The sequence below is a fragment of the Neisseria sicca 4320 genome (assembly GCF_000193735.1).
Taxonomy (GTDB): Bacteria; Pseudomonadota; Gammaproteobacteria; order Burkholderiales; family Neisseriaceae; genus Neisseria; species Neisseria sicca_E.
In genome coordinates, this window is sequence record NZ_AEPF01000092.1 from 1 (window position 1) to 46,059 (window position 46,059).

36 protein-coding genes and 5 pseudogenes are annotated in these 46,059 nt (G+C 50.8%); 23 read left to right on the top strand and 18 right to left on the bottom strand.

Annotation, left to right across the window (positions count from 1 at the left end; genetic code table 11):
* The 5 genes and pseudogenes from NSCA4_RS12995 to NSCA4_RS0108715 form a co-directional block, all read right to left on the bottom strand.
* Positions 1-882: pseudogene (locus NSCA4_RS12995) on the bottom strand (pentapeptide repeat-containing protein); the annotation flags it as partial.
* A 214-nt stretch (positions 883-1,096) separates the two neighbouring features.
* Positions 1,097-2,482 (bottom strand): Re/Si-specific NAD(P)(+) transhydrogenase subunit beta, encoded by a 1,386-nt coding sequence (pntB, locus tag NSCA4_RS0108700; protein ID WP_016687768.1) that lies wholly within the window; start codon positions 2,480-2,482, stop codon positions 1,097-1,099.
* 108 nt (positions 2,483-2,590) lie between these two features.
* Positions 2,591-3,244: a LysE family translocator gene (locus tag NSCA4_RS0108705; RefSeq protein ID WP_029609686.1), complete on the bottom strand. Its 654-nt coding sequence runs from the start codon at positions 3,242-3,244 to the stop codon at positions 2,591-2,593.
* A gap of 72 nt (positions 3,245-3,316) precedes the next feature.
* Positions 3,317-3,685, bottom strand: coding sequence for a hypothetical protein (locus tag NSCA4_RS0108710; RefSeq protein WP_016687770.1), 369 nt, complete (start codon positions 3,683-3,685; stop codon positions 3,317-3,319).
* A gap of 190 nt (positions 3,686-3,875) precedes the next feature.
* The gene (locus NSCA4_RS0108715; RefSeq protein ID WP_016687771.1) at positions 3,876-5,417 is read right to left on the bottom strand and encodes a Re/Si-specific NAD(P)(+) transhydrogenase subunit alpha; all 1,542 of its coding nucleotides are present in this window, start codon (positions 5,415-5,417) and stop codon (positions 3,876-3,878) included.
* A 218-nt stretch (positions 5,418-5,635) separates the two neighbouring features.
* On the opposite strand from NSCA4_RS0108715, the gene gloA reads away from it, so the two are divergent.
* The gene (gloA, locus tag NSCA4_RS0108720) at positions 5,636-6,043 is read left to right on the top strand and encodes a lactoylglutathione lyase (protein WP_016687772.1); all 408 of its coding nucleotides are present in this window, start codon (positions 5,636-5,638) and stop codon (positions 6,041-6,043) included.
* A 72-nt stretch (positions 6,044-6,115) separates the two neighbouring features.
* On the opposite strand, the gene NSCA4_RS0108725 is transcribed toward gloA, so the two are convergent.
* The 3 genes from NSCA4_RS0108725 to NSCA4_RS0108735 form a co-directional block, all read right to left on the bottom strand.
* Positions 6,116-7,255 (bottom strand): THUMP domain-containing class I SAM-dependent RNA methyltransferase, encoded by a 1,140-nt coding sequence (locus NSCA4_RS0108725; protein WP_016687773.1) that lies wholly within the window; start codon positions 7,253-7,255, stop codon positions 6,116-6,118.
* Between the two features lie 187 nt (positions 7,256-7,442).
* Positions 7,443-8,831 (bottom strand): class II fumarate hydratase, encoded by a 1,389-nt coding sequence (gene fumC / locus NSCA4_RS0108730; RefSeq protein ID WP_016687774.1) that lies wholly within the window; start codon positions 8,829-8,831, stop codon positions 7,443-7,445.
* Between the two features lie 212 nt (positions 8,832-9,043).
* On the bottom strand, positions 9,044-9,925 hold the full coding sequence (locus NSCA4_RS0108735; protein ID WP_016687775.1) for a YicC/YloC family endoribonuclease: 882 nt from the start codon (positions 9,923-9,925) through the stop codon (positions 9,044-9,046).
* Positions 9,926-10,086: 161 nt separating this feature from the next.
* On the opposite strand from NSCA4_RS0108735, the gene rph reads away from it, so the two are divergent.
* Positions 10,087-10,827, top strand: a complete 741-nt coding sequence (gene rph, locus NSCA4_RS0108740) for a ribonuclease PH (RefSeq protein ID WP_016687776.1) — start codon at positions 10,087-10,089, stop codon at positions 10,825-10,827.
* Positions 10,828-10,903: 76 nt separating this feature from the next.
* Here the strand turns inward: rph and NSCA4_RS0108745 are convergent, their stop codons facing one another.
* Positions 10,904-11,332 (bottom strand): TOBE domain-containing protein, encoded by a 429-nt coding sequence (locus tag NSCA4_RS0108745; RefSeq protein ID WP_016687777.1) that lies wholly within the window; start codon positions 11,330-11,332, stop codon positions 10,904-10,906.
* 390 nt (positions 11,333-11,722) lie between these two features.
* Between NSCA4_RS0108745 and NSCA4_RS0108750 the strand changes: the two genes are divergently transcribed.
* From NSCA4_RS0108750 to NSCA4_RS0108770, 5 genes are all read left to right on the top strand, one after another.
* Positions 11,723-12,940 (top strand): aspartate kinase, encoded by a 1,218-nt coding sequence (locus NSCA4_RS0108750; protein WP_029609688.1) that lies wholly within the window; start codon positions 11,723-11,725, stop codon positions 12,938-12,940.
* Positions 12,941-13,348: 408 nt separating this feature from the next.
* Positions 13,349-14,659: a paraquat-inducible protein A gene (locus NSCA4_RS0108755; protein WP_016687779.1), complete on the top strand. Its 1,311-nt coding sequence runs from the start codon at positions 13,349-13,351 to the stop codon at positions 14,657-14,659.
* On the top strand, positions 14,656-16,317 hold the full coding sequence (gene pqiB / locus NSCA4_RS0108760; RefSeq protein ID WP_016687780.1) for an intermembrane transport protein PqiB: 1,662 nt from the start codon (positions 14,656-14,658) through the stop codon (positions 16,315-16,317). The genes NSCA4_RS0108755 and pqiB overlap by 4 nt, the downstream gene beginning before the upstream one ends.
* Entirely contained in the window at positions 16,317-16,835 is a 519-nt protein-coding gene (locus tag NSCA4_RS0108765) for a PqiC family protein (protein ID WP_016687781.1), read from the top strand. Before pqiB ends, NSCA4_RS0108765 begins: the two co-directional genes overlap by 1 nt.
* 66 nt (positions 16,836-16,901) lie before the next feature.
* Entirely contained in the window at positions 16,902-17,543 is a 642-nt protein-coding gene (locus tag NSCA4_RS0108770; RefSeq protein ID WP_029609690.1) for a glutathione S-transferase family protein, read from the top strand.
* Positions 17,544-17,741: 198 nt separating this feature from the next.
* On the opposite strand, the gene NSCA4_RS0108775 is transcribed toward NSCA4_RS0108770, so the two are convergent.
* Positions 17,742-18,782, bottom strand: a complete 1,041-nt coding sequence (locus NSCA4_RS0108775) for a sensor histidine kinase (RefSeq protein ID WP_016687783.1) — start codon at positions 18,780-18,782, stop codon at positions 17,742-17,744.
* Between the two features lie 78 nt (positions 18,783-18,860).
* Between NSCA4_RS0108775 and argH the strand changes: the two genes are divergently transcribed.
* From argH to NSCA4_RS15135, 11 genes and pseudogenes are all read left to right on the top strand, one after another.
* On the top strand, positions 18,861-20,240 hold the full coding sequence (gene argH, locus NSCA4_RS0108780) for an argininosuccinate lyase (RefSeq protein WP_016687784.1): 1,380 nt from the start codon (positions 18,861-18,863) through the stop codon (positions 20,238-20,240).
* A gap of 222 nt (positions 20,241-20,462) precedes the next feature.
* Positions 20,463-21,123 (top strand): annotated as a pseudogene (gene cmk, locus NSCA4_RS13000) ((d)CMP kinase).
* 155 nt (positions 21,124-21,278) lie between these two features.
* The gene (gene rpsA, locus NSCA4_RS0108790) at positions 21,279-22,964 is read left to right on the top strand and encodes a 30S ribosomal protein S1 (protein ID WP_003744633.1); all 1,686 of its coding nucleotides are present in this window, start codon (positions 21,279-21,281) and stop codon (positions 22,962-22,964) included.
* Between the two features lie 10 nt (positions 22,965-22,974).
* Positions 22,975-23,289, top strand: a complete 315-nt coding sequence (locus tag NSCA4_RS0108795) for an integration host factor subunit beta (protein ID WP_003744632.1) — start codon at positions 22,975-22,977, stop codon at positions 23,287-23,289.
* A 305-nt stretch (positions 23,290-23,594) separates the two neighbouring features.
* Positions 23,595-24,731 (top strand): cell division protein ZapE, encoded by a 1,137-nt coding sequence (gene zapE / locus NSCA4_RS0108800; RefSeq protein WP_016687787.1) that lies wholly within the window; start codon positions 23,595-23,597, stop codon positions 24,729-24,731.
* Positions 24,732-24,849: 118 nt separating this feature from the next.
* Positions 24,850-25,275, top strand: a complete 426-nt coding sequence (gene ndk / locus NSCA4_RS0108805) for a nucleoside-diphosphate kinase (protein WP_016687788.1) — start codon at positions 24,850-24,852, stop codon at positions 25,273-25,275.
* Between the two features lie 265 nt (positions 25,276-25,540).
* Positions 25,541-26,635, top strand: a complete 1,095-nt coding sequence (rlmN, locus tag NSCA4_RS0108810; protein ID WP_016687789.1) for a dual-specificity RNA methyltransferase RlmN — start codon at positions 25,541-25,543, stop codon at positions 26,633-26,635.
* Between the two features lie 2 nt (positions 26,636-26,637).
* Positions 26,638-27,393 (top strand): type IV pilus biogenesis/stability protein PilW, encoded by a 756-nt coding sequence (gene pilW, locus NSCA4_RS0108815; RefSeq protein WP_016687790.1) that lies wholly within the window; start codon positions 26,638-26,640, stop codon positions 27,391-27,393.
* 4 nt (positions 27,394-27,397) lie between these two features.
* The gene (locus NSCA4_RS0108820; RefSeq protein WP_016687791.1) at positions 27,398-28,270 is read left to right on the top strand and encodes a helix-turn-helix domain-containing protein; all 873 of its coding nucleotides are present in this window, start codon (positions 27,398-27,400) and stop codon (positions 28,268-28,270) included.
* 2 nt (positions 28,271-28,272) lie between these two features.
* Entirely contained in the window at positions 28,273-29,538 is a 1,266-nt protein-coding gene (ispG, locus tag NSCA4_RS0108825; protein ID WP_016687792.1) for a flavodoxin-dependent (E)-4-hydroxy-3-methylbut-2-enyl-diphosphate synthase, read from the top strand.
* A 67-nt stretch (positions 29,539-29,605) separates the two neighbouring features.
* Positions 29,606-29,713, top strand: a pseudogene (locus tag NSCA4_RS15135) (IS5/IS1182 family transposase); the annotation flags it as partial.
* A gap of 191 nt (positions 29,714-29,904) precedes the next feature.
* On the opposite strand, the gene NSCA4_RS0108830 reads toward NSCA4_RS15135, so the two are convergent.
* Both NSCA4_RS0108830 and nirK read right to left on the bottom strand, forming a co-directional pair.
* Positions 29,905-30,660, bottom strand: coding sequence for a formylglycine-generating enzyme family protein (locus NSCA4_RS0108830; RefSeq protein WP_016687793.1), 756 nt, complete (start codon positions 30,658-30,660; stop codon positions 29,905-29,907).
* A gap of 281 nt (positions 30,661-30,941) precedes the next feature.
* The gene (nirK, locus tag NSCA4_RS0108835; protein ID WP_016687794.1) at positions 30,942-32,135 is read right to left on the bottom strand and encodes a copper-containing nitrite reductase; all 1,194 of its coding nucleotides are present in this window, start codon (positions 32,133-32,135) and stop codon (positions 30,942-30,944) included.
* Between the two features lie 464 nt (positions 32,136-32,599).
* Between nirK and NSCA4_RS0108840 the strand changes: the two genes are divergently transcribed.
* A complete protein-coding gene (locus NSCA4_RS0108840; RefSeq protein WP_016687795.1) occupies positions 32,600-34,855 on the top strand; it encodes a nitric-oxide reductase large subunit in 2,256 nt (751 codons plus the stop codon).
* A 235-nt stretch (positions 34,856-35,090) separates the two neighbouring features.
* Here NSCA4_RS0108840 and NSCA4_RS0108845 read toward each other — a convergent pair whose 3' ends face one another.
* From NSCA4_RS0108845 to NSCA4_RS0108855, 4 genes and pseudogenes are all read right to left on the bottom strand, one after another.
* Positions 35,091-36,335, bottom strand: coding sequence for a PBECR3 domain-containing polyvalent protein (locus NSCA4_RS0108845; protein ID WP_016687796.1), 1,245 nt, complete (start codon positions 36,333-36,335; stop codon positions 35,091-35,093).
* A gap of 284 nt (positions 36,336-36,619) precedes the next feature.
* A pseudogene (locus NSCA4_RS13005) lies at positions 36,620-38,292 on the bottom strand (TonB-dependent receptor domain-containing protein); the annotation flags it as partial.
* A 68-nt stretch (positions 38,293-38,360) separates the two neighbouring features.
* A pseudogene (locus NSCA4_RS16370) lies at positions 38,361-39,036 on the bottom strand (TonB-dependent receptor plug domain-containing protein); the annotation flags it as partial.
* Between the two features lie 54 nt (positions 39,037-39,090).
* Positions 39,091-40,086 (bottom strand): Slam-dependent surface lipoprotein, encoded by a 996-nt coding sequence (locus NSCA4_RS0108855; protein ID WP_016687797.1) that lies wholly within the window; start codon positions 40,084-40,086, stop codon positions 39,091-39,093.
* Positions 40,087-40,720: 634 nt separating this feature from the next.
* Between NSCA4_RS0108855 and NSCA4_RS16065 the strand changes: the two genes are divergently transcribed.
* From NSCA4_RS16065 to greB, 3 genes are all read left to right on the top strand, one after another.
* On the top strand, positions 40,721-40,990 hold the full coding sequence (locus NSCA4_RS16065) for a hypothetical protein (RefSeq protein WP_255265295.1): 270 nt from the start codon (positions 40,721-40,723) through the stop codon (positions 40,988-40,990).
* Positions 40,950-42,200: a surface lipoprotein assembly modifier gene (locus NSCA4_RS13010; RefSeq protein ID WP_255265296.1), complete on the top strand. Its 1,251-nt coding sequence runs from the start codon at positions 40,950-40,952 to the stop codon at positions 42,198-42,200. The genes NSCA4_RS16065 and NSCA4_RS13010 overlap by 41 nt, the downstream gene beginning before the upstream one ends.
* 226 nt (positions 42,201-42,426) lie before the next feature.
* The gene (gene greB / locus NSCA4_RS0108865) at positions 42,427-42,918 is read left to right on the top strand and encodes a transcription elongation factor GreB (protein ID WP_003779860.1); all 492 of its coding nucleotides are present in this window, start codon (positions 42,427-42,429) and stop codon (positions 42,916-42,918) included.
* A 120-nt stretch (positions 42,919-43,038) separates the two neighbouring features.
* Here the strand turns inward: greB and rpsO are convergent, their stop codons facing one another.
* On the bottom strand, positions 43,039-43,308 hold the full coding sequence (gene rpsO / locus NSCA4_RS0108870; RefSeq protein ID WP_016687799.1) for a 30S ribosomal protein S15: 270 nt from the start codon (positions 43,306-43,308) through the stop codon (positions 43,039-43,041).
* A gap of 478 nt (positions 43,309-43,786) precedes the next feature.
* On the opposite strand from rpsO, the gene NSCA4_RS0108875 reads away from it, so the two are divergent.
* On the top strand, positions 43,787-44,272 hold the full coding sequence (locus tag NSCA4_RS0108875) for a disulfide bond formation protein B (protein ID WP_016687800.1): 486 nt from the start codon (positions 43,787-43,789) through the stop codon (positions 44,270-44,272).
* Between the two features lie 64 nt (positions 44,273-44,336).
* Here NSCA4_RS0108875 and NSCA4_RS0108880 read toward each other — a convergent pair whose 3' ends face one another.
* Positions 44,337-45,755 (bottom strand): alanine/glycine:cation symporter family protein, encoded by a 1,419-nt coding sequence (locus NSCA4_RS0108880; RefSeq protein WP_016687801.1) that lies wholly within the window; start codon positions 45,753-45,755, stop codon positions 44,337-44,339.
* Positions 45,756-46,059 lie beyond the last annotated feature (304 nt).

Sequence of the window (46,059 nt, forward strand, 5' to 3'; positions counted from 1 at the left end):
ACCTTGTAACTTTAATCCCGACAAATCCCTGGCAATTTCATCTACTCCGCTCAAATGGAAATTCATCCCAACTAAACAAATACTAGGCAGCATTTCAGGAAAATCACGCAAATTGAGTTTCTTGTTTTCCTGATTCAAACTCAATAACACTTGCGTTAAAGCCACGCCCATCGGGCTTTTTGCTTTTTGCCTCAGTTCATCAAAAATTTTCTTTCTCTTTTCATCAGATAAATGAGCTCCACCCAGCTTCTTCAAACTATCTTGCTGCATCGCCTGCCAAGCGGACTTCAACAGATTAAATGCTGGACGACGGAAACTTTCCCCGTAATCACCTCGAAAAAACGGCAGTAGATTATAGATAGCGGAAATCTGCAAAGCGACCGCACCGTCCCGTTTGCTGAAGGTATCAAAATCGGCGGTCTCAGGTTTTTTGGCATATTCTTCGGATTGTTCCGTCGTTTGTTCTGTAATTTCTGTCCCGTCTTTTGAGCTGCTTTTCTGTGTGGTTTTACTGACGGTTTTTATTTCCGGCAAATGCGCGCCGCTGACCCATTCGGACAGTTTTTGAAATTCTTTCAGATTAATATCTTTGCGCTGGTTCTCGATTTGCTGTCTATTGTTTTCGTCGCGAAAATGCCAAACAACCAAAGCGACGGGGACAGAAATCAACACAATAAGGAAATTCCAATAACCTGCGGATTCTTGAACTTTATCCGTGAGAGAAATCCACTTAGGAAAATATTGAATTAGAAAATACATTAACTCAATTGAAATGACTCCTGCAATTAACATTACAGTCATATTTGAAGCACTATTGAGTCTTTTCCTGAGCCCATTTGACTTTTTCTTGGAGTTATTTGGTTTATTTTTGTGTTGTCCCATAACTTTTTATTACCTGTTACACGTTAATTGGTTATCAATTATTCTAGCAAACAATGTAATCTGAAACTATTTTGATATGAAGTATTTTTTATATCCCTCAATATTATATATTCAAATAAAAACAGAGCATTGTATCTGGCTTCATTACCAAAAAAGGTCGTCTGAAAACCTTTAAATCAGGTTTTCAGACGACCTTTTGTCTTGGCTTCAGATGTTATTTCTTCAATTCCGCCAAGATCTCGTCAACGGTTTTCTTCGCGTCGCCGAAGCACATCACGCTGTTTTCGTTGAAGAACAATGGGTTTTGTACGCCTGCGTAGCCGGTGTTCATCGAGCGTTTGAAGACGACGACTTCTTTTGCCTTCCACACTTCCAATACGGGCATGCCGGCAATCGGGCTGTTCGGGTCGGTTTGGGCGGCGGGGTTGACGGTGTCGTTCGCACCGATAACCAGCACTACGTCGGTTTCGGGGAAGTCGTCGTTGATTTCGTCCATTTCCAAAACGATGTCGTAGGGTACTTTGGCTTCGGCGAGCAGTACGTTCATATGACCGGGCAGGCGGCCGGCGACGGGGTGGATGCCGAAGCGTACTTCTGCGCCGTTTTTACGCAAAAGCTCAGTGATTTCGGCAACGGGGTATTGCGCCTGCGCCACTGCCATGCCGTAGCCCGGGGTGATGATGACGCTGCTGGCGTTGCGCAGCATTTCAGCGACTTCGGCGGGTTTGACTTCGCGGTATTCGCCGACTTCTTGGCTGCCGGAGGCTGCGGCGGAACCGTCGGTACCGAAGCCGCCTGCGATGACGGAGATGAAGGAGCGGTTCATGGCTTTACACATGATGTAGGACAGAATCGCGCCGCTGGAGCCGACGAGTGCGCCGGTGACGATGAGCAGGTCGTTGGAGAGCATGAAGCCTGCCGCTGCGGCCGCCCAGCCGGAATAGGAGTTCAGCATGGACACGACCACGGGCATATCCGCGCCGCCGATGGAGGCGACCAAGTGCCAGCCGAATGCGAGGGCGATCAGGGTCATCAGGATCAGGATGAAGCCGCTGCCGTCAACGGAGACGAACACCAGCATCAGGATAAAGGATAAAACCAATGCGGCGAGGTTGAGCTTGTGTTTGGTGGGCAGTTGCAACGGCGCGCTGCTGATTTTGCCGTTGAGCTTGCCGAACGCGACCAGCGAGCCGGTAAAGGTTACGGCGCCGATGAAGATGCCCAAATAGACTTCGACCAGATGGATGGTGTGCATATCGTGCGAAACGTTGCCCGGTGCGATATAGCTGTTGAAGCCGACCAAAACCGCCGCCAAGCCGACGAAGCTGTGCAGAAGTGCAATCAGCTCGGGCATTTCGGTCATTTCTACTTTTTTGGCTTTGTAGATGCCGATGGCGGCGCCAATCAGCATGGCGATGATGATCCAGCCCAGTCCGTGGGTGTTTTCGGAAAACACGGTAACGAACAAGGCGACCGCCATCCCGGCTACGCCGGAATAACAGCCCTGCTTGGCGGTTTCCTGCTTGGACAGCCCCGCCAGCGAGAAGATGAACAGTATCGCGGCTACGATGTACGCCGCTGTAACGAGTCCTGAAGACATGGTGATTCTCCAATTATTTGTGAAAGTAACTGTGTTTAGAAATTAGAGGGTCGTCTGGACAATAGTTTCAGACGACGTTTGTTCAGAGTTTCTTCTGCCCCCGTCTGTTTACGCGCCGTCCTTTACTGCCGACTGCAACAGTTTGACACCAAGCAGCCCCAACACCGCCCCTGTCGCCTTGTCGATGTAAAAAGCGGCTTTGCCGAAAAAGCTGCGGATACGGTTCTGCCCAAGCAGAAAGACTATCATGCTGTCCCATACGAAAATCAACGCCACCATCCACACCCCCAAACCGGTTTTCAGCCCCGTGCCGACGGCGGGGGTCAGTATCACGGCAAAGAGGCTGATATAAAAGATGATGTTTTTCGGGTTGGACAGCCCCGACAGCAAACCCAAGCCGAATTCTTTGAAAAAGGAAGACTGGGTGCGGTTTTCGGCAGACATGCCGCCGATAAAGTCATAATCGCTGCGTTTGGCAAGAAAGGCATGAAAAGCCACATACATCAGGAAACAGGCGCCTGCAACTTTCAAGCCGACCATCAGCCACAGCGAATGGGCAATCAGCGAGCCGACCCCGAGCATACACAGCGCAATATACACCGCATTTGCAACCGCAATACCCGCCGCCACACCGACCGCATGATTGCGCTTGTGTCGCAGCGCGCTGCGGACAATCAGCAGGAAATCCGGTCCCGGACTGATGAGCGCGAGAAAGTGTGCGACAACGACGGTGGTAATCAATGTAAAGGTTTGTGCATCCATAAGTCTGATTTTCCAAGTTCCAATGGTTTCATTAAACAAGCCGCTGTTCAGGCTGCCTTGCATCCGTGCGATTCACGGTCTTGGTTGATTCCCGCAAGGCTGCCTGAATATCCGCTGCGAGCTGCCGTCTTTGCGGTTTATATAAACCAGACAGAAGCTGCCGTCGGGCAGAAAGCGGTTTTTCTCATTATCCAATGCCGACAGCGGCGTGGCGGTTTGCGCCATATCGAACAGTCTGGCAAATGCCAAATGTCCGTCGCCGTCCGTGCCGAAACAGCAGCCGCTTTTTTCGTGCAAAGCCACCGTATCGGCGGCGGTATGGCTGCGGATGCCGTCTGAAAATCCGTCAAATGCATAATAGCTGCCGCCGGAAATGCGGACGGGGGCAAAAGCAGCGGACGGGGCAAGCGGCAGTAAAACAGTCAATCGCTTTTTCGGCATGATTTCCCTTCAAACCGAATTCCGTCAGACGGCAGCAGGGAGGTCGGACATTGGTGCACGGCTTGGGCCTCATTGTGCGGCGGCTTTGTCGGGCATGAATGCCCGACCTGCAGTTTCAGGCTGCATCTAACGGGTGCTCGGATGTTAAATCCGAACCTACGCAGGGAAAGGCAGCCTGAAACCCTCTGCCTTACCCCTTCCTAAACATATTCAGCATCCGCCGCGTAACGAAAAAGCCGCCGAAGATGTTGATGCTGGCAATCAGGATGGCGATGAAGGCGAGCAGGGTAACGAAACCGTTGCCTTGGCTGATTTGCAGCAGCGCGCCGACGACGATGATGCCGGAAATGGCGTTGGTTACAGACATCAGCGGGGTATGCAGCGAGTGGCTGACGTTCCAGACGACGTAGTAGCCGATAACGCAGGCGAGGACGAACACGATAAAGTGGTTTAAAAACGCTGCGGGCGCGACCGCGCCGACCCACAGTACCAATACGGCGGCGATGACGGCGGGCGCGAGTTTTTTCCACAGGGGAACGGGTTTCGGTTCGGGCTTGGCGGCAGGCGCGGCTTTTTCAGACGACGTTTGCTGCGGCTGGGCGGAAACTTGAATCGGCGGAGGCGGGAAGGTGATTTCGCCGTCGCGGGTAACGGTCATGTTGCGGATAATCACGTCTTCGAAGTCCAGCGTGATTTCGCCGTCTTTGTTCGGGCTTAACAGCTTGGTCAGGTTGACCAAGTTGGTGGCGTAAAGCTGGGAAGACTGTCCGGCAAGGCGGTTTGCCATGTCGGTGTAGCCGATGATTTTCACGCCGTTGTCGGTTACGAACAATTCGCCCGGTTTGGTGAGTTCGCAGTTGCCGCCGGTCGCCGCCGCCAAATCGACGATGACGGAGCCGGATTTCATGCTTTCCACCATTTCTTTGGTGATCAGCTTGGGTGCGGGTTTGCCCGGAATGGCGGCGGTGGTGATGATGATGTCCACCTCTTTCGCCTGTTCGGCAAAGAGTTTCATCTCGGCGGCAATAAATTCGTCGCTCATCACTTTGGCGTAGCCGTCGCCACTGCCGCCCGATTCTTGCGGGAAGTCGAGTTTCAGGAACTTGCCGCCCATCGATTCGATTTGTTCCGCCACTTCCAAGCGGGTATCGAATGCGCGCACCACTGCGCCGAGCGAGTTTGCCGTACCGATTGCCGCCAAACCCGCCACACCGGCGCCAATCACCAAAACCTGAGCGGGCGGCACTTTGCCTGCGGCAGTAATTTGACCGGTGAAGAAACGGCCGAAGGCATTGGCGGCTTCAATCACGGCGCGGTAGCCGCTGATGTTTGCCATCGAAGACAAAGCGTCCAAAGCCTGTGCGCGGGAAATGCGGGGTACCATGTCCATCGCCAACGCGTTCACTTTCTTGGCGCGCAAGGCTTCCACCAAAGCCTCGTTTTGGCGCGGCCACAGGAAGCTGACAATGGTCTGCCCTTCTTTGAGCAGCGGCAGCTCGCCTTCGGACGGCGCGTTGACTTTGTAAAGCAAAGGGCATGCCCAAACCGTCGCTTTGTCGGCAACGGTCGCGCCTGCTGTTTGGTAAGCGGCATCGTCCAAACTTGCCGCCAAACCTGCGCCGCTTTCGACAACGGTTTCAAAGCCCAGTTTGCTCAACAGGGCAACGGTGGCAGGCGTACAGGCGACGCGGGTTTCACCGGATAATGACTCGCGTGGGATACCGATTTTCATCTCTGAATCCTTTTTTAGGTTGTCTGTATATAAATGTTAATATGTTTCATATAATTCCCTTATAGCGAATTTTTCGACGGCTGGCAATAGCTGCGGCGGATGGTTTGCTTTTACGGTAAAGGTCGTCTGAAAGCTTATGTTTGCTGCCATTGATACGGGTTAGGGCTTGCGTTTCGTGTTAAAATCCTGTTTTAACAACATATAAAAGGAACACAATCATGCGCCTGCTCCACACCATGCTGCGCGTCGGCAACCTTGAAAAATCCTTGGACTTTTATCAAAACGTTTTGGGCATGAAGCTCTTGCGCCGCCACGATTATCCGGAAGGCCGTTTCACGCTGGCTTTTGTCGGTTATGGCAGCGAAGCTGAAAATACGGTTTTGGAACTGACCCACAACTGGGATACCGAAAGCTACGATTTAGGCAACGCCTACGGCCACATCGCTATCGAAGTGGACGATGCTTATAAAGCCTGCGAACGTGTAAAAGAGATGGGCGGAAAAGTCGTGCGTGAAGCAGGGCCGATGATGCACGGCACGACCGTTATTGCTTTTGTTGAAGATCCCGACGGCTATAAAATCGAGTTTATTCAGAAAAACAGTGGCAATGATTCGGTGAAATACTGATTTTTTGTCAAAAGGTCGTCTGAAACGTTTGGTGAAACCCGCCAAATCTGTTTCAGACGACCTTTATCATATTTATCGGTTCGACCCTTTGACCATATCCATCAAAAACAGGCGGCAGTCTAAGTTGCCGTTGTAGAGCGGGATTTTGCGTTTGGGCGAAAGGCGCATGAATTTCGGCATATCGCGGTCGCCGGTAAACATGCCCGCCAGCCAGCCCGCGTAATGCTGCTTCAACCACGCGCCCAACTGCGGGTAAAGGGCTTGCAAGGCTTGGACTTCGGCAAGGCGGACGCCGTAAGGCGGGTTGGAAATCAGGATGCCGCCTTCCCCGTTCGGACGGGTGTCCTGCGCGTCTTTGACTTCAAAACGGACAAACGTGTCCACTTCGGCAGCTTGGGCGTTGGCAACGGCGGCGCGGATCATATGGCGGTCGTTGTCGCTGCCTGAAATCGGGGCAGGCGCGGGGCGGATTTGCGTTTCGGCTTCGTGTTGCAGCTTTTTCCAAAGGGCGGCATCGAAATTTTTCAGCTTTTCAAACCCGAAACGGCGCATCAGACCGGGCGCGCGGCGGGTGGCAATCCACGCGGCTTCGATGACGATGGTGCCGCTGCCGCAAAACGGGTCTTGGAAAGGCTGCGAGCCGTCATAGCCTGCCAGCAGCAGCAACCCTGCCGCCAAGTTCTCGCGCATCGGCGCTTCGCCTGTGTCTTGGCGGTAGCCGCGTTTGAACAAGGCCTCTCCGGATGTGTCGATGAAAATTTGAATATCGCGCTCGTCGATAAAGGCATGGATGCGGATGTCGGGGCGGATTTTGCCGACGTTGGGGCGCGCGCCGCAAGTGTCGCGGAACACGTCGCACACGGCATCTTTGATTTTCAGCCCGACGAAATCCAAACTTTTGACTTGGGCGCGTTTGCCTTCCACTTTGACTTTGAAGGTTTGTTCCAAGTCGAACCAATCCGTCCAGCGGATATTTTTCGCCGCTTTATAAATGTCTTGTTCGCTGCGGTAGCCGCTTTTGGTCAGGCGCAGCAACACGCGGCTGGCGGTGCGCGAATGCAGGTTGATACGGTATACCTGCTCCACACCGCCTTTGCACGCGACGCCTCCGTCAACGGCGCGGATGTCTTGGCATTTGAATTGTTCGAGTTCTTGGGATAAAGGGGCTTCGAGACCGCGCGGGCAGGTAACGAAGAGGGAATAAGTGGTCATGCGAACCTTTCGGGGGTAGGGCGGTTGAACTGAGATTGCGGTGATTATAATGCTTTTCGCAACGGGATTTATCGAAAGGTCGTCTGAAAATTGCAGAAAGCGAGCGATATGGCTGTTGAGATAAAGAAGGTGGTCTGAAAACCAATCCCGGTTTTCAGACGACCTTTGCCGTATTTCAAACCGTCAATCAGCGCGGATGAGCCATATCGGCGGGGACGACCAATTCGTCAAACTCTTCACCTGTCAGCAAGCCCAATTCGACGGCGGTTTCGCGCAGCGATTTGTCGTTTTTATAGGCGGTTTTGGCGACTTTGGCGGCGTTTTCGTAGCCGATTTTGCGGTTCAGCGCGGTAACGAGCATCAGGGAATGGTGCAGGAAATAGTCGATTTTTTCCGGCACGGGTTCGATGCCGACGGCGCAGTGTTCGTTGAAGCTGTTGCACGCGTCGCCCAAGAGGCGGATAGATTGCAAGAGGTTGTAGGCGATGACGGGCATATAGACGTTCAGCTCGAAATTGCCCGACGCGCCCGCCATGCCGATGGTAACGTCGTTACCGAACACTTGGCAGCACACCATGGTCATCGCTTCGCATTGGGTCGGGTTGACTTTGCCCGGCATGATGGACGAACCCGGCTCGTTTTCGGGGATTTTGATTTCGCCCAAACCGCAGCGCGGGCCGCTTGCCAGCCAGCGGATGTCGTTGGCGATTTTGTTCAGGCTTGCCGCCAGCGTTTTCAGTGCGCCCGAAGCGGCAACGGCGGCATCGCGTCCGCCCAAGGCTTCAAATTTGTTCGGCGCGCTGGCAAACGGCAGGCCGGACAGTTCGGCGAGTTTGGCGGCGACTTTTTCGGCGTATTCGGGATGGCTGTTCAAACCCGTGCCGACTGCTGTGCCGCCCAAAGCGAGTTCGTACAAACCTTTGAGCGCGTCGTTCAGACGACCTAAGCCGTGGTCGAGCTGGGAAACGTAGCCGGAAAATTCTTGTCCCAAAGTCAGCGGCGTCGCGTCCTGCAAGTGGGTGCGGCCGATTTTGACGATGGGGGCGAATTCTTTGGCTTTTTTGTCCAATGTGTCGCGCAGGGCTTTGACGGCGGGAATGAGGTGGCGGTTGATTTCAATCGCGGCGGCGACGTGGATGGCGGTCGGGAACGCGTCGTTGGTTGATTGCGCGTGGTTCACATGGTCGTTGGGATGGACGGGCTGGTACGCCGCCAACCCCGTACCGGCGATTTCGTTGGCGCGGTTCGCCAGCACTTCGTTCATGTTCATATTGGACTGCGTGCCGGAGCCGGTCTGCCAAACCACTAAAGGAAATTGCCCGTCGAGCTTGCCGTTCAACACGTCGTCCACCGCCTGCGTAATCAAATCCGCCTGTTCGGGCTTAATCCTGCCGAGGGAAACATTAGTGGCGGCTGCGGCTTTTTTCACCAGCGCCAAAGCATAAATCAGCGGCTGCGGCAGGGTTTCGCCGCCGATTTTGAAATTGTTGCGGCTGCGCTGGGTCTGCGCGCCCCAATAGGCTTCGGACGGGACTTCGACATTGCCCATAGTGTCGTGTTCGGTACGGGTGCTCATGTGTTTCTCCTGAATTAAATGATAATGCAAATAATTTGCAAGCGTATTATAGCGGGCAGGAGGTCGTCTGAAAAGCAGGGGAGGGAGGTTTGGTAAATAGGGTGGGGCAGTATGATGAACAACAGGGCAGGGCACGGATTGCGGTATCAAAAAAGGTCGTCTGAAAAGCAGAAAATGGCTTTTCAGACGACCTTTGTTTTATTTTTGAAGGCTTATTCGATGTTTTGAACCTGCTCGCGCATTTGCTCGATCAAAAATTTCAGTTCGACCGAAGCCTGCGTGCATTCCGCCGCGATCGCTTTGCTGCCCAACGTGTTCGCTTCGCGGTTCAATTCCTGCATCAGGAAGTCCAAGCGTTTGCCCGCGCTGCCTTTGTTTTCCGTAACGATGCGGCGGACTTCGGCGATGTGCGTGCGCAGGCGGCTGAATTCTTCGTCAACATCGGATTTTTGGATAAACAGCGCAAATTCCTGCTGTAAACGGTCGTTGTCGATATTGCCGACCGCTTCAGCCAAACGTGCGTTCACCTTGTCCATATGCGCCTGAAGCAGGCTGGGGAACAGTTCGCTCAAGGCATCCACGATTTCTTCCATGCTGGCCAAACGTTGCAACAAATGTTCGCCGAGTTTTTTACCTTCGCGTTTGCGGGCGGCGGCAAATTCTTTCAAAGCCTCATCCAGCAGCTCTTGTACAGTTTTCGCCAAAGCCTCGGGATCTTCGCTTTGACCTGCCAACACTCCCGGAAAGCGCAACACTTCAGCGACTGTCAGCTTGCCGAAACCGTGTTCCTTGCGCCAAGTTTTGTTCAAGTCGGCAAGCTGTTTCACCAACTCTTCATTGGTTTCCAAACTCTGCCCGCCGACCGCCGCATCCTGCAACTGAATGCGGCATTCCAATTTGCCGCGTGCGGCTGAAGACGCAATTTTTTCGCGTAACGCGCCTTCCAGATAGCGCAATTCTTCAGGCATGCGGAATTGAACATCCAGATAACGGTGGTTCACCGCACGGATTTCCAAATTCACGCGCTTGCCGCCGCATTCGCCTGCGGCATTGGCAAAGCCGGTCATGCTGTGGATATGGATGGATTGAGTCATGGTTTTACTCCGTTTCAAAATACGAGTGAAAGTGGAGGGACTATAACACAATATAGAATAAGGTCGTCTGAAAACGATTTCAGACGACCTTAAACAGCCATCCCGCCGAATCCCGTATAATACCGACCACAAATTTTCACCGCTTCCCCAAAGGACAAATCATGAGCAGTTACACCCGCACTTCACGCGCTGCCGACAGCCTGCGCGACATCAAAATCACCCCGCACTTCCTGCCGCACGCCGACGGTTCGTGCCTGATCGAATGCGGCAACACCAAAGTTATCTGCACCGCTTCCATCGACGAAAATGTTCCGCCGTTCCTTCGCGGCAAGGGGCAGGGCTGGGTTACTGCCGAATACGGGATGCTGCCCGCTTCCACTGCCTCGCGTATGCGCCGCGAAGCTGCGGCGGGCAAACAGTCGGGGCGCACTCAGGAAATCCAGCGTCTTATCGGGCGTTCGCTTCGCTCCGTCGTGGATATGGAAAAACTGGGCGAACGCCAAATCCTGATTGATTGCGATGTGATTCAGGCAGACGGCGGTACGCGCACCGCATCTATTACCGGCGCATTCGTCGCCCTGCAAATTGCGGTCAACAAGCTGCTTTCAGACGACCTCATCAATGAGAACCCTGTCCGCGAAGCTGTTGCTGCCGTATCCGCAGGCGTGGTGGACGGCGTACCGCTTTTGGATTTGGATTACCCCGAAGACTCGGGCTGCGACAGCGACGTCAACATCGTCATGACCGCTTCAGGCAAAATCATCGAAATCCAAGGCACGGCGGAAGGTGCGCCGTTCAGCCTCGATGAATTGGGCAAACTGATTGCGCTGGCGCAAAAAGGCATTGCCGAGTTAACCGCGCATCAGCAAAACGCATTAAAACTATCTCGCTCTGTCGGATAAAGGTATCCTGCAAATGATAAAAAAGCCGTCTGAAACCTGAAGTTTCAGACGGCTTTTTTGAATCGGACGGTTCGGATTATGCCAATACGCCCAAAATAACCGCGCCTGCCTTGAAAACAGCCGTTGCTTTTTGGCCGGGTACCAGATTCAGCAAATCGCTGCTTTTCACGGTAATGCCTGCGCTCAAAGCCAAGCCATCGCCCAAGTCCAAATCAACGATGCTGTTGACCGAGCCGCGTTCGATATGGCTGATGATGCCTGACAACTGGTTGCGTGCGGAAAGTTTGATGTTGTCGAGATTGTTGGCAATCAAGATGCTGCCCGCCTTAATCAGCACCACAACAGCCTTGCCTTTTTCCAAGCCGAGGTTGCTGACGCTCTCGCAAGTAACGGCTGCTACGATTTCCTGCCCGGTCGGCAGGGATACGGTTACTTCGCTGTTGACCGCGCCGTTGCGGATGTCTTTAACGATGCCGTTGAATTGGTTGCGTGCGCTGATTTGCATAATGAAATTCCTTTCCTATGTCTATTAATTTGAATCTGAATAAATGGCACTATACCGCTTCTAGACGCATTAATTCAATATCCCTTCAAATTAAATAGTTCTTAACAATTAGGATTTTGTGCTAATTGAATGGGAAAATATAACGTGATTTAACTATTGGTTCTACAGCAAAAGGTCGTCTGAAACCATATTTTCAGACGACCTCCGATATCCGACGGCCTATTTACCGCCAAAATCCAATTTATCTTTGAAATTCATGTAAACGACAGTAAAATATACAAAGATTTGCCCGCCTTTTGCCGCAGCGCGAAAACCTACTCAGGCAGGCGGGAAGATTCCGACTTTGCAGCACCGCGCTGCCCTACCAATCTCAAACAGAAAGCACGAAACATGGCGTTAATCGTACACAAATACGGCGGCACATCAGTAGGCTCACCCGAACGCATTAAAAACGTAGCCAAACGTGTCGCCAAAGCCCGCGCCGAAGGACACGACATCGTTGTCGTCGTATCCGCCATGAGCGGCGAAACCAACCGCCTGGTTGCGCTGGCGCATGAAATGCAGGAGCATCCCGATCCGCGCGAGCTGGACGTCGTCTTAGCTACCGGCGAACAGGTGACCATCGGTCTTTTGGCGATGGCATTGAAAGACATCGGCGTGGATGCCAAAAGCTACACCGGCTGGCAGGCCGCCCTCAAAACCAATACCGCACACACCAAAGCCCGTATCGAAAGCATCGATGATCAAAGAATGCGCGCCGACCTCGACGCAGGCAAAGTCGTCATTGTGGCGGGTTTCCAAGGCATCAGCAGCGAAGGCAACATTTCCACGCTCGGACGCGGCGGTTCCGACACCTCCGCCGTTGCGCTCGCCGCAGCCCTCAAAGCAGACGAATGCCAAATCTATACCGACGTAGACGGCGTTTACACCACAGACCCCCGCGTCGTACCCGAAGCGCGCCGCATGGATACGGTTACATTTGAAGAAATGATCGAACTGGCAAGCCTCGGCTCGAAAGTCTTGCAAATCCGTTCAGTAGAATTCGCCGGAAAATACAAAGTGCGCCTGCGCGTACTGAGCAGCCTGCAAGACGGCGGCAACGGCACCTTAATTACCTTTGAAGAGGATGAAAACATGGAAAGAGCTGCCGTAACCGGTATCGCATTCGATAAAAACCAAGCCCGCATCAACGTGCGCGGCGTACCCGACAAACCCGGCGTCGCCTACCAAATTTTAGGCGCGGTCGCCGATGCCAACATCGAAGTCGATATGATCATCCAAAATGTCGGCAGCGAAGGCACCACTGATTTCTCCTTCACCGTACCTCGCGGCGATTACAGACAAACCATCGAAATCCTGACCAAGCTGCAAGACAGCATCGGCGCCGCCGCCATCGACGGCGACGACACCGTGTGCAAAGTCTCCGCAGTCGGCTTGGGTATGCGTTCGCACGTCGGCGTTGCCGCCAAAATCTTCCGCACCCTCGCCGAAGAAGGCATCAACATCCAAATGATTTCCACCTCCGAAATCAAAGTTTCCGTCTTGATTGACGAGAAATACATGGAACTCGCCACCCGCGTCCTGCACAAAGCGTTTGATTTGGGTTAATTGGGTTATATGTTTGAAAGGTCGTCTGAAAACTTATTTTCAGACGACCTTTTATTTTATTGTGGAAAAATAGCTCAGATTTTTGAATCACACATTTTTGGGTGAAATATAGTGGATTAAATTTAAATCAGGACAAGGCGACGAAGCCGCAGACAGTACAGATAGTACGGCAAGGCGACGCAACGCCGTACTGGTTTAAAGTTAATCCACTATAATTGCAGGGGAGGGCGGTGGTAACAATGTAGATATTTGCTGTTTTGATTTGCTCTGGCTTATCGGATATAGGCAGCAACAGTAATGTTTTCAGACGACCTTTTGGGGCCTTAACATTTAGTGAGGTTAGGCTATCTTTCTGTTTTCCCTTATAATGCCGAGTCTTTCTATATACTTTTCTGTCTCCCTTTCTTCATGAAACCGATTCCTAGCTATACGCGCTGGTGGCGTTATAAATCCTATCTGCCCGACGCATCGCTGCCGGCGCATACGGTGGATTGCCCGGACTGCGGCAACCGCATGGATATTCCGCGCCTGCGGCAGGGGCAGGAAGCGCATTGTCCGGTGTGCAATCATGAAGTGGTCGAGGTGGAAAACAATCCTTATGTTGCGCCGCTGGCTTACGCGACGACTTCTCTGATTTTGATGGCGTTTGCGTACAGCATGGTTTATATCCGCGTGGAACTCTTCGGCGTAACATCCGTCCTGACGCTGCCGGAAATGATGCGGCTTTTGATTTATCAGGATTACGGTTTTCTGGCGGAAGTGATGTTCGTCGTGACTTTCGGCGCACCGGTATTGTTTTTGCTGCTTTGCCTGTATGTTCATACGGCGCTGGTGTGCGAGCGGGCGTATCCTGCGCTGCGGTTTGCGACGCGGGTTTTGGTCAGGCTGCGCCATGCGATTATGGTGGATGTGTTTTTTATTTCCACTTTGGTGGCGTATATCAAGCTCTCGTCTGTGGCGGCGGTGGAATTCGGCTCGGCGTTTTATTTGATGTTTGCGCTGTCGGTCATGCTGATTCGGACTTCGGTCTCGATTCCGCAGCATTGGGTTTATTATAAAATCCACAGGCTGACGGGCGGGGATGCGGTGCAAACGGCATCTGACGACAAAACCTGTTGCAGCCGATGCCTGTATTTCCGCGATAAAGACGAGCAGCCTTGTGAGGTTTGTGGTGCGGATTTATACCGCAGGCGCCCGAAAAGCCTGAGCATTTCGCTGGCGTTTTTGATTGCGGCGTTTATCCTGTATTTCCCTGCGAATATTCTGCCGATTATGATTTCGTCCAACCCTACCGCGTTGGAGGTCAATACGATTTTCAACGGCATTGTGTATATGTGGAACGACGGCGACAGGCTGATTGCGGTGATTATTTTCAGCGCGAGTATTTTGGTGCCGGTATTGAAGATTATTGCGATGGCGGTTTTGATTGCGTCCGCTTATTTCAAGCCTCCGATGAGCGCGCCGAAAATGTCGGTGCTTTACCGAATTACCGAATCCATCGGCCGCTGGTCGATGATTGATATTTTTGTGATTATTATTTTGATGAGTTCGTTCCACACCAACATGGCGCGCGTCGTTCCCGGCGGGGCGGCGGTGTATTTCTGCCTGGTGGTGGTATTGACCATGCTTTCTGCCTATTATTTCGATCCCCGCCTGATTTGGGACAGGCACCAACAGCTTTCAGACGACCCTAATTCCGACGATAACCAGAAACAATGAAAAAACACGATTCCGCTCAAACACACCGCGCACCTGCGCGTGTCAAAAAAACCAATGTCTTCACGTCTGTCGTGTGGCTGATTCCGCTGATCGCACTGATTGCGGGCGGCTGGCTGTTGGTGAAAGATATCCGCAACCGAGGTCCGGTCGTAACGCTTTTGATGGACAGCGCGGAAGGCATTGAAGTCAACAATACGGTGATTAAAGTGCTGAACGTCGATGTCGGACACGTTACCCGCATCAAGCTGCGCGACGACCAAAAAGGCGTAGAAGTAACCGCCCAGTTTAATGCCGACGCAACCGACCTGATACGTAGCGATACGCAGTTTTGGGTGGTCAGGCCGCGTATTGATCAGAGCGGTGTAACCGGTTTGGGTACGCTCCTGTCCGGCTCGTATATCGCGTTTACGCCCGGCAAAAGTGAAGAGACAAAGGACGTATTTGAAGTACAGGACATCCCGCCGATTGCCGCCATCGGACAAAGCGGCCTGCGCCTGAAGCTGGTCGGTCAAAACGACAAAATCCTCAACGTCAGCAGCCCCGTGCTTTATGAAAACTTTATGGTCGGACAGGTGGAAAGCGCGCGCTTTGAGCCATCCGACCAAACCGTGCATTACACCATCTTCATCCAAAGCCCGAACGACAAATTGATTAATTCGGAAAGCCGCTTTTGGCTGGAGAGCGGCATCAATATTGAAACCACAGGCAGCGGAGTGAAGCTCAATTCCGCTCCTCTGCCCGCGTTGCTTTCCGGCGCGATTTCGTTTGATTCGCCGAAAACCAAAAACAGCAAAAATGTGAAAAGCGAAGACAGTTTCACGCTTTACGACAGCCGCAGCGAAGTGGCAAACCTGCCCGATAACCGTTCGTTGTATTACACCGCGTTTTTCAAACAGTCCGTGCGCGGTCTGACCGCCGGTTCGCCCGTCGAATATAAAGGGCTGAATGTCGGCGTGGTTTCCGACGTTCCCTATTTCGACCGAAACGACAGCCTGCATCTGTTTGAAAACGGCTGGATTCCCGTGCGCATCCGCATCGAGCCGTCGCGCATGGAAATCAATGCCGACGAACAAAGCAAAGAACATTGGAAACAACAATTCCAAGCGGCTTTGGGCAAAGGTCTGACCGCCACCATCTCCAGCAACAATCTGCTGACCGGCAGCAAAATGATCGAGTTGAACGATCAGCCTTCGTCTTCGCCCAAGCTGCGACCGCACACCGTTTACGCAGGCGATACCGTCATTGCCACACAAGGCGGCGGTTTGGACGATTTGCAGGCAAAAGTGGCGGATTTGCTCGAGAAATTCAACAATCTGCCGTTGGATAAAACCGTTGCAGGGTTGAACGGTTCGCTTGCCGAACTCAAATCCACCCTCAAATCTGCCAATGCTGCCCTAAGTTCTATCGACAAACTGGTCGGCAAACCGCAAACGCAAAACATCCCCAACGAGCTGAACCAAACCCTGAAAGAATTGCGCCAGACCCTGCAAGGCGTATCGCCGCAATCGCCCATCTACGGCGACGTGCAAAATACCCTGCAAAGTTTGGACAAAACCCTCAGAGACGTACAGCCCGTCATTAATACTTTGAAAGAAAAACCCAACGCGCTGATTTTTAACAGCAGCAGCAAAGACCCCATCCCGAAAGGAAGCCGATAATGCGCCTCTTCCCGATTGCCGCCGCCCTGACGCTTGCCGCCTGCGGCACCGCGCAAAGCCCGCAATATTTCGTCCTGCCCGACAGCCAATACATCCGGCCGGCGGCGCAAGGCAGCGAAATCGCGGTCAAAGTCAACCTTGCCGAACCGCTCGCCAACGGCGGCCTCGTTTACCAAACCGACGCATATCATGTGAATTTGGCGAAGAACCACCTTTGGGCGGCACCGCTCGACGGCGCGTTGGCGGCAAACCTCAGCAACAAACTCAACCGCCTCAACCCGCGCCATACTTTCGTTCCCGCCTCGCGCAGCCAAAGCAGCCAAACCCTGAAAATCTATATCGAAGCTTTCCAAGGCAGCTATCAGGGGCAAACCACCGTCAGCGGCTACGCCTTATGGCCGGACGGACGCAACAAACCGTTTGACATCACCACCCCGCAACAAGGCGACGGCTATACCGCCATGCTGGAATCTTTGGAAAACGGTTTGAACGAAGCGGCAAAAAGTATCGCCTATTGATGAGGTCGTCTGAAAACCCGCCGTATGGGTTTTGCCAAAACCATTCATCGCGCAAAAGGAAAAGACATGCACAATATCACGCTCTACACCCATCCCTTTTCACGCGGCAGATACGTCGTATGGATGCTGAAAGAATGCGGCGCGGAATACACCGTCGTACCCGTCCAGTTCGGCACGCAAATGAAATCCGCCGAATATCTCGCCATCAATCCCCAAGGGCAAGTCCCCGCGCTCAAATTCGGTGATGCCGTACTGACCGAATCGACCGCCATCATTACCTTTTTGGCGGAACAGTTCCCCGACAAACACCTCATCCCCGCCGCAGGTACGTTGGAGCGCGGCGAATACTACCGCTGGATGTGCATATTGATGCACCTCGAATACGCAGCCTTCAACAAACTGCACAACCTGCCTGTCGATACGCCCGAATGCCGCCGCCAAATCGGTTACGGCGATTTCGATACCGCATGGAACACATTGCGCGAACACTTGAAAAACCGCGACTATATCGTCGGTAACAGCTTTACCGCGATGGATTTGTACTGCTCCGCTCTGATTCTGCACTTAACGCAAAATTGGAAAGTGCTGCCCGCCGATGAAACCGACGTATTGCAACGCTACGCCGCCAAACATCTCGCCCGCCCCGCTTTCGCGGAAACCACGGTATGGATGCAGGAAACCGTTGCCCAAATGCCGCCTGTGGCATAAATCATGGCTATTATAGTGGATTAAATTTCAATCAGGACAAGGCGACGAAGCCGTAGACAGTACAGATAGTACGGCAAGGCGAGGCAACGCCGTACTGGTTTAAAGTTAATCCACTATATTAAAACCAAAAGGTCGTCTGAAAACCCTTCTCAATCGGGTTTTCAGACGACCTTTGTTGTCATATTCGGCGATGTTTTCTCAACCGAACAGTCTGTTCACATCAGACGCTTTTTTGCGGTAAGGCAGGCGGATGTCGACGCGGAAAATGCCGTCGAGTTGACGGCTTTGGATTTTGGCGTCGTTGTCGTACATCAGCGTCAGGCGTTCTTTGAGGTTGCGCAGCGCCATCGAGTTGCCTTTGTGCGGCTTGGCGTTTTCGCTGCTTTCAGGCGGGGTGTACGGGTTTTCGATGCGGATGTAGATGGATGATTTGTTGAGCTTGGTAAACACGGTAATCATGCCGGGGCGGTGGGTCGATTCGACGCCGTGGAAGACCGCGTTTTCCAAAAGGGGTTGGAGCAGCAGGTGCGGCGTTTCCGCATCATCGGGCGCTTGGTGCTGCCACATAACTTGCACGCGCATATGGCCCATACGGATTTGTTCGATGGCGATGTATTCGCGAGCCCATTCGATTTCTTGCCCTAAAGTGCTGCTTTGGCTGCCGTCGCGCAGTTGGGCGCGGAAGAGGTTGGCGAGGTTTTCCAACAAGGTTTCCGCATCATACGGGCGCAGACGGATGAGACTGATGGCGGCATTGAGGCTGTTGAACAGGAAATGCGGGCGGATGCGGGCGGTCAGTGCGCTGAGGCGGGCTTCGGAAACCGAAGGCGCAAGGCCGTTGCGGCGGGAACCTTCGTAATACATCAGTCCGAGCAGGAACAGGTTGAACAGGAAGAAATGTTGCGACAGCGATCTGCCATTCGTTTTTAGAACGATAAAATCAACAATCACAAATATCGACAGGTTCAAAAGATAGGTAATGATGACGCCGTAGGGCGCTTCTTTGATAGAAGGTATGAATGTGTTGACAAAATAGGCTTTGAACAAAATGCCCAAAAGCACGGGAAATATCCATTCGGCGTGGTGGTATACCTCTGCCGAATAGGAGAGTGTGGAATCGCTGATCAAGGGCAGGAACAGCAAGCTTCCCAAGACTATAATCAAAAGGCGCACGACCGTCGCGGAATTGCGCAGGTCCGGGGCGGCGAATGTATTGTTGATTTGACGTATAATAGACATAAAATATTTCCAACCGTTTTCTTTTAATGTGTTTATACGAGCCTTTGCGGCTCTGTTATTTTATCTGAGGATGAAACCATGAGTAAGGACAAAACCTGGTCTGGCCGTTTCAACGAGCCTGTTTCCGAACTGGTAAAAAAATACACCGGTTCGATCGATTTCGATAAACGGCTTGCCGAGTGGGACATTCAGGGTTCGCTGGCGCACGCGCAAATGCTTGTTCAATCAGGTGTTTTGAGTGAAGAAGATTTGGCGGCGATCCGTCGGGGAATGGCGGAGATTATAGCAGAAATCAAGGACGGTACTATTTCTTGGTCGCTGGATTTGGAAGATGTCCACATGAACATCGAACGCCGCCTGACCGACAAAATCGGCGATGCAGGCAAGCGTCTGCACACCGGCCGCAGCCGCAACGACCAAGTTGCCACCGATATCCGCCTGTGGCTGCGCGACCAGATTACCGTCATTCAAGACCTGATTCGGATCCTGCAAACGGCCTTGGTCGATTTGGCGGAACAAAATGCCGAAACCGTCATGCCCGGTTTTACCCATCTGCAAGTCGCCCAGCCTGTCAGCTTCGGACACCACATGCTCGCCTACGTCGAAATGCTCGGACGCGATTTCGAGCGCATGACCGACTGTCGCAAACGCGTCAACCGTATGCCGCTCGGCGCTGCCGCCCTTGCAGGCACGACCTATCCGATCCAGCGCGAAATCACCGCCGAATTGCTGGGTTTCGAGCAAATCTGCCAAAACTCGCTGGATGCCGTATCCGACCGCGATTTTGCCATTGAGTTCACCGCAGCCGCTTCGTTAATTATGATCCACCTGAGCCGCCTGTCTGAAGAATTGATTTTGTGGATAAGTCCGCGTTTCGGCTTTATCGACATTGCCGACCGTTTCTGTACGGGTTCGTCCATCATGCCGCAGAAGAAAAATCCCGACGTTCCCGAACTCGTGCGCGGCAAATCCGGTCGAGTCATCGGACACCTTATCGGCTTGATTACCCTGATGAAATCTCAGCCTTTGGCGTACAACAAAGACAATCAGGAAGACAAAGAACCGCTGTTTGATACAGCCGACACGCTCATCGACACGCTGCGGATTTACGCCGATATGATGCGCGGCGTGACCGTCAAACCCGACAATATGCGCGCCGCCGTGATGCAGGGCTTTGCCACCGCCACCGATTTGGCGGATTACTTGGTAAAAAAAGGCATGCCTTTCCGCGACAGTCACGAAGTCGTCGCCCAAGCCGTGCGCCACGCCGACCAAGCGGGCGTTGATTTGAGCGAACTGCCGCTTGCAGTCCTGCAAGGTTTCAGCAACCTGATTTCAGACGACGTGTACGGCGTACTGACACCCGAAGGCAGCCTGAACGCGCGCAACCACTTGGGCGGAACCGCGCCGGAGCAAGTGCGCTTCCAGGTGAAACGCTGGCGGGAATTGTTAGTTTAAAGAGAGATAGAAAGGTCGTCTGAAAACCAAAAATAGGGCTTTCAGACGACCTTTTCCGGTGAAGTAACTGACGAATAGTCAGATTTGCTTTTTAACATTATCCCCGTAAAATTCCAGGTCGTCCTGGAACTTTAACCATTACCTGTATATTCGCAAAAGTTAAGATATTTCCGGTGTATCTGTTTTCAGACGACCTTCTACATTATTTCAGAAAGCCAAAATATGAATACCAAACAAAAAGTCATCGCCATAGACGGCCCCAGCGCCTCGGGAAAAGGGACGGTCGCTTCCAGTGTCGCTCAGGCTTTGGGATTTGATTATCTGGACTCCGGCGCGTTATACCGCCTGACCGCGCTGTATGCGAAGAAACGGGATGTGGAATGGAAGGATGAAGAGGCGGTTGCCGCATTTGCGGAAAATCTGCCTGCCCGTTTTGAAGGCACTCAGGTCTTTTTGGATGATGAAGACGTTTCGGAACAAATCCGCAGCGAAGCCATCGGCATGGGCGCTTCTGCGGTGGCGCAGTTGCCGAAAGTGCGTACCGCGCTTTTGCAGCGGCAGCGTGATTTTCTGACGGAAAAAGGTTTGGTCGCTGACGGGCGCGATATGGGTTCGGTTGTTTTCCCTGATGCGGCGTTGAAGGTTTTCCTGACTGCAGGTGCAAAAATACGGGCGGAACGCCGCGCCAAACAAATCGGCATTCCGTGCGAAGGCTTGGAATTTGAACGGATTTTGTCGGACATCGAAGCACGCGATGAAGCAGACCGCCGCCGCAGTGTCGCGCCCTTAAAGCGGCTCCCCGATGCCGAACTTTTGGATACGAGCGGGCTGAGTATCGAAGAAGCTGTAAAAAAAAGTGCTTGATTGGTATCATAAAGTTTAAAAATTAGGGTATAATCCCTGCGTTTTGTTTCAGACGACCTTTGGAGCATCCGAAGGTCGTCTGAAATATTTATTTTCAAAGCCTGCCGTGCCAAGGGCGGCAGGCATTCTCCAACCTACCCCGCACCCCTTGGCGGTGTACCGAAAAGAGTATATATGACTATGGAAAATTTTGCCCAGCTGCTGGAAGAAAGCTTTACCCTGCAAGAGATGAACCCAGGTGAAGTGATTACTGCCGAAGTAGTCGGCATTGATCAAAACTTCGTCACTGTAAACGCAGGTCTGAAATCAGAATCTCTGATTGACGTTGCTGAATTCAAAAACGCTCAGGGCGAGATTGAAGTTAAAGTTGGCGATTTCGTTACCGTTACCATCGAATCTGTTGAAAACGGCTTCGGCGAAACCAAACTGTCCCGCGAAAAAGCCAAACGTGCTGCCGACTGGATCGCTTTGGAAGAAGCGATGGAAAACGGCGACATCCTGTCCGGCGTTATCAATGGCAAAGTCAAAGGCGGCCTGACCGTTATGATCAACAGCATCCGCGCATTCCTGCCGGGTTCTTTGGTTGACGTACGTCCCGTTAAAGACACTTCCCACTTTGAAGGCAAAGAAATCGAATTCAAAGTCATCAAACTGGACAAAAAACGCAACAACGTCGTGGTTTCCCGCCGCGCCGTTCTGGAAGCTACTTTGGGTGAAGAGCGCAAAGCCCTGCTGGAAAACCTGCAAGAAGGCTCCATCATTAAAGGTATCGTTAAAAACATCACCGACTACGGTGCATTCGTTGACTTGGGCGGCATCGACGGCCTGTTGCACATCACTGACTTGGCATGGCGCCGTGTGAAACACCCGAGCGAAGTTTTGGAAGTCGGTCAAGAAGTTGAAGCCAAAGTCCTGAAATTCGACCAAGACAAACAACGCGTTTCTCTGGGTATGAAACAACTGGGCGAAGATCCTTGGAGCGGCCTGACCCGTCGTTACCCACAAGGTACCCGCCTGTTCGGTAAAGTATCCAACCTGACCGACTACGGTGCGTTCGTTGAAATCGAACAAGGTATCGAGGGTTTGGTACACGTTTCCGAAATGGACTGGACCAATAAAAACGTACACCCAAGTAAAGTCGTACAATTGGGTGATGAAGTCGAAGTCATGATTCTGGAAATCGACGAAGACCGCCGCCGTATCTCTTTGGGTATGAAACAATGCCAAGCCAATCCTTGGGAAGAATTTGCCGCCAACCACAACAAAGGCGACAAAATCTCCGGTGCGGTTAAATCCATCACCGACTTCGGCGTATTCGTAGGTCTGCCCGGCGGTATCGACGGTCTGGTTCACCTGTCTGACCTGTCTTGGACTGAAGCCGGCGAAGAAGCTGTACGCAAATACAAAAAAGGCGAAGAAGTTGAAGCCGTTGTATTGGCAATCGACGTTGACAAAGAGCGCATCTCTTTGGGTATCAAACAACTGGAAGGCGATCCTTTCGGTAACTTCATCAGCGTAAACGACAAAGGTTCTTTGGTTAAAGGTTCTGTGAAATCTGTTGACGCCAAAGGTGCCGTTGTTGCCCTGTCTGACGAAGTAGAAGGCTACCTGCCTGCTTCAGAATTCGCAGCCGACCGCGTTGAAGACCTGACCACCAAACTGAAAGAAGGTGATGAGGTTGAAGCCGTTATTGTAACCGTCGACCGCAAAAACCGCAGCATCCGCCTGTCTGTTAAAGCTAAAGACGCTAAAGAAAACCGCGAAGCCCTGAATTCAGTCAACGCTGCTGCAACCGCCAGCGCCGGTACTACCAGCCTCGGTGACTTGCTGAAAGCCAAACTGTCCGGCGACCAAGAATAAGGTTGCAGACATGACGAAGTCTGAATTAATGGTTCGTTTGGCAGAAGTTTTTGCCGAGAAAAACGGTAACCAATTGCTGGCAAAAGACGTTGAATACAGCGTAAAGGTTTTGGTTGATACCATGACCCGCTCGCTGGCTCGCGGTCAGCGTATTGAAATCCGTGGCTTCGGCAGCTTCGATTTGAACCATCGCCCGGCCCGTATCGGTCGCAACCCCAAAACCGGCGAACGTGTGGAAGTGCCTGAAAAACACGTTCCTCACTTCAAGCCCGGCAAAGAATTGCGCGAACGTGTGGACTTGGCTTTACAAGAAAATGCCAACTAAACCTGAGTAATCGAACGCCGCAGAAATGCGGCGTTTTTTGTTGTCTGAAAATATGGTTCGCTATTGTTTTCGGAATTTGGGTGGAATTTGTAATGGAAAATTCATAGGGTCGTCTGAAATCATCTATAATACGTTTCTTTTAGTGATTGCCCGTTGATAAAACGTATAGTGGATTAACTTTAAATCAGGACAAGGCGACGAAGCCGCAGACAGTACAGATAGTACGGCAAGGCGAGGCAACGCCGTACTGGTTTAAAGTTAATCCACTATAATTGTCAAACCCAAAAACATAATAAAGGTCAGATATGAGTGATAGAGGTCAACTGTTTGTCGCCCCTCCGTTTGAAAACCACAGCCCGCTGACTTGGTATCAGGCGGCTGCCGAACAGCCGAATTTCATCCGAGATGAAGCACAAGTGCGCGCGATTGAATATTTGGATCGTTTGTGGACGGAACTGATGATGTTCAAACGCAAACGTAACCGTTTTCTAGGACGCAGCCTGCGCTCTCCCCAAGTGCCGAAAGGTTTGTATTTTTATGGCGGCGTGGGTCGCGGCAAAAGTTTTTTGATGGACGCTTTTTTTGGCTGCTTGCCATACCGCCGCAAACGCCGCGTCCACTTTCATGCTTTTATGGCGGAAATCCATAAACGTCTGAAAGACTTGAAAAGCGAAGCCAATCCTTTAAAAGCAGTAGCAACTGAAATCGCCAAAGAAACACGCGTATTGTGTTTTGACGAATTCCACGTCAGCGACATCGCAGATGCGATGATTCTTGGACGTCTGCTGGAAAACTTGTTGAGCGAAGGCGTGGTTTTGGTGGCGACTTCCAACTATGCCCCGTCTGAACTTTACCCTCAAGGTCAAAACAGAAGCAGTTTTCTGCCGACCATTGCGCTGATTGAATCCAGCCTGACCGTCTTAAATGTTGATGGCGGAGAAGACTACCGTCTGCGCACTTTACGTCCTGCCGAGATTTTCTTCGTTCCCAACAATGAAGAAAACGAGCAAAAATTGGCTGCTTTATTTAAAGAAATGGCGGGAATTGCCGAATTGAATCCCGGCATGAGCGTGATACACGGGCGCGAAATTCCGCATAAGGCCCAATCCAACCGTGCCATTTGGTTCGATTTCCGCGCTTTATGCTTTGGACCGCGTTCGCAAGCCGATTACCTCTATTTGGCTGAACATTATGAAATGGTGTTCGTATCAGGATTGGAACGTCTGACACCGCAGGAAAAAGCCGAAGCGCGCCGCCTTACTTGGCTGATTGACGTATTGTACGATTTCCGAGTGAAACTCTGTGCCACCAGCGCAGTAGGCGTAAACGATATTTATGTCGAGGGCGATTTTGCCGAAGAATTTACCCGCACTGCCAGCCGTATGGTGGAAATGCAATCGGAAGTTTATTTGGAACAGCCGCATCTGACGTTGAAAAAATAAGGTTAAGGCGAAGAAAAAAGTGCGGCTTTTCCCAAAGCAAACTGAAATTTGCTAAAATAGCGGTTCATTTTCCTCAAACTCAGACTATTGCACAACGCAATAAAAACAAGGACATAATATGGCTATTGAGCGCACGATCTCCATCGTTAAACCCGATGCTGTAGGTAAAAATGTAATCGGCAAAATTTACAGCCGTTTTGAAGACAACGGACTGCGTATTGTCGCCGCCAAAATGAAGCACCTCAGCGTGCGCGAAGCCCAAGAGTTTTATGCTGTGCATAAAGAGCGTCCTTTTTACGACAGTTTGGTTGCCTTTATGACTGGCGGTCCCGTCATGATTCAGGTGCTGGAAGGTGAAAATGCTGTTGCAAAAAACCGTGAGTTAATGGGCGCGACTAACCCTGCCGAAGCCGCGCCTGGTACGATACGTGCGGATTTTGCCGAATCTCTCAGCGTAAACGCCGTACACGGCTCTGATAGTCTGGAAAACGCAGCAATCGAGATTGCCTACTTCTTCAGCCAAAGCGAAATCTGCCCGCGTTAACGATAAATGCCGTTCGAGCGTCCGACCGGTTCGGGCGTTTGGACGGTTTTGTCGATATTGTTTGTCTCAATCTGTTTTCAGACGACCTTTCTAAAATGGGGTCGTCTGAAAATATGATAGAAGAAGCCTGAGAATAAAAGCTGTTTGCTAAAAAAGGATTGGGGAAATTTTCCAGACTGTTGCGAAGCTCCCTTCTCCATCAGAGTCACAAGACTTATAACCAACGGCTGCCTTTATTCAAAAGCTTTACCAAGAAATAAACCACATGAAAACCAATCTGCTGAATTATGATTTAAACGGACTGACTCATCATTTTGCCGAGATCGGCGAAAAACCGTTCCGCGCCAAACAAGTCATGCGCTGGATCCACCAAGCCGGTGCACAAAGTTTCGATGAAATGACCGATTTGGCAAAATCCCTGCGCCTGAAACTCAACGAGCAGGCAAGCGTGGATGTGCCCAAACTGATGATGGCGCAAGAGTCCGCCGATGGTACGCGCAAATGGCTGCTGGATGTAGGAACGGGCAACGGCGTAGAAACTGTGTTTATCCCCGAGGCAGAACGCGGTACATTGTGTATTTCCTCGCAAGTCGGCTGCGCATTGGAATGCACCTTCTGTTCTACCGGCCGCCAAGGTTTCAACCGTAATCTGACTGCTGCCGAAATCATCGGACAATTGTGGTGGGCAAACAAAGCGATGGGCGTTACGCCGAAAAACGAACGTGTGGTCTCCAATGTAGTGATGATGGGCATGGGCGAGCCGATGGCGAACTTTGATAATGTCGTCACTGCGCTGAGCATCATGCTGGACGATCATGGCTACGGTCTAAGCCGCCGTCGCGTTACCGTTTCCACATCGGGTATGGTGCCGCAAATGGACAGGCTGCGTGATGCGATGCCTGTCGCACTGGCAGTATCCCTTCATGCTTCCAATGACGAAGTACGCGATCAAATCGTTCCGCTGAATAAAAAATATCCGTTGAAAGAGTTGATGGCGGCATGTCAACGCTATTTGGTCAAAGCACCAAGAGATTTCATTACTTTTGAATATGTTATGCTAGACGGGGTCAATGATAAGGCGCAGCATGCGCGCGAACTGATTGAGCTGGTAAAAGACGTACCGTGCAAATTCAATCTGATTCCGTTCAATCCCTTCCCAAATTCCGGCTACGAACGCTCTAGCAATGAAAATATCCGCGTTTTCCGCGATATTTTGCAGCAGGCAGGATTCGTGGTAACCGTACGCAAAACGCGTGGCGAGGATATTGACGCAGCTTGCGGTCAATTGGCAGGACAAGTACAAGATAAAACACGCCGCCAACAAAAATGGCAGCAGATTTTGGTCGAACAACAGAGCTGATTATGAAACTGAACATTTGGCAACCCATTATTTTAACTTTGGTTTTGGGCGCATGCGCCGGTCCGAAAGGTCCAAGCAGAGCGGAACGTGCGACACAGGTCGCCAATATCAAAACCCAGTTGGCTATCGAATACATGCGCGGGGGCGATTACCGTCAAGCAACCGTAAGCATTGAAGAAGCATTGAAAGCGGACAGTAGCAATGAAGATGCATGGCTGGTTCGCGCACAAATCTATCAATATCTCAAAGTGCGCGAAAAAGCACAAGAAAGCTTCCAAAAAGCCCTATCCTTGAAACCTGACAATGCGGAAATCAATAATAACTACGGCTGGTTCTTGTGCAGCGAGATGAACAATCCTGCCCAGTCCATCAGTTATTTTGACAAAGCCCTGTCTGATCCGACTTATCCTTCCCCATTTATCGCCAACCTCAACAAGGGCATTTGCAGTGCGAGAATGGGTCAATATTCGCTGGCAGAAGCTTATCTCGAACGCTCTTTGGCTGCGCAACCCCAATTCCCGCCTGCGTTTAAAGAATTGGCAAGAACCAAAATGCTGGCAGGCAATTTAAACGAAGCGGATTATTATTTCCGCCAATACCAAAGCAAAGTCGATGTCTTGCAGGCAGATGATTTGCTGCTGGGCTGGAAATTGGCGACCGCTTTGGGCAATAGCCAGGCAGCCTACGAATACGAAGCCCAGTTAAGGGCAAACTTCCCCTATTCGGAACAATTGCAGGCAGTAACCACAGGTAAGTAAGCACATGGAAAATCAAAAGAAAAACGAATACGACATTCAAGCTGCCAAATCATTGGGTGATGAGCTGGGACAACTCAGACAAAAATCAGGTTGGGATATTGACGAAGTAGCGCGACGATTAAAACTGTCTGCCGAACAAATTGAAGCGCTTGAAAAAGGAGACTATTCTTTCTTTTCAGGATTGGTCTTCGTTATGGGCTATCTGCGTTCTTATGCCCGTCTGTTGAAAATCGATGAAGCAAGCATTACAGGTCGTCTGAAAGCCATTTCTGCTCCGGAAGAAGACCATGTCTATCTGGTTGATCGCAAACAAAATACCGGATTCAACTACCAAGATGGTGAAAAAGTCGGCTTTCCCAAATGGGTTTTGGGCGTGGCAGCGCTCATCCTACTTGGTGGCGGTATTTATGTTTGGCAAAGCAAGTCCAATCATGAAAACGAACAACAAGTCGCGCAAAACAGCGATGCCGTGCGCAACAGTATGCAGACGCCGGACTTGAAAAAAGAAAATGTTGCCGTTTCCAATATGGCGGAAAACGGCAAACAAGAAGTCTCCAATGTTGAAAAAGCAGCTTCCAGCGTTGCAGCGTCAGAATCAGCAGCATTCGAACCTGAAGTCAAAGTCGATTCAGACGAGCTTTGGATCAAAGTTCAATACCGAAGCAATCTAATTATTACCGATAAGAAAGGTACCATGATTTTCAGCCGAATCATTCCCGCAGGCAGCGAAAAACGCTTTAAAGGCGGAGCGCCTTACAACGTCTGGATCGGCATTGCCGCAGGTGCTCAAGCCAATTATGGCGGGACAACCATCAATCTGGCAGAATACCGCGCCGCCGGTGAAAAATCCGCTTCATTTGTAGCAGGAAAAAAATAAAGATGAACACACCCAAACGCCGCCGAACCCATCAAGTACAAATCGATCATCTCATCGTCGGTTCAGACGCACCCGTTGTCGTTCAGTCCATGACCAATACCGACACCGCCGATGCAGAAGCGACCGCTCTGCAAGTCAAAGAATTGAGCGATGCAGGCTCAGAAATGGTGCGTATTACCGTCAACAGTCCCGAAGCCGCATCCAAAGTTGCCGAAATCCGCCAGCGTTTGGACGACATGGGTTACACCACCCCGTTGATTGGCGACTTCCATTTCAACGGCGAACGCCTGTTGGCAGAATTTCCCGAGTGCGGCAAAGCCTTGTCCAAATACCGTATTAACCCCGGCAACGTCGGCAAAGGTGCAAAAGGCGATGAAAAATTTGCCTATATGATTCGGACTGCCGCCGAAAACAATAAAGCTGTCCGCATCGGCGTTAATTGGGGTTCGCTTGACCAAAGCCTCGCCAAGCGCATGATGGATGCCAATTTAGCGTCCTCTTCTCCGAAGCCACCCGAAGAAGTCATGAAAGAAGCCTTGATTATCTCGGCGCTGGAATCTGCTGAAAAAGCCGTTTTGTTAGGTTTGCCCGAAGACAAAATCATCTTGTCGTGCAAAGTCAGCGCCGTTCAGGATTTGATTCAAGTTTACCGCGAGCTGGGCAGCCGTTGCCAATATCCGCTCCACTTAGGCTTGACGGAAGCAGGCATGGGCAGCAAAGGCATTGTCGCCTCTACCGCCGCCTTGGCAGTGTTGCTCCAAGAAGGTATCGGCGACACGATCCGCATTTCTCTTACCCCCGAACCCGGCAGCTCGCGTACTCAAGAAGTGATCGTCGGTCAGGAAATTCTACAAACTATGGGGCTGCGTTCATTTACCCCTATGGTTACCGCCTGCCCCGGTTGCGGACGCACCACCAGCACAGTCTTCCAAGAGCTTGCCCAAGACGTACAAAATTACCTGCGCCAAAAAATGACCGTATGGCGCACTGTTTACCCCGGTGTGGAATCTTTAAACGTCGCCGTTATGGGCTGCGTTGTTAACGGGCCGGGCGAAAGCAAACTGGCAGACATCGGCATCAGCCTGCCCGGAACTGGCGAAACCCCTGTTGCACCGGTTTACGTTGACGGGGAGCGTAAAGTGACTTTAAAAGGCGAAAACATCGCCACCGAATTCTTGGAAATTGTCGAAGAATACGTCAAAACCAACTATTGTGAAGGCGGTGCCAAACGCAGTCAAAACCGTATCATCCCGATACAGTCCGCTTGATAGACATGAATATGAATAAAGGTCGTCTGAAAAACATTCAGACGACCTTTTGGTTTGCGGGCATATTTATAGTGGATTAAATTTAAATCAGGACAAGGCGACGAAGCCGCAGACAGTACAAATAGTACGGCAAGGCGAGGCAACGCCGTACTGGATTAAATTTAATCCACTATATTATTAATTAAAATTAGGAAGAGGTAGAGAGACAGACCAGTTGCTTGGAATATTCAGTCCGTTAGAAACTTTGTCATGCTAAATTTGTTAGGCACGAGGTTTTGTCCATTCGCTATTTTCAAATTAACCTCAAACACAAAAAAAAGGCGATACCTTTCAGTACCGCCAAAGCTGCTTTGGTGATGAAACCGGTTATTTCGAGGCGCAACGGAAGCCCAAGTTGTGCAGGACGTATTTCGATTGCAGGCTGGTGCGTATGCCGTAGCGCAGGAAGGCGGCGTAATTTGATGGATCGCTGGAACCCACGGATGCGCCGCTGCAAAACATTTGCGTATCGGCATTGCCTGACGACAGCAGGCTGCTGTTGAAGTCTTCCGTCCATTCCCAAATCAGGCCGTGCATATCGTAAATGCCCCAGTAGTTGGGTTTGCTCTTGCCGACATCGTGCAAGCCGTTTCTGCCGCCGTCTGCATACCAGTCAAGAATGGTGCGGTTGTAGCCGGGTTCGGCAGAACCGTTTTTCTGAGTAGCGGAGGCGAGTCCGGCAAATTCCCACTGGTCTATGGTCGGCAGGCGTTTGCCTTGTGAAGTGCAGTAGGCGTTAGCGGCAAACCAAGATACGTTGGTTACCGGATGTTTCAGTTCGTTGGGTTTGGGCGCGTAGCTGTTGCTGCCGGTTTTAACCCAATGTTTCAGGTAGGCAGGTTCGGCTTGTTTGGAACTGACTTTACCTTTTTGCCACTGGGGATGTTTTCTGACAAACTCTGCAAATTCGGCATTGGTAACGGGATACTTGTCGATTTGGAAAGGTTTGACTTTGATGAGGTTGGTCTCTTTTTTCAGATAGAGCGGGCGGTAGCTGCCGCCTTCAACTTTTGCCATTTCGGCCGCCGCCGCACTGCCGCTTGCGACAAGGGTAAATAGGGCGATGAGTGGTATGAGTTTCATAACGGGCTTTCTAATCTGAATACGGGGATTATTAGGCTTTGATTATATAGCGAAACCGGATAAAAATCCTTAGAAGCCGTCTGATTATTGTGCTTTTGGCTTGTCGGGTTCGTGAATGCTTGAAACCGGTTTTTCAGACGACCTTTGATGCTTGAGAGGTCGTCTGAAAAACCAATCTTTCGATTGGTCGTGGAAGAAAGCCACTGTTGTCCTTGCATCAGCCGGAACAGCAGTGGCTTTTTCCTGTTTCTATGCCGAGATGGCTAGATTAGTTGTCGCCTTTATTTACCTGCAGATGCTGCGGAAGCAGGCGCTGCTGCTGAATCAGCCGGAGCAGAAGCGGCAGGGGCTGAAGCTGCACCGCTGCCTACATAGGCTTTGTCTTCCAGTTTTTTGGTCATGATTTCAGGGTTTTCTGCGCCCTCTACTTTCAATTGACCCAATGCGCCTTTGTTGAATGCACGGAAGATAGAGTGGTCAACTAAGGTGTAGCTTGCAGGGATATCGACTTTGAATTCAACAATCGCTGCGCCACCGGCAGGAATCAAGGTACTTTGTACGTTTTCGTTGATCAGTTTGCCGCCTTCTACGTAGACTTTGTCGAAGATCTCACCGATAACGTGGAAGGAAGAAACGAGATTCGGACCACCGTTACCCACGTACATACGGACGGTTTCGCCTGCTTTGGCTTTCAGGGCGTTGTCGCCGGCGATAGCACCTACGTGACCGTTAAATACAACGTATTCAGGTTGTTCGGCGATGGCTTTGTCCATATCGAACGGTTGCAGGCCTTGCGCACCTTTTTTACCTTTGGTGTAGAAGTCGCCTTGTACGATGTAGAACTCTTTGTCCACTTTAGGCAGACCTTCTTTAGGTTCAACCAAGATCAGACCGTACATACCGTTGGCGATGTGCATACCGACAGGAGCAACGGCACAGTGGTAGATGTACAGACCGGGTTGCAGGGCTTTGAAGCTGAATGTAGAAGTACGGCCCGGAGCAGTGAAGCTGGCTTCTGCACCACCGCCTTGACCGGTAGCTGCGTGGAAGTCAACGTTGTGCGGTACGGTAGAAGACGGGTTGTTAGAGAATTCGATATCTACGGTATCGCCTTCGCGTACACGGATCATGCGGCCCGGAACGTCGCCGTCAAATGTCCAGTAGTGGTATTCAACGCCATCGTCCATTTTCATGGTTTTTTCGATGGTTTCCATTTTCACGCGTACGCGTGCAGGATGGTCGCGGTCGATGGCAGGCGGAACTTCAGGAGCGTGAGTGGTTACCGCATCAATAACAGGCAGATCGGCTGCAGGAGTGTCGGCAGCAGCTTTGTCATTGTTGGAAGCGGGAGCTTCAGCAGTTGCAGTTACAGGTGCGGAAGCGGTTTGCTCGACAGGTTTTTGGGCGGCTTGTTCACCACAAGCGGCTAAAGCAAAAACTGAAGCAATGATTGCAGCTAAAGCTTGGCGTTTCATAGTTGTCATTTCCTTTAGTTGATTATCTAAGAAGGTTAGGGTAATTTCTCAAACTCTGTTATATGCGGTATAGCCACTTTTAGCACTTTCTAAATGTCTGTATTTATCTCGTCTGAAAGCATTTCTCGTGAACTTTTGTAGGATTATGTAGGCGGATTTACTGCCATATCTTGACCCAAATCAATTAATTCATTGAAGATGAACCTTTACTCCCCATTTTAATACTTAATGATTAGGAAAAACTACATCAAATCGTCTATTATTATTTACATGTTTTATCCTGTTATTTTCAAAAATGCTTTTGTATTTTTGATAATAGGAATTACTATTATCTATATCTCTGTTTTTTAAAGATTGTTGTTAAGAGAATATTTCTTTTGCCTGAAAAGAGTGCTACAATCTTTAACATTCATATAGTATGAATTTATAAGCAACCACTTTTTACCAAAATAAGGAGTTCTGAAATGGGACAGTACAAGAAGTTATGGTATACGCTGTTTGCCGTCTTGATAGTCTGCTTTACCATTCTCGGGTACATGGGCAGTGAGGTTTATAAAAAAGCCCCGCCTTACCCTGATAGAGTCGTTTCGGCATCAGGCACGCAGTTGATGACCAAAGACGATATTTTGGCAGGTCAATCAGCCTGGCAAACCACCGGCGGTATGGAAGTCGGTTCCGTATTGGGACACGGCGCATACCAAGCTCCGGACTGGACAGCCGACTGGCTGCACCGCGAGCTTGCCGCATGGCTGGATTTGACCGCGCAAGAGACTTACGGCAAAAAATTCGACGAGATTTCTCCTGAAGAACAAGCCGTATTGAAAACCCGCCTTGCCGACGAATACCGCAACCAAAGCCGGATTAAAGAAGACGGCAGCGTCGTCATCAGCGATACCCGTGCCAAGGCCATTGAGAGCATCTTGCCTTACTACCACGGCGTATACGGCGATGATCCTGCACTTCAGGCGACACGCGAACATTTCGCAATGAAAAACAACACATTGCCAAGTAAAGAAGCGCGTGAAAAACTGTTCAACTTCTTCTTCTGGACTTCGTGGTCTGCTTCGACCAACCGTCCTGACGAAACTTTCACCTACACCAACAACTGGCCGCACGAGCCTCTGATCAACAACGTGCCGACTACTGAAAACTACATGTGGTCGTTTACCAGTATAGTCTTGCTGGTGATGGGTATCGGCTTTTTGATGTGGGGTTATTCATTCCTGACCAAGCACGAAGTCGTAGAAGTTCCGACTGAAGATCCGATTTCCAAAATTCAACTGACTCCTTCCCAAAAAGCACTGGGCAAATACGTCTTTTTGACAGTCGCCCTGTTTGTGGTACAAGTGTTGCTGGGCGGTCTGACTGCACACTACACCGTCGAAGGTCAAGGTTTCTACGGCATCGACGAAGCACTGGGCTTTGAAATGTCCGACTGGTTCCCTTACGCATTGACCCGTACTTGGCACATCCAATCCGCCATCTTCTGGATTGCAACCGGCTTCCTGACGGCAGGTCTGTTTTTGGCTCCGATTGTTAACGGCGGCAAAGATCCCAAGTTCCAACGCGAAGGCGTAAACCTGCTCTACATCGCTCTGTTTATTGTCGTCGGCGGTTCTTACGCAGGCAACTTCCTTGCCCTGACACACATCATTCCGCCTGAGATGAACTTCTGGTTCGGACATCAAGGTTACGAATACCTCGATTTGGGACGTTTCTGGCAAATTCTGCTGATGGTCGGCCTGCTGTTGTGGCTGTTCCTGATGCTGCGTTGCACAGTATCTGCCTTCAAAGAAAAAGGTGTGGATAAAAACCTGTTGGCGATGTTTGTATCCTCTGTGGTAGGTGTCGGTGTGTTCTACGCGCCCGGTCTGTTCTACGGCGAGAAATCTCCGATTGCCGTCATGGAATATTGGCGCTGGTGGGTAGTTCACCTGTGGGTAGAAGGCTTCTTCGAAGTGTTTGCCACCGCAGCTTTTGCCTTCATTTTCTACAATATGGGTTTTGTCCGCCGAAGTACCGCTACCGCATCCACTCTGGCTGCCGGTGCCATTTATATGTTGGGCGGTGTACCGGGTACGCTGCACCACCTGTACTTCACAGGTTCTACGTCAGCCTCTATGGCAATCGGCGCCTGCTTCTCCGCTTTGGAAGTGGTACCGCTGGTGTTGCTGGGTCGCGAGGCTTACGAGCACTGGTCTTACCAGCACAATTCCGACTGGGCGAAACGCCTGCGTTGGCCGCTGATGTGCTTCGTAGCAGTTGCCTTCTGGAACATGATCGGTGCCGGCGTATTCGGCTTCCTGATTAACCCGCCGATTTCCCTGTTCTACATCCAAGGTCTGAACACTACCGCAGTTCACGCACACGCAGCCTTGTTCGGTGTGTACGGCTTCTTGGCACTGGGCTTCGTATTGCTGGTTGCCCGCTACCTGAAACCAAACGCACAATTCGACGAAAAAATGATGACTTGGGGCTTCTGGCTGCTCAACGGCGGCTTGGTCGGCATGATTGCCGTCAGCCTGCTGCCGGTCGGCGCCATTCAAGCACACGCGGCCATTACTCATGGTCTGTGGTATGCCCGTAGCGAAGAATTCCTGCAAATGGAAATCCTCGACACCCTGCGTTGGGTACGCACGGCAGCCGACTTGATCTTCATCGGCGGTGCAATCTGCGTAGCCATCCAAGCAACCAAAATCGTATTCAGCCGCGATAAATAAATCCTAGCTTGAATACCATGTAAAAGGTCGTCTGAAAATTTTCAGACGACCTTTTCTTTTGGAAGATAGAAGAAACTTAATGGGGAGTTGCCCGAAAGAGGTAGGGCAGCTTAGCTTGGTTCATGCTCGCTTACGCCTTATTATAGTGGATTAAATTTAAACCAGTACGGCGTTGCCTCGCCTTGCCGTACTATTTGTACTGTCTGCGGCTTCGTCGCCTTGTCCTGATTTAAATTTAATCCACTATATCAGACAACGGGGTCATGCCGTTGATGTATTGGGTTTGCTGAATCTGCTCGTCGCCGGCAAACATTCGGTCAAACACGCTGCGGACTTCATCGGTCAATTCTACGTTCAGGTTTTTCAGGGATTGATAGACCTGTTTCAGCCATGAACGGAAACGGCGGAACACCCCGCGCAATTCTTCGCTTGGCGCTTTGCCTTCGTACAGGTAGGCTTCAAAACCGCGCGCCCATTTTTCGTAGTTCTCGCGCTGCTCGTTCAGGCTCATTGCGTCCCATGCGGTAAGGTCTTTCACACCGAACCAATCCAAGGTCGTCTGAACGTCGGACAGGAATTGCCGTTCCTGCCCGGTCAGGTTCTCGGCAGGCTTGGCGGTCAGGTCGCGGGCGATGCGGGTATTTGTTTCAAGGAAGAAATGCCCCAGTTCGTGAACGAATGTAGATGCGTCGGCGTTTTTCAACAGGGCAATCAGGTTATGCTCACGGCTGAACATTCCACGGTCTGCGCCGCCTTGATACAGTATGTCTTGATTGGTGTCGGCGTTGGGGGTAGAATTTGAGTTGTGGGATATGCCCCCTTCCGCTTCGGGCGTTAGGGCTAGGGACACGGCGTGTTGTAACACGTCTTGGGCATTGGCTGATTGGGGATACTTCCACATAGAAACGGTGCGTAAATCGCGCCGTTTTTTGCTGCTGTCGGCAAGATACACAATCAGTCCATCGTCAAACTGTTTTGCAAATGCAAAGCGTCTGTTGTTTGTCCCCGGTATATCTTCATATGCAACATCATCATAATCACGCAAAATGTCGCCTATCTTTTGGATGTCTTTTTCCGTAATGGCAACCTGCCCACGGTTCGCTTCTGTTTGGGCGTTACCATGCTGATTTTTAATATGCTTAACCGCTGAACGGTCGATTGAATATGAATATCCGTGTAGTTCGGGAAACGCATTTTCTGTCTTGCTTCCAGTCATTTCCGTGAAAATAGCATGTGCATTGCTTGTGCCGTTCCACAAATCCGCCGCATCCTGCGGGTTTTCGCTATGCACCCATCCGTGCGGCGGGTTGCTTGCCAATGCTTGATTCAATACGCCGTCGTCAATCAGGCTCTCACCGACCACGTTCAAGCCGCCGTATGCCGCGTCAAAATCACGGATTCCCATATTCAGACGACCTGCAAGGGTTTCGATTGCGCGGACGTACAGTGTTGCATTAGCTTCAGCCTGCGTCTTGTTCATTATAGTGGATTAACTTTAAACCAGTACGGCGTTGCCTTGCCTTAGCTCAAAGAGAACGATTCTCTAAGGTGCTGAAGCACCAAGTGAATCGGTTCCGTACTATCTGTACTGTCTGCGGCTTCGTCGCCTTGTCCTGATTTTTGTTAATCCACTATATTTGTTGTTTCATTCCATAAACGTTTGTTGAGGATTTCGCCTGCCGATTGTTGTATATCAATAGAAAAAGGTCGTCTGAAACTTGAATTTCAAGTTTCAGACGACCTTTCTTATTACTTCAAACGCTTTTAGAACTTGGCTTCAAGCGTGAAGTTGTAGCTTCTGCCCGGAGAGGTGAAGCGTTCTATACCGGCATGGGTTTTATTGTCGACGCGGTTGACTATGCCGAATTCGCGGATGCTGCGCAGCGATTCCCAAGTATAGTATTTTTTGTTGCCGATGTTGTACGCACCGGCACGCAGGGTGAAGTATTTGCCCAAGTTGACGTAGCCTGTCAGGTCGAAAAGCGTATAGGCTTTGCTGTGCTTGGCAAATGGCCATGGGTTGTTCAAATCATCACTGCTGTGAACGGTGTCAGACGGTTTTTTAGCTGCGGTGTGGGTCAGGTATGCATTGATGCCCCAGCGTTTGGAAGGAGCGTCGTAGCCCAGATTGTAAACGGCAGACCACGGGGAAAGGGCGTTAATCGGGGTTTCTTGTCCGTTGATCTGTTTGGCTTTACCTTTGATATAACTAAGGTTGACACCTGCGTGCGTGCCTTGCGGCAAACCGATGCTGTCGAGGTTCCATGTGCCGTTAAATTCCAAACCTTTCACCCATGCTGAGGAGCGGTTTTGGTTTTGCCAAACGGGCGAGCTGACCAATTCAGTACCGTCGGAAAGCGGCGCATAATTAGGGCTGTTGGCATTCTTGGAAGAGACGCCCATGTAGGTCAGTTCGATAAAGTTGCGGTAGCGGGTTTGGAAGCCGGAGAATTTAAAGTTTCCTGCTTTGCCGCTGCCGGCAAGTCCCAGCTCGAAGTTTTTGGCGGTTTCTGCCTTCAGGTTGGGGTTGGCTTTAAGGTAGAAGTCAGGATGCGGGAACAATAGCCAGGTTTCGTCCGAAGTCGGCGCGCGGAAGGCTGTACTGTATTTCGCCAGAAGATTCAAATGTGGAGTGAATTTCCAGTCTAATCCTAAGCCGTAGCTGAAGCCGCTGTGTTTACGCTCGCTGCCAAGATAGGGGATTTGACCGCGGATGGCAGGGGTATAGTTGGGGTTGTCCTTGGCTTTGCTGCTGCTGCTGTCGTAGCGAACCCCGGCATTGAGGCGGTATTGGCTGCTGTCGCCGAATTGGAAGGTGTTGTTCCAGTAGGCAAAACGGTTTTTGGACGAGCTTTCGACCAGCATTGCCAATTCTTGGCTGTTGGACGTTTGGTATTTCGGGTCATATAGGCGTACCCAATAGCTATGGTCGCTATTACCGTTGTCGTTTTTAGAACCGCCCAATCCGTATTGCATAGCCCATACCAATTTGGAGAAGTCGATTTGTTTTTCGGCATCGGCACCAAATTGGATATTTTTTGACGGATATTGCGAAACATATGATATACGTCGCTATTGATACCGTTTTTGGCGTAATCGGTCGGCAAGTCCCAAGTCCAAGTGCTCATGTCGATGGTTTGACGGTCGTAACGCAGGTTCAGGCTGTCCCATGGTCCTTTGTCAAGTTGGTTTTTGTATTCGAAACCGATGCGTTTGCGGTAGGAAATATCTTGACGGGAACGGGTATCGCCCAATGCCTCGCCTTTCCAGTTTGCCGCCCACATATTGGATAATTCGGTCGTCGTGCGGTCGGTGCGTGAATCTTCGTAAATCCAGCCGATACGGTTTTGATCGTTAAAGTTGTAACCCAGTTTAAACAGAGTGCTTTTATTTTCCCAGTCTTGAGGATCAGGTTTACTACGAGCCACACCACGGCTACCGTAGTTGGTTATGCCGGCATTCGGGTTCCAGCTTTGTTTGTTGTCGGTGATGACGGTATCGGCAGCGTCGCTGTTGTTTTTGGTTTCTTTACCGAAACGGCGGGTATAAACCATCAATGCATCCAGCCCCAACCAAGTTCCTGCGGCGGTTATGCTGCTGAATTTTTGGCTGTTGCGTCCGATATAGCCGCCTTTAATGCCTAAGTGGTAGGGTTTTTCTTCGGAGACATAGTCGCTTGCGGATTTGGTTTTGTAGTTGACGGCACCGCCCAATGCGCCGCTGCCGGATTTGAGCGAGTCCGCGCCTTTGGTGATGGTTACTTCCGAGAAATTTTCAGGTTCGGAAGTGTTGCGGTTTGCATTGAAGTTGCCGTGTGCGCCGAACAACTCTTGGAACGCTTCAGACGACCTGCTTTCTGCTTGCGCCAGTCCGTCCACGTTGATGGCGACACGGTCTTTATCGACGCCGCGTATGGTAAAACCGTTAGAACCTGAGCGTCCGCCTTCAACGACGCTGATGCCCGGATCGTAGCGCACCAAGTCGCTTTCGTCAGAGACCATTTGTTTATCCAATGCCTGACGGCGGACTTTCTCTACACCGAGTTTTTGGACTTTGCGGCCGCCGATGACTTTGACTTCATTCAAGTCCTGATAGGCTTGTGGTACGGGGTCGGCAGCGAAGGCAGGGAAAGTTTGGCTGACAATGGCTGCCAGCAGTACGGGTTTGAAGGGGAAGGACATTTTTTGCCTCTCGGATGTATTGATTATCGGTTTATTGGGATGTTTGACGTACGGTTATTTGCTGACAGGTGTCAAACTTGTATCCGTCGTATTGCGGTCTGATGAATTTTCTACGCCGCCGAATACGGTATCCAACGATTTATCGGCATCGAAGGTTACTTTGCCGCCTATGCTGACTTCTGTTTTATGGCCGCCGTTAAACTGACCGAAGAATTTTCCTTCGACTTTACCGTTTTTACCGTCGGATTCGGCAGTGCCTGAGAAATCAACGCCGTTGATGCCTACATCTTTCATTACAACATCCGGACCGTAATCCGCATTACCTAAAATCGTGCCGCCGAGTTTGTTGGTGTTGAAATTGGCTGTCAGCAGTGAAAGCTTAGGAGCAGTTTTTTCAGACGACTCAAAGGATTTTTTGGGCTCGTAGGTAGAGGTAACGAAATTGCCGTTGCGGACGCGGACTGCCCAAACTTCGTATGTGGTCTTGCCTTTTGCCACTGTACTGTCTGACGGAGTGTAATAAGACGGTTTCGCCGTGCCAACAGGTTTGCCGCCGACAAATAGGTCTGCCGTGCCGTCTGCACTTATCCATGCGCCGAATTTGAGGTGGTCCTGTTTGGTTGCAGGGGCGTTGATGAATTGTCCGGAATTGCTGCAACAGACAAACAGTTTGCCGCCTTCAGACAAAGGCTGGCCTTCGTGGCGGGTACGCAGGGCATAAGACGGACTGGAGTAGGAGGGGACAATCGGGTCGGAATATGAGCTGATGTTGTAATAGTTGCCGGAAGGGGTTTGATAGACATATTGTTTATCAGGGTAGCTGCCCCATGATGTTTTCACTTCGAGCACCGCTTCATGCAGGCTGCCGCCTTTACCGGAAAGGGTGTTGATGGTCTTTATTGCATTGCTCTCATCACTCAGCTTGACATTGGCGATAGGCTGCGCCGTAGGTATGGCAACGGGGACTTTCGGTTCGGATGCGCCTCCTCCTGCGCATGCAGTCAGAATAAGGGTTGCTGCCACAGAAATTGCGGGTACTTTGATTTTCATAACAAATCTCACTTAATTGGTATATATTTTCTTAAATAATGATAATTATTACTAATTTTTTTCAAATATTGTGTAATAATTATAATGTTTTGGCAATACCCAAATGGTTTTTAATAATTTTAATAGTTTTTAGAGTGAATATTAGGTAGTAAATAAATGAATGATATTGAGTTGGAATTTAATCTGAATGTCTGATTCGATGCCGCTACTTCGTTGCCGGCAGGGAAAATTGGGTGATAGTGTGCATCAAGCTATCGCTTTGGATTTGCAAGATATATTTATGCGAGTTCGGTCGGTTGGCTTGATTAATCCCATGAATCTACTGTTGAATAATATTTGAATAATTTATAAGGCCATAAAAATAAATCAGTTATGTTTGTCTTGGAAATTTGCCTCTATAATGCTGCATCTTAATGCGAATCTGTTGCTTTTACGCAAAAATAAGGTCGTCTGAAAATTTTCAGACGACCTTTGACGGCTGTAAATCCCTGACTGGGGGAATCAGTAGGGCATGGCGGTTTGCATTTGGCTACCCCTGTGATATACACACATATATTTCGGATGATTTTGAATGTTAAGAATAAAACAAAAAATGGTTTCGGCATCGTTATGTTGCCTGTTGCCTTCCGCAGTCTTGGCTCAATTGACCGAAGGTGGTGTCCGGCAGGATGCGCCTTCTCAGGATGCTGCCGTACAAGTGCAGCAAAAACAATGGCTGGATATTTTGTCCGAAGAAGAAAGGTCGTCTGAAAAGAATGAGAATGTCGGCGAACCGACTGTGGTCGGCGATGATTTTTTAGCGGCAAACCCGCGTATTCTTGAGGACGCGCTGATTCAAGCACTTAACGGCAATAGCCGCAGATTTGGTTTCTTCGCTTGCCGCACTTTACCGCAAACAGCCTAACCACAATCCCAAGCTGATTGCACGTGCCGATGCTTTGCTGGCAAAGTTGAAAGGGCGGACTTCCGAAGCGGTCGAACGTTATCGTACCCTTTATGAATCCGACGTTTCAGACGACCGCATATTGTTGGATTTTGCGGCGGCAGAGTTTCAGGATTATCGTTTGGGCGAGGCGGCGGCGCATTTCCGCCATGCCGCGCAACGCGATATACCTGCCCCCGTTTTGGAAAACGTCAAACGCTTTCAAGAAGCCGTCAAGCGGCAGACAGAATGGAAATGGTCTGGTGGAATCAGTCCCGTGCATAGCGATAACGCCAACAACGCTGCTCCGCGTTATTGCATCGAAACAAGGGGGCAAACCGCATGCAGCGTTACTTTGCCCGTCAGTGCCAACGGCTTGAATTACGAATTGAACACCGAAAAACTTACCTCGTTGTACGGGCATCACGCCGTCAAATTCCGCGCCAACCTCAGCGGAACGAGCTATTTTTTCGACCGCCAATCGGCTTACGATGATGCGTTCGGCAGGGCTTATTTGGGCTGGCAGCGCAAAGACGGCAAACAAACCGTCAGCGTTTTACCGTTTTATCAGGCACAGTTGGCGGGCAGCAGCGAGTTTGACAGCAAAAAAGAAAACAACCGCCGCGCCGCGCCTTATATGCTGGCACACGGGGTTGGCGTACAGCTTTCGCATATGGTCAATCTCGGCAACGCGACACAACTTTATTACTCGCTGGAACGCTATCGCCAAAACTATCGGGAAACTGATCGTGCGCTGCGCAACGACGGTTGGCACGACAGTACCTATCTCTCCCTGGCGCGCCGTTTCGGCAGAACGACCCTGTTCGGTGGTTGGCAATACAACCGCTTTGTTCCTGAAAACAAAAACATACGCAATGCCGTCAACAATGCCGCCTACCGCCGCAACGGGTTCAATATAGGCTGGATACAGCAATGGCCGTTTTTGGGCGGGCTGAACAGCCGCCTGACCGCTTCATTTGCCAACCGTCGCTATAAAGGCATTATGGCATTTGGTACGGAGCCGCAACGCAACCGCGAGCGCTCCCTCTCCGTCAGTCTCAGTCATGATAAATTGTCCTATAAAGGCATCACGCCGACCTTGAATTACGGATACAGCCGCATCCGCAGCAATGCACCTTATGCACGACGCAGCAGCCGCCAATGGTCGTTGGGCGCTGAATGGAATTTTTAAAAAAAGCTTAAAATTCGAATACTTAATCAATAAAGGTCGTCTGAAAACGGGCATCGTAGGTTTTCAGACGACCTTTGCGGCATTTTCAAGCCGATGGATAGGGTTTTGCAATCAAGATGGACAGCTTGAACCTTCCGTCTTAAGGACGGTAGAATCAGTCATTTCAATGCAGCAGTTCGAAGTTTTGTTGAAACTGCCGTATATCCCAAATAATCAGATATATATCATGAGTACCGAAACCAAAAACTACATTACGCCCGTTGGTTGGCAGGCGTTGAAAGACGAGCTGTATCAACTGGTCAATAAAGAACGTCCCGAAATCGTCCAAATCGTCAACTGGGCGGCAAGCAACGGCGACCGCAGCGAAAACGGCGACTATCTTTACGGAAAACGCCGTATGCGCGAAATCGACCGCCGCATCCGTTTTCTGACCAAACGTTTGGAAGCCGCCGTCGTCGTCGATCCCGAATTGCGCGAAGCGACCGACCAAGTTTTTTTCGGCGCAACCGTCGGACTGTTGCGCGGCGACGGGCGCGAGCAAACCGTCAAAATCGTCGGCGTCGATGAAATCGATACCGCGCAAAACAAAATTTCTTGGATTTCCCCGTTGGCGCGTTGTCTGATTAAAGCGAGAGAAGGGGACGAAGTCGTTTTAAATACACCGGAAGGGCGCGAGGAGATTGAGATTTTGTCGGTGGAATATATACGGATAGATTAAATCTCTCGTAAGCTTAAGAGAAAGGTCGTCTGAAAACTTTACCAATACGTTAATACGTTTTCAGACGACCTTTTCTATAAAAAACACCGCTTTTGCAAGCGGTGTCCGGTAAAGCATAAATTATTTGCGCAGACCCAAGCGGGTGATCAGGTTGCGGTATGTATCAGGTTGGGTACGGCGCAAGTAAGACAACAGACGGCGACGTTGGCTGACCATTTTCAACAGGCCGCGACGGCTGTGGTGGTCTTTAGGGTTGGCTTTGAAGTGGGGAGTCAGGTCGTTGATGCGGAAAGTCAACAGAGCGACTTGCACTTCAGAAGAGCCGGTATCGCCTTCTTTACGTTGGAAATCTTTAACAATTTGTGCTTTTTGTTCTACGGTCAATGCCATGATGGATAACTCCGAAAAATAAAAGAACCGTTATTCGGTTCGGACAAGTTTGACGAGCGCGAACCCGTTCAAACTCCTGAAGCCTTTTTGTGAAGACGGGCGGATTATGCCACAGTTCCATCTGTTTTGCACGGCTGAATCCTGTTTTTTATACGAAATTGTGGAAATGTCGTCTGAAGAAGTATCGGGGTGTGGCGTAAAGTATGCGCGAGAAGTTTTGATTCGGTACATTTTATAGCAGGTTAAAATAGAAAATATTTTCATCATTCCTGTATAGGGGTGAGTCCGGGCTTCTGATTTCGGCAAGATTCAGCGATTATTGCGGATTGCCGCCTGAACAGAAATGGCGGCGTGGGTACTTTTTTAGAATTTCAGCGAATGGGCAGGGCTTTTCGGGATGAGATTGGTTTTGTAGTAAAATAGACGCTGATCGACGGCATGAAGAGGTCGTCTGAAATTTGCAAAGAGCTCTGATATTATGAATTTTTTTAGAAAAACAGCCTTGTTTCTGCTCGTTTTGTCCGTATTGGCTGCCTGCGGTTCGTTTGTTTCGCAATATGTTTTAGGGATGAATCCCTGCGTATTGTGCATCGTGCAGCGTTTGTGCGTATTGGCGGTAGGCGTGGCGGCTTTGTTGGCGGTATTTTTCCGTCAGTCTTCTAAAGTGGGGCGGACATTTTCCGCTTTGCTTATCAGCGTGCCTGCGGTGTACGGGATAGGGACGGCGGCTTATCAGTTGTGGCTGCAAAGCCTGCCGCCGGGTACAGCACCTTCCTGCGGCGCACCGTGGACGTTCCGCCTGAAGGACTGGCCGTTGTTTGACTGGTTCGAACCCATCGTGCGCGGCTTCGGCAATTGCGCCGTACCGGATTATTTTTTGGGTATCGCGCTGCCGGTTTGGAGTATCGCTTATTTTTGTTTCGTCGTCGTATTGGTCTGGTTTGCTTGGTTGAAAACGAGATAAATGTCCGGAATTTAAAAAAAAGGTCGTCTGAAAACTTTTCAGACGACCTTTTCACGATTGCGGATTAAGCCTTGTCGTGGAATTCGTGGAATTCATATTGGTAGGACAAGTCTTTGCCTGCTTTTTTCTGCGCCAGATAATCGTCGTAAACGGCGCGGATTTCTTTGCGCAAGAGGAATAGGGCGATTAAGTTGGGAATGACCATGAAGCCGTTGAACATATCCGACAGGCTCCAAACCAAATCGACCTTACCCAACGTGCCCAACACGATAGCCAGCAGCACGAGCGCGCGGTAGATGCCCAAGTGTTTGCCTCTGAAGAGGAAGCGGATGTTGGACTCGCCGAAGTAATACCAGCCGATGATGGTGGTGAAGGCGAAGAAGGTCAGGCAGACGGCGAGCAGTTGCGAGCCGAAGCCGGGGAAGGCTTTGCTGAAGGCGAATTGGGTCACCGCCGCGCCTTGTTCGCCGGCAAGGTTGGCATCGGTCAGGAGGATAATCAGCGCGGTGGCAGTGCAGACCAAGATGGTGTCGATGAATACGCCGATAAATGCCGCCAAGCCTTGTTGAACGGGGTGGTTTACGTCGGCGGTAGCGTGTGCGTGCGGTGTCGAACCCATACCCGCTTCGTTGGAAAACAGCCCGCGTGCCACGCCGAAACGGACGGCTTCGCGCATACCGATACCCGCTGCGCCGCCTAAAACGGCTTCAGGGTTGAAGGCGGCGGTAAAGATGTGGTTGAACATCGGTATGATGTGGTCGGAGAATTTGAACAGGATAACGACGGCACACAAGATATAGATAATCGCCATAAACGGCACGACGAATTGGGCGATGTTGGCGATGCGGTTGACGCCGCCGACGATAATCATGCCCGCGAGGACGGCGAGGACGATGCCTACTGCCAATGCCGGTACGTTAAAGGCGATGGTAACGGAGGAGGCGATGGAGTTTGCCTGCGTGGCGTTACCGATAAAGCCCAGCGCGATAATCAGGGCGATAGAGAAGAAGCCCGATAAGAAACGTGCCGCCCCGCGCCCGATTTTCGGGGTCAGACCATGCGTGATGTAGAACGCGGGACCGCCGATGTATTTGCCGTGGCTGACGACGCGGTATTTTTGCGCAAGCAGGGCTTCGGCAAAAATCGTGGACATCCCCAAAACGGCGGAAAGCCACATCCAAAAAATCGCGCCCGGCCCGCCTGCGGTAATGGCGGTTGCCACGCCGGCGACGTTGCCCGTACCGATTTGCGCGGAGACGGCAACGGCGAGTGCTTGGAATTGCGACAAAGATTTATCGTCTTTGTCTTTTTTGGAAAACAAACCGCCGAAAACGGATTTGAACCCCGCCCCCAATTTAGTAATCTGCGGCGCGCCCAGATAGAGTGTGAAAAACAGGCCGATGCCCAAAAGGGCATAAATCAGCATGTAATCCCACAGAATCAGATTGACTGCGCCCACCAGTGCAGACAATGTTTCTTCCATAATTACAAACCTTATATTGAAAAATGAACAGATGACGGCATTCTGCGGCGGTTACTCCGTCGAATACCGTTGTGTCGGACGGCGCGGCGAGCAGGCCGGCTTCGTCCGTTTCGCCCCAAGTTGTCAACAATCCTGAAGCAGGTCTGCATGATACCGTAAACCTTTTGTGAGGCAAACGAAAAAAAGGATCAGGTTTGGGCAAAGACAAGATTTTTGCGTTTTTCAGGCGCAGGCAGCGTTTTCAGACAACCCTTTGGCAGGATGAGGGGTCGTCTGAAATATTTTAGGCATATCTGACCTTGTG

What these genes read in the sequence shown, in the direction of transcription:
- pntB (WP_016687768.1), bottom strand. Translation starts at nt 2,482, where the DNA reads ATGTCTTCAGGACTCGTTACAGCGGCGTACATCGTAGCCGCGATACTG.
- NSCA4_RS0108705 (WP_029609686.1), bottom strand. Translation starts at nt 3,244, where the DNA reads ATGGATGCACAAACCTTTACATTGATTACCACCGTCGTTGTCGCACAC.
- NSCA4_RS0108710 (WP_016687770.1), bottom strand. Translation starts at nt 3,685, where the DNA reads ATGCCGAAAAAGCGATTGACTGTTTTACTGCCGCTTGCCCCGTCCGCT.
- NSCA4_RS0108715 (WP_016687771.1), bottom strand. Translation starts at nt 5,417, where the DNA reads ATGAAAATCGGTATCCCACGCGAGTCATTATCCGGTGAAACCCGCGTC.
- gloA (WP_016687772.1), top strand. Translation starts at nt 5,636, where the DNA reads ATGCGCCTGCTCCACACCATGCTGCGCGTCGGCAACCTTGAAAAATCC.
- NSCA4_RS0108725 (WP_016687773.1), bottom strand. Translation starts at nt 7,255, where the DNA reads ATGACCACTTATTCCCTCTTCGTTACCTGCCCGCGCGGTCTCGAAGCC.
- fumC (WP_016687774.1), bottom strand. Translation starts at nt 8,831, where the DNA reads ATGAGCACCCGTACCGAACACGACACTATGGGCAATGTCGAAGTCCCG.
- NSCA4_RS0108735 (WP_016687775.1), bottom strand. Translation starts at nt 9,925, where the DNA reads ATGACTCAATCCATCCATATCCACAGCATGACCGGCTTTGCCAATGCC.
- rph (WP_016687776.1), top strand. Translation starts at nt 10,087, where the DNA reads ATGAGCAGTTACACCCGCACTTCACGCGCTGCCGACAGCCTGCGCGAC.
- NSCA4_RS0108745 (WP_016687777.1), bottom strand. Translation starts at nt 11,332, where the DNA reads ATGCAAATCAGCGCACGCAACCAATTCAACGGCATCGTTAAAGACATC.
- NSCA4_RS0108750 (WP_029609688.1), top strand. Translation starts at nt 11,723, where the DNA reads ATGGCGTTAATCGTACACAAATACGGCGGCACATCAGTAGGCTCACCC.
- NSCA4_RS0108755 (WP_016687779.1), top strand. Translation starts at nt 13,349, where the DNA reads ATGAAACCGATTCCTAGCTATACGCGCTGGTGGCGTTATAAATCCTAT.
- pqiB (WP_016687780.1), top strand. Translation starts at nt 14,656, where the DNA reads ATGAAAAAACACGATTCCGCTCAAACACACCGCGCACCTGCGCGTGTC.
- NSCA4_RS0108765 (WP_016687781.1), top strand. Translation starts at nt 16,317, where the DNA reads ATGCGCCTCTTCCCGATTGCCGCCGCCCTGACGCTTGCCGCCTGCGGC.
- NSCA4_RS0108770 (WP_029609690.1), top strand. Translation starts at nt 16,902, where the DNA reads ATGCACAATATCACGCTCTACACCCATCCCTTTTCACGCGGCAGATAC.
- NSCA4_RS0108775 (WP_016687783.1), bottom strand. Translation starts at nt 18,782, where the DNA reads ATGTCTATTATACGTCAAATCAACAATACATTCGCCGCCCCGGACCTG.
- argH (WP_016687784.1), top strand. Translation starts at nt 18,861, where the DNA reads ATGAGTAAGGACAAAACCTGGTCTGGCCGTTTCAACGAGCCTGTTTCC.
- rpsA (WP_003744633.1), top strand. Translation starts at nt 21,279, where the DNA reads ATGACTATGGAAAATTTTGCCCAGCTGCTGGAAGAAAGCTTTACCCTG.
- NSCA4_RS0108795 (WP_003744632.1), top strand. Translation starts at nt 22,975, where the DNA reads ATGACGAAGTCTGAATTAATGGTTCGTTTGGCAGAAGTTTTTGCCGAG.
- zapE (WP_016687787.1), top strand. Translation starts at nt 23,595, where the DNA reads ATGAGTGATAGAGGTCAACTGTTTGTCGCCCCTCCGTTTGAAAACCAC.
- ndk (WP_016687788.1), top strand. Translation starts at nt 24,850, where the DNA reads ATGGCTATTGAGCGCACGATCTCCATCGTTAAACCCGATGCTGTAGGT.
- rlmN (WP_016687789.1), top strand. Translation starts at nt 25,541, where the DNA reads ATGAAAACCAATCTGCTGAATTATGATTTAAACGGACTGACTCATCAT.
- pilW (WP_016687790.1), top strand. Translation starts at nt 26,638, where the DNA reads ATGAAACTGAACATTTGGCAACCCATTATTTTAACTTTGGTTTTGGGC.
- NSCA4_RS0108820 (WP_016687791.1), top strand. Translation starts at nt 27,398, where the DNA reads ATGGAAAATCAAAAGAAAAACGAATACGACATTCAAGCTGCCAAATCA.
- ispG (WP_016687792.1), top strand. Translation starts at nt 28,273, where the DNA reads ATGAACACACCCAAACGCCGCCGAACCCATCAAGTACAAATCGATCAT.
- NSCA4_RS0108830 (WP_016687793.1), bottom strand. Translation starts at nt 30,660, where the DNA reads ATGAAACTCATACCACTCATCGCCCTATTTACCCTTGTCGCAAGCGGC.
- nirK (WP_016687794.1), bottom strand. Translation starts at nt 32,135, where the DNA reads ATGAAACGCCAAGCTTTAGCTGCAATCATTGCTTCAGTTTTTGCTTTA.
- NSCA4_RS0108840 (WP_016687795.1), top strand. Translation starts at nt 32,600, where the DNA reads ATGGGACAGTACAAGAAGTTATGGTATACGCTGTTTGCCGTCTTGATA.
- NSCA4_RS0108845 (WP_016687796.1), bottom strand. Translation starts at nt 36,335, where the DNA reads ATGAACAAGACGCAGGCTGAAGCTAATGCAACACTGTACGTCCGCGCA.
- NSCA4_RS0108855 (WP_016687797.1), bottom strand. Translation starts at nt 40,086, where the DNA reads ATGAAAATCAAAGTACCCGCAATTTCTGTGGCAGCAACCCTTATTCTG.
- greB (WP_003779860.1), top strand. Translation starts at nt 42,427, where the DNA reads ATGAGTACCGAAACCAAAAACTACATTACGCCCGTTGGTTGGCAGGCG.
- rpsO (WP_016687799.1), bottom strand. Translation starts at nt 43,308, where the DNA reads ATGGCATTGACCGTAGAACAAAAAGCACAAATTGTTAAAGATTTCCAA.
- NSCA4_RS0108875 (WP_016687800.1), top strand. Translation starts at nt 43,787, where the DNA reads ATGAATTTTTTTAGAAAAACAGCCTTGTTTCTGCTCGTTTTGTCCGTA.
- NSCA4_RS0108880 (WP_016687801.1), bottom strand. Translation starts at nt 45,755, where the DNA reads ATGGAAGAAACATTGTCTGCACTGGTGGGCGCAGTCAATCTGATTCTG.